The organism is Brevibacterium sp. FAM 27836 (genome assembly GCF_051351055.1).
Lineage (GTDB): Bacteria > Actinomycetota > Actinomycetes > Actinomycetales > Brevibacteriaceae > Brevibacterium.
In genome coordinates, this window is sequence record NZ_CP195711.1 from 2521658 (window position 1) to 2578756 (window position 57099).

Below are 57099 nucleotides of genomic sequence, written 5' to 3' on the forward strand. Positions count from 1 at the left end.
CGGCTCTACATCGAACGGGCGCGCATCCTCGGTGCCGGTCATCGGCATATTCTGTTCCGGCACCTGCTGCCGGCAGTGATGCCGCTCGTGCTCGCGAACACGACGCTGACCGTCGGCGGTGCGATCATCGCCGAATCGACGCTGTCGTTCCTCGGCCTCGGCGATACGAGCAAGGAATCATGGGGAACGATTCTGAAGAACTCGATGGATGTCTCGGCCGCGACCTCCGGATACTGGTGGTACGTGCTCACCCCGGGTGTGGCGATCCTCCTCGTCGTGCTTGCGTTCACGATGGTCGGGCGCGCGTTCGAAGCCATCATCAACCCGGCCCTGAGGAGTCGCTGATGACCGATCTCAGCTTCGAGAACGTCTCGATCACCTACCGCTCCTCCACCGACCGCGGCGATGTCATCGCCGTCAGCGACGTCAGCCTCGACCTGCCGGCAGGGGCCACGCTGGGCATCGCCGGCGAATCCGGTTCCGGGAAGTCGACGCTGATCATGTCGGCCCTGCGCCTGCTGCCGAAGTCGGCTCGGCTGGATGGGCGGGTCCTCCTCGGCGGGAAGGACATCAAGGAGCTGAGCTTCGGCGAGATCCGCGCGGTCCGCTGGGCGCAGGCCTCGATCGTTTTCCAAGGTGCCCTGCATTCGCTCAACCCGGTCCGTGAGGTGGGCAAGCAGATCATCGAAGCCCTCGAACACCATGCGAAGGGCACGTGGACGACTCCGGAGAAGCGCCGGGAGCGGATGTTCGGACTCCTCGATGAGGTCGACCTCGAGAGAGCGAAGGCCAGCGCCTACCCGCACGAACTCTCCGGCGGGCAGAAGCAGCGGATCATGATCGCCATGGCGCTCGCGTGCGAACCGGACATCATCATCGCCGACGAACCGACCACTGCCCTCGACGTCATCGTGCAGAAACAGATCCTGTCCGGACTGGCCGACCTCGTGGCCGACCGAGGCATATCGCTGCTGATGATCAGCCACGACCTCGCCGTGCTTTCGGCCGTCTGCGCGAATCTCGCGATCATGCGCCATGGTGAGCTCGTCGAATACGGGCCCAGCGACGAGGTGTGCCTGCAGCCGCAAGTGGAATACACGAAGCAGCTGGCCGGTGCGTTCCCGCAGATCGGGGACCCCGAATCACGGTTGCATCCGCGCACTCTCAAACCCGCCGAGGTGCACCGGGCCGAACCGTTCGCCATGAGCGAGGAGGTGGTGCTCGAGGCGAAGAACCTCAGCGTCTCCTTCGATACCCGCAGAGGACGGGAACGCGCCGTGCGTGGGGTCGACCTCAAGCTGCGCAGGGCCGAGATCCTCGCCGTCGTCGGCCAGTCGGGTTCGGGGAAGACGACCTTGGCACGGTCGCTGCTCGGACTGCAGGAGGTGGAGCCGGGCTCGCAGCTGGCCTTCGCCGGCTCGCCCCTGCCACGGAAGGCGAAGGCGCTGCGAACGTTCCGGAGGAAGGTGCAGATGATCCTTCAAGATCCTTCGGGGTCGCTCAACCCCAAGCGCAGCGTCTACGAGGCCGTGGTCGAAGGACTGCGGGTGCAGGGGATCAGGGACCGTCAGTACGAGAGGGTCATCGGGGCACTCGAAGCCGCCGAGCTCACTCCCGCCGCGGACTACCTCGAATCGATTCCGCAGGAGCTCTCCGGAGGGCAGCGGCAGCGTGTCGTCATCGCCGGCGCCTTGGCTCTGGAACCGCAGCTGCTCATCGCCGATGAGCCGGTGGCGTCGCTGGACGCCTCGGTGCGCGGAGAGATCCTGTCGCTGTTCCTCGCTTTGAAGAAGAACCTCGGGATGAGTGCCCTCATCATCACCCACGACCTCGGGCTGGCCTGGAACATCGCGGACACCGTGGCCGTGATGAAGAAAGGTGAGATTGTGGAATACGGTGAAGTCGACACGGTGCTGTCGAATCCACAGCACGAATACACGCAGGAACTGCTGGCCGCGGTTCCGCGACTGGGAAGTCAGAGTCTGGTGAGGAATGAGTAGAACGGAAATCTCGAGCTCGTATCTTGAGTCGGCGCCGCTGCAGGCCGGGGACACCGTCCGCCTGATCGCGCCCTCGGGCCCGACCGATGAGGAGTCGCTGCTTCGCGCGATCGCGCAGCTCGAATCCTGGGGTCTGCGCGTCGTGCCTGGTGAGAACATCCGTGCCCGTCACCCGCGGGTGACCTATCTGGCCGGCACCGATCGGCAGCGGCGCGACGACCTCGTCGACGCCTGGTGCGATCCGGGCACCGATGCCGTCATCGCACTGCGCGGCGGCTTCGGGGCGATGCGGCTGCTCGACGGCATCGACTTCGACCTCATGCGCAGGCACATGCGGCGGCGTGACGGTCGGCCCAAGCTGCTCACCGGGTCCTCGGACATCACCGCGCTGCACCAGGCGTGGGAGCATCACCTGGGGGTGGCGACGCTGTTCTGCCCGATGGTCGGCAACGATCCGTTCAAGAATTCGGCCGTCGTGCCCGACGAGGTGGCCTCCTGGCTGTTCGACCATTGGGGCGGCCGCGAACTCGGCTTCCCCGCGGAGGACGCAGACACGGAGAATAGGTCACCATCGGACATTTCTGGCGCCGAAAAGTCTCCGAAAGTGACCAATTTTCTGCCGGACACTGTCGCGGGGGATGCGAATCGTCCTCTCAGCCGGGCGCAGACTCTGGTTCCCGGGCGAGCGCGGGGCCGCCTCGGCGGGGGAAATCTCAGTCTCATCGCCGCAGGCATGGGCAGTCCCGAGCTCGCCGATGTCCGCGACCGTCGGCAGAAGTACGGCCCGAGCGTCCTCATGCTCGAAGATGTCGACGAGGAACTGTACCGGCTCGACAACCTGCTGGTGCAGCTGGTCCGCGGCGGATGGTTCGCCTCGGCCGATGCCGTGGTGCTCGGGTCGTGGGAGGACTGCGCGAAGGTGCACGAGGTCGAGGCGCTGGTCATCGACTACCTCGGCGATGCGGGCATTCCGATCGTGTCCGAGCTCGGTTTCGGGCACGACCCGGATGCGCCCAGCGTCCCGCTCGGTGTCGACGTCACCCTCGACGCTCCGGCCGGTGAGGTGCCGCGGCTGTGGGTGGACCGAGCGGACGGGCATGATGCGGCAGCGAACACAACAGCGGAAGGAGCGGCTCAACGATGAGCGAACTGAAATTCGATGGACTGCCCGGAGTGCGCTTCAGTGCTCTGGCCTTCGACGTCGACAGCGGGGAACGGGTGTTCGCTCACAGAGAGAACGACGAACTCGACACCGCCAGCATGGGCAAGGTCTTCCTGCTCCACACGGCACTGCAGATGTCTAAGGACGGCACGCTTGACCTGGAGGAACGCCTGCACCGCAGGCCGTCGGAACGAGTCGACGAATCCGGGATCTGGTACCTCATGGAGCAGGACGACCTGAGCATCTTCGACGTCGCTCTGCTCATCGGCGCGTTCAGCGACAACTTCGCCACGAACGTGCTCATCCGCCGGGTCGGTTTGGCCAATGTCGCGGAGCAGGTGGACAAGCTCGGGTACCGGAATTCGGGTCTGCACGACTTCCTGCGCTGGCCGCGACCTGCCAAGGCCCCGCGGACCCTGTCGACGGGCACGGCCGCGGAGATCAGTGACTTCATGGCCAGGCATGCCAAGGACGAGTTCTGGGACGAATCGACGAACGAGGTCTTCCGCCGCTGGTTGGGGGCCGGTGCGGACACCTCGATGGTCGCCTCGGCGTTCGACCTCGACCCGCTTGCGCACTACAACTACCAGCGCGACGTGTGGGTGTGGAACAAGACAGGCACGAACGGGACGATCAGGGCCGATGCCGGGATCGTCATGACGCGCACCCGCCGTGTCGCCTATGCGGTGTTCGCGAACTGGGAGCCGGGCACCGACCGCGTCGTCGACGTCATGCCGATCATGCGCGAAGCCGGCGACGCCATCCACCGGTTCCTATGACCGTGACTGCCGTCGATGCGACCTCGCCTTGCAACGCACGACCTTCGTCGTCAGCCGCACGACCCTCGACTGCGTCTGGTCGAAGTTCGACTCCCTCTGAACCACCCCCGGCGCGGAGAACCGTGGGGTAGTCTGGTGGGCGATGTCCGAAACGATCTACCTCACTGGCGAAGCGAAGGCTCCGTCGAACAACCCGATCACCAGCCAGTTCGGTCTGTTCTACGTGGCTTTCGAGATCGATCCGGGCACCCACCGCATCCTCGATGTGGACTGCACGGCGACGTTGGCTCTGACTCGAAACTTCATTCGGAGCCTGTTCGTCGATGCCGACATCACGGACCCCGGTCGACTGATAGAGCGCATCCAGCGCCGCTACCACGGCTCCTCGCAGAAGGCCCTGATCACAGCAGTGAACAACGCCGTGAAGAAGTACCGCGAGGTTGCCGCTCAGTAGCGCGTCCGACCACCGCGATTGCCCGGTCCCTCACCGGACCGGATCCGATCGACAACTGCACATTGCTTCATCCCCGGTGCCGCCGACGGTGTCGCTGTCGGGGTGGACGAATTCAATGAGGAAGTGTCGTTTGTGATCACGGACGGTTATCTATTCATCAGCCTGCTTCTGGCGATCTCCGCAGCGCTCGTCGTTGCGGACCGGAGCGGGCGTTTCAGACTCTTCAAGTATGTGCCCGGCTTCGTCATCCTCTATATCGTGGCCGCGCTGCTCAACACCATCGGCGTCTTCGACCACAACGGCGGGGATATCGACGACGTCGGCGATACTCTGCGCACGGCGCTGCTGCCCGCGATGATCCTGCTCATGCTGTTCAAATGCGATATTCGGCAGATCATCAAGCTCGGTCCGAAGCTGCTGCTGACCTTCGCCGTGACCGCGGCGAGCATCATCGCCGGGTTCATCATCAGCTATCTGATCCTGCACTCCAGTCTCGACCCCGAAGCGTGGAAGGCCCTCGGCGCACTCAACGCCTCGTGGACGGGCGGTTCGGCGAACATGGTTGCGGTGCAGGAGGTCCTCCATGCTCCCGAGGATGTGTTCGGTTACGTCCTCATCGTCGACACGGTGCTCTACTCGTTCTGGCTGCTGCTCATCTTCTCCTCCGTCACGGTCTCCGACGCGTTCAACCGGTGGACGGAGGCCGATATGTCGAAGCTCGATTTCACCGACAGGGTCGACGCGGAGGAGGAGAAGCCGATGACTCTGTCGTCGATGTTCGGGCTCATCGGATTTGCGCTCCTGGCCTCGGCACTGGCGATCCGCCTCGGCGAACTGCTTCCAGAGGTCGGTGTGGTCATCAACGCCACTGCGTGGACGATCCTCATCGTCAGCGTCCTCGGCCTCGTCATCGGATCGACTCGGTTCGGCAAGACCTCCGGGTCCAATGAGCTGGCGACGATCCTGCTCTACCTCATCATCGGCATCATCGCCTCCGGCTCGGACTTCACGTCTCTGGCGGAAGCACCGCTGTACCTGGTGGCCGGAATCATCGTCCTGGTCGTCCACATCGCCATCATGCTCGTCTACGCGAAACTCACTCGCACCGAACTCTTCAGCATCGCCGTGGCCAGCACCGCGAACATCGGCGGCATCGCCTCGGCGCCGGTCGTCGCGGGTGCCTTCAACCGGCAGCTCGTCCCGGTCGGTGTGCTGTTCGCGCTGATGGGCACGTTCCTCGGCACGTTCCTGGGTCTGTGGTCGGCACAGCTGCTCTCTGGACTCGGATAATGGCTTCGACGCAGACCTGCACTCAAGCTCCGCACCTCACTCACGCCTCATCGGAAGGATCAGCATCGTGACCGTAACAGATTCCACCAACGCCGCCGCCGGCAGTTCCGCAGGCGCCTCGAGCAGCGCAGTCATCGACGTCTTCGACGGGCACAACGACCTCGCGTGGTTCCTGCGCGAGGAACGCGACTACAGCGTGGAGGGACTCAACGATCCGTCAGTCTCGCCCTTCACGACGATGGACCAGCTGCGTGCCGGCGGCGTCGCTGCGCAGTACTGGTCCGTCTACGTCCATTCCTCGATCACCGGCGCGGACGCGGTCAAGGCCACGTGGGAGCAGATCGACGCCATCCAGCGCGTGGTCAGCGCCTACCCCGAACGTCTCGCTTTCGCCCGCACCGCCGCCGACGTCCGTGCCGCGCGCGCCGCTGGGAAGGTCGCCTCACTCATGGGCGTCGAAGGCGGGCAGCAGATCGACGAGTCGCTGGCAGTGCTGCGCTCCTACGCCCGTGCCGGGGCCCGATACATGACGCTGACATGGTCGACCACGCATTCGTGGGCCGACTCGGCGACCGACGAACCGCAGCACGGGGGCCTGAGCGAATTCGGCCGTGAGGTCGTGGCGGAGATGAACCGGATCGGCATGATCCTCGACCTCTCCCATGTCGCGCCGAGCGTCATGCACCAGTCGCTCGACCAGTCGACCCTGCCGGTGCTCTTCACCCACTCCTGCGCCTACGGGCTCAACCCGCACCCGCGCAACATCCCCGATGACGTCCTCGACCGTGTGCCAGGCAACGGGGGAGTGGCGATGATGACCTTCGTGCCCTCCTTCGTCTCCAACGCCCGACGCGAATGGATCGACGCCGGAGAACAGGGCGCCGCCCCCGAGGTGGGAGTGGCCGAGGTCGCCGACCACTGCGATTACGTCCGCGAGAGGATCGGCATCGATCACATCGGCCTCGGCGGCGACATCTGCGGAGTCGACGAACTGCCCACCGGACTCGGCGACGCAGGCCAGTACCCGAACCTGTTCGCCGAACTCACCTCCCGCGGGTGGTCGCAGACCGACCTGCGCAAGCTCGGCTTCGACAATGCGATGCGCGTCCTCGACGCGCACGAGGACGCGTACACGGCCTTCCTCGGCTCCGCGGACGAGGCACCGTCGGCGACGAACGGAACGGCCGCCTCGGCGAAGGAAGGCGGAAGCGTCGCCGACACCGCCTCTTCGGAGACGAACGGTCCGGCCGCCTCGGCGGGGGTCGAATCATGACTCGGCTGCTCATCATCGTCAATGACGTCGAATCCCAACCTGGGCTGCTGACACAATGGATGATCAGCGAAAACGTCGAATTCGATCTGCGCATCGGCGGGGTCTCGTCCCTGCCGCGGCCGGCCGACCTCGATGCCTACGACGGGCTCATCATGCTCGGCGGCGGGTACATGCCCGATGAGACGGACCGCGCGCCCTGGCTGACCGATGAGGCCGAGCTCGTCCGGCATGCACTGGACACGGATCTGCCGCAGCTGGGGATCTGCCTCGGCGGGCAGCTCATCGCCCACGTCATCGGCGCCGATGTGCGTGCCCGGACAGGAGCCCCGGAAAAGGGCTATACACGCATCAACACCACCACCGAGGCGGCCGCCGACCCCGTGTTCTCGGAGATCCGGGAGCAGACGTCGTTCGTCGAAAGCCATGTCGATCGGATCGTGGCGCTGCCGCAGGAGGTGACGCTTCTGGCCACGAGCGCGGCGTGTGAGTTCCAGGCCTTCCGGTTCGGCCGGGCGTGGGGGACGCAGTTCCATCCGGAGTCGACTCGGGCGAATATCGAACGCTGGGATGCGCAGAAGCTGGCAGATCTGGGCTTCGACAAGGACACACTGCTCGATGAGGCGCGGGAGCTGGGGCCGGAGAGCGAACGCGATGCCAAGGCTCTGTTTTCGGCATTTCTCACTGTGGTCCGTGATTAGGCATACTAGGCGAGGTCCTGGCCAGAGTCAGGGCAGCCAGATCTGCGGCACAGTGGCCGCAGCGGACACGGAGGAATCGTGAGCGATAAAGAACCCACGACCACAATCGACCCCGGTGACGGCCCCCAACCCGAGACTCTCAAACGGGTCATGGGGCCGAAGCTGCTGCTTCTGTTCATCGTCGGTGACATCCTCGGAACCGGTGTCTATGCGCTGACCGGCAAAGTAGCCGGGCAGGTCGGCGGTGCCGGTTGGGCGCCGGTGATCCTCGCCTTCCTCATCGCGCTGATCACCGCGTTCTCCTATATGGAGCTCGTGACGAAGTATCCGCATGCCGCGGGTGCCGCGCTGTACACGCACAAGGCGTTCGGGATCCATTTCGTGACGTTCCTCGTCGCCTTCGCCGTGCTCAGCTCCGGAATCACTTCGGCGTCGACGGCGTCGAATGTCTTCGCCGCGAACCTCGTGGCCGGTTTCGGCTGGGACATCTCGGGCACAGGGGTGATGTGGATTGCCCTGGCCTTCCTCACCCTCATCGCTCTGATCAACCTCCGCGGTGTCGGCGAGAGCGTGTGGTTCAACGTGTTCCTCACCCTCGTCGAGCTCTCCGGTCTGCTGCTGGTCATCGTCGTCGGATTCTTCGCTCTCGGTTCGGGGCATGCGGACTTCTCACGCGTGATGATCTTCGAGACCGCCGGTGACAAGAGCGTCTTCCTGGCGGTCACCGGCGCCACGGCGCTCGCCTTCTTCTCCATGGTCGGCTTCGAGGACTCGGTGAACATGGTCGAGGAGACGAAGGACCCACGGGTGTTCCCGAAGATCATGCTCTCGGGTCTGACGATCACCGGCATCATCTACGTGCTGGTCTCCATCGTCACCGTCGCGGCCGTGCCGATCGGTGTGCTCACCGAGAGCGAGACTCCGCTGCTCGAAGTCGTCCGCGAAGGCGCCCCGGGGCTGCCGATCGACACGATCTTCCCTTTCATGACGATGTTCGCCGTAGCGAACTCGGCGCTGATCAATATGCTCATGGCCAGCCGTCTGCTCTACGGAATGGCGAAGCAGAATGTGCTGCCGCCCGTATTCGCGAAGGTCATGGCCGGCCGTCGCTCGCCGTGGGTGTCGATCATCTTCACGACGCTCATCGCCTATGCGCTCATCTTCGCGGTCAGCACGATCCTTCCCGAGTCCGTCACCGCGTCGTTGGGCGGTACCACCTCGCTGCTGCTGTTGGCGGTGTTCGCGGTCGTCAACGTCGCCGTGCTCGTCCTGCGCCGGAATCCGGTCGATCACGACCACTTCACAGCGCCGACGATCCTGCCGTGGATCGGCATCATCACCTGCGCGTTCCTCGTCGGTCCGTGGGCCCGCCTCGACGACCTCATCCAATATCAGATCGCCGTGGCGCTCGTCGGCATCGGCGTCGTTCTGTGGGTCGTGACCTGGTTGTGGAACCGTTCGACGACGGGCACGAGCACCCGGTTCCGCAATCCCGAAGAATTGACGTGAATCCACCTCTTCGCCGAGGTGGCCCCACCGTCCCGCATCGTCGAGGCGGCCCCGCCGTCCCGAATCGCCGAGACCACGACGTCGGGTGGGGCCGTGACCTCGGCGGTCGGGAGCGGTGATCGTGCCCTCGACGGTCGCCGTGATCATCGAAGAGCGGGCGCGGTTGCGGACTGTGTCATGGTGACTCGATATCCTGGGATGGTGGGTTACCGACCTGCACGCTCGGATCTGTTCAGCTCAACCCAACGAAGGTGAAAAATGACTGTTCTCGTCGGCTACGTCAACAACCCCGCCGGACATGCCGCCCTCGACGCCGGCATCGCACAGGCGAAGAAGGACGGCAAGGAGCTGGTCGTCGTCAATGCGTCGCGGTCGGTGCAGCACAATGATTCCTACCGCCTCGGCGATGGTGAGCTCGCTTCGGTCAAGGACTACCTGAGCAAGTCGGGCGTGGAATTTCGGGTGCTGACCCTCGGCAGCGAATACGATCCGGCCGAGCAGATCCTCGACACCGCCACCGAGGTGGCCGCCGAGCTGATCGTGCTCGGAACCAGGAAGCGGACCCCGGTCGGGAAGTTCCTCCTCGGATCGACGATTCAGAAGGTCATCCTCGACGCTGCGGTGCCCGTGCTCTGTGTGAAAGCTGCACACTGAGGTCATAGGCAGGGGGCGTTGGGCTCCTGCGACCGATGTGTCGGCCGTGCGGGTGCTTGCGTGCGCCCGAGCGCGGGCCGCACGGCGCGAATGTCTGCTCGTTGCATGCGGCTCCGGCTTCCGCCGTGCACGTTTCCGCGCGTATTTGCATGCGGCTCCGGTTTTCGCCGCGCACGTTTCCGCGCGTCGTTGCTGTTTCCGCCGGGCCGGTGGGTCAGTCGAGCGATTCCATGATGAGGTCGGCGTTGACCTGAGCACCGGTGAGCACGCCGCTGGCGGCACTGGCGACGACCATCGCCGAAATGTCCGCGCCGTTGCCCACAGCCCACACGCCCGGAACATCGGTTTGGCCTCCCATCTGCGTGGGAATAAAGCTGCCCATTCCGCTGGGATGTTCGACGACCTCGCCGCCGAGCTGGGTGAACAGTTCGGCATTCGCCCGCGCATATGCGCCGACGGTGAGCGCGTCGAAGACGATTTCGTTCGCCGCGTCTGTCGCGCCTGCCGCGGCAGCGTCTGCTGTCTCCGCCGCATCGACGGTGCCGGTGGTGGCCGCACCGGCGACGTCGACGGTGCCGACGATGTCGTCGTTGTCTGCGGTGTCGGACCCGGCGAAGGCATCTGCCGGCTCCAGCGAAACGACGGATTCGGCACCGACACGGGCCACCTCGGTGACGGTTGCGTCGACGTACTCGATCCCGAGCGATTCGAGCATCGCTGTCTGCTGCGCATCGGGTGCGGGCGCATCGTGGCGGATGAAGGTCACGCGGTTGCTGAGCTGGGAGAACAGCATCGCCTGATGGTAGGACATGGCGGTCGATCCGATGACGCCGATGCGCTGCCCGCGCACCTCGTAGCCATGGCAGTAGGGGCAGTGGAGGACTGTTTCGCCCCAGCCCTCTGCGAGGCCCGGGACGTCCGGCAGTTCATCGCTCGACCCGGTCGCGATGATGACGCGGCGGGCCGAGATCTGTGCCCCCGCCGAGGTGGTCAGTTCGAAGCGATGGCCCGGGGCCGCCTCGTTGAGACGATCGGCTTCTCCGGTCGCGGTGTCGGTCGGTTCGAGCCTGCGAACGTCGGCAGCGGTCGCGTCGATGAAGGTGACCCCGTATTCCTCCGCTTCGGCGCGGCCCTTTGCGATGAGATCGCGCGGGTTGATGCCCTCATTCCCGAGGACATTGTGAGCATGAGCGCTCGACTCGTTGCGGAGCTGACCTGCGTCGATGACGACGACGGAGCGCAGAGATCGGGCCAACGCGATCGATGCGGCGAGCCCACCTGCGCCTCCGCCGATGACGGCGATGTCGAAGGACTGTGCTGCAGATGCGGACTGAGCGCTCGGGGAGGATGCGGCGGGGGAGTTCGGGACGGGCATGGCGGGGGATGCTGGGTCGGACATGGCGGCGGAAGTTGGGTCGGACATGGCGGGGGAAGTTGGGTCGGACGGGCGGGAATTCTCGGGTGAGGTCGGTGCAGACATGATGCTCCTGAACGGTGGTGGGTGGTCGAAACGCCGAGGCGGTTCGGCCGAGGTTTGATGCCAACTTGAGTGTGGTCCTTTTGTTCTCCGGTGCGCAAGACAATTTGCAGAAACAGCAAACTCTGCGATGCATGTGACCGTGAGCCAACGGGAAGATCGCGCGGCTCGCACCGGGAAGCGACTGGTGGAATCTCCTGCGGCGGGGCCGCGGCTGGATGGGTACGGGGCGGTTGCTGTGGTTGGCGAGATGCGGAGCGGTTGCTGTGGCTGGATGGCTACGAAGCGGTTGCTGTGCTTGGCGGCTGGGGTTCTCATGTCAGGAGCGACCCGTAGGCTGAAGCCACTCGCTCGACGGTTGACCATGGCAATGGGCGGTCATAAGCAGCAACGGGCGACGGGGAGCAGCGTTTGGGGTGAAATGACAGCAACATCCACGAATCTCAGGTCTCACGACTGCTTCGCACAAGAACATCGCTGACGCGTTTGAAATCGGACATACTCGAACATCAAGAAAATAATCTCAAATAAATCGTACGTAACTATGGACTCCGTTCGATTTCGGGATTAGAATATAAGTAGCCGAAGACATCAACGATGATGAACGGATACAGAGAACATGGCTCTCATCCCCGACCGTAGGCACGAAAATCAGAGCGACGATGCAGCTCAACCAGCTGCCTCTGACGCGCACAATTCCGATTCCCCAGCACCCACACCCCCTGGAGAGAAGAGCACCTCCGGCCAGACCTATCGGGAGCTTCTTGAGCAGGCCGGTCTCGACCTGACCGGACACCCGCTTGCCGACCGCTTCGATGCCATCGCCGAAGAGCCGGATGAGTCCGATCCCGACGACGCAGCCTCGGCCTCGAGCCAGTCGACGCTGCAGGGAAGCGACTTCCGCGAAGGAGAAGGTCTGTGGACACGCAGGCGCAGCCGACCCCAGACCGAAGCGGAGGTCAAAGCGTGCATCGAGGAGATCGAAGCGCGCCAGGCTGCGTGGATGAAGAAGAAACGCGAAGAAGGGGAGACCCCAGAGCAGCGTGCAGCGCGAGAAGAGCGCGAGGCGCGTGAGGAGCTCGAAGCGGAGCGGCTTCGGGAGGAACTCGAGCGCGAAAGCGCGGAATTGGACGCTCGTTTCGCGCGGTTCGACGAACAGAAGCTGCGAGAACAGGAAGCCGATCTCGCGGCGGAAGCGGAGCGCGCCGAGCGACACAGGGCCGTGGCAGAAAGCCTGGCGGTGGAGAACGCAGCGGTTGAGGCCACGGGAGCCGAGAACACAGGGACCGTGAACTCCGGCGGGGCAGCGCACCCGCACCCTCTGCTCGACGACTATCGCTGGTCGGACCTCAAACACATTGCTCCTGAAGTCACCGACAGCGCCGAAATGCTGCAGAGCCTGCTGGGCGAACTCCATGATTTCACCCGTCCCATGGGTCCTGACGACGCCGTGATCATGCTCGACGGTCTTGAGACGCTCAATCGCCTGACCGAATCGCTGTCGGTCGTCACACTGTCGATATTCGAGCGGGTCGGGACTCCCCGCGACTACGGAGCCAAGTCGACACGGGCGCTGGTCCAGCACCGCCTGAACGTGTCCTCCCAGGAGGCCTACCGCCGCACCCAGCTTGCCGAACACCTCGGTAAGCGCACTGCCATGAGCGGAGAATCGATCGAGCCTGAGTTCCCGACGCTATCGGCGGCTCTGCGCGATGGCATCCTGTCCTCCAACCAAGCGTCGACGATCATCAAATGCCTGAAGAGTCTGTCGCCGAGGATCTCCGAAGACGATCGGCTCAAGGCCGAACGCCTGCTCGTGGAGAAAGCGCCGTCCGTCCGTGTGCGCGACATCCACGCTCTCTTCGAGGAGATCCTCGGCTGGATCGACCCCGACGGGCAGGAACCCAAAGACACAATCGACCGGGAGGACTTCAACGTCAACCTGCGCCAGCTCAAGGACGGAACCTGGACTCTCAAGGGTCGCCTCGACGCAGAGACCGGTGGAGTCCTCAACGGGCTGCTCACTTCGCGGATCAAAACCGACGACAAGTCGGACATCGACAACGACGGGCAGGCCACCGGAGGCGACGACGCGACGTCCAACGACGACGCCACCGACACCGACAACGACGGCGTCACCGAGACCGACAACAGCGTCACCGAGACCGACAACGGCGGCGTCGCGACCGGAAGCGACGCCGACACACCCGACAGCGACCAGTCCATCGTGGACACCTTCACCGAGGTTCTGCGCGGAGACCGCTCCGATTGCCGAGACCCCTCGCTCGACTTCTCGCCGCCGCAGGTCAGCGAAACCGGAGAAGCCCCCAAAGGAGCAGGAGTGCGCGAAGACGGCTCACTAGTCGCAATGGCCGAACAGCAGCCGAGCGTGCGGCGCCGCATCTACGAACGCTTCTCCAGTCTCATCGGCGGAATCGAGATGAACCGCATCAAGGCCGGCGCTGCTTACGCCCTGGTCGTCACGGCCAAGGCCGAGGACCTTGCCAAGCAGACCGGCAAAGCGGTGACCGGAGCCGAAGCGCCATTCCCGATCACCTCTGCGGCACTCGAAGGGCTCAACGGCTCGGTCTTCTTTCACCTCATGGGAGAGAAGGCCAAGTCGATGGCGCTGGCAACCGAACGACGATTGGCAACTGAGAAACAGCTGGCTGTCCTCGCCAGTCGTGACCAAGGATGCACCTTCCCCGGATGCGACACTCCTCCCGGCTGGTGCGAAGCCCACCACATCGTCCCGTGGGCCGACAAAGGCAAGACCGACGTCAACAACCTCACCTTGGTCTGCTCGGCTCACCACCATCTGATCGACAAATCCGATTGGTTCTGCACAACGCTCTTGGATGGGCGACCGGCGTGGGTGCCGCCGGCTTCATTCGACCCCGAAAGAAAACCGATCCTCCACGCCCGCTTCATCGCGCGCGAGATCGGAGAGACCCTCTTCGGGTGAGCGCCGGCGGCGAGTCGGCCGGACGCCTGTCATCGCGTCGGCCGATATCCACCCCAGGGGCGTTGCCGGAAACGGCGACTGCTCGTCCGCTCGTCCGCTCGACCACTCGAGTGCTCGTCCGCGCAGCCGATGTGTGCTCCTGCCCACGAGCGGAATGAACCCGCAGCGGACACTGTTGCTTCGATATGAAGCTTTCCATCCTTGACCTCATCCCTGTTCGCACGGGGCAGACCACCGCAGACTCATTTGCCGCGTCGAAGCAGATCATCGAAACTGCCGACAGGCTCGGGTTCACCCGCTACTGGGTTGCCGAGCATCACAACATGCCATCCATCGCATCGACGATGCCCGGGCCCGAGCTCATGTATCTCGGTCAGGGAACCGAACGCATCCGCCTCGGATCCGGCGGAGTCATGCTTCCCAACCACGCGCCCCTGGCCGTGGCTGAACTCTTTGCTCTGCTTTCCGCGGTCTACGGCGATCGTATCGACCTGGGAATCGGCCGGGCGCCCGGCACCGACCCGGTCACTTCTGCGGCAATGCGCGGCCACCTCGGTGAAGGGCGAATGGTCGACCGTGAGGGCAACACCATCGATCCGGTGCAGCAGTTCCCTCAGCACGTCATCGATACCCTCAGCCTGATGCAGCCTGATGGGATGCGAGTTCCGCTGCACGGCGGACGCGAACATGTGCTCAAAGCAACCCCCGCCGCGGTGCCCGGCACCCAGCCGCTGCCGTGGCTGCTCGGCTCCTCCGGGTACTCGGCTCGACTGGCCGCCGAACTCGGCATGCCCTACGTCTTCGCCAACCACTTCGCCTCCGGAGCAACGACCGGCATGAAGATCTACCGCGACAACTTCACCCCCGGCAGCTACGGAGACCAGCCGCAGACCTTCGTCACCGCCAACGTCGTCGTCGCGCCCACCGAGGAAGAAGCCCAGTTGCGCTCGGAGCCTTTCCTGCTCCAGATGTCGCGCCTGCGCACCGGAGGGCCCATGGAGAAACTGCACTTGGCAGGCGACGACGTCCGGTCGGTCATGACCGACCGTGAGCGGATGGTCGGTGAAGAACTGTCGACCAACTGGATCATCGGTGACCCGAAATCTGCAGCCGCGCAGCTCGAGGAACTCGCCGCGCGCTTCGAAGTCGACGAAATCATGATCCAGCCGATCGCTGGAGCAATGGAAGGCGAAGACGTGCGCGAAGATCCCGGTCGAATCCAGACGATCGAGCTCCTTGCCGCAGAACTGCTCGGCACAGCAGCCGAAACCTGATTCCAGGACGAAACGGATGCAGCCTGAGGTTTTTCGCCGGTCGGCTCACGTCCCTCACGTCCGATGCTCTGTGCCGGTCGGCTCACCTCGCTCGCCCCCAATGCCTTGCGCCCGACGGCTGATGCCTGGCCCCTGAAACTGGTGGCCTTGTATTGACCGGAGCAGATCCTCCTCAGCAGCTCGATCCGGTGGTATCCGGTGATTCGATGCGGGGCAGAAGTCTCGGCTCCGCATCGATTCGAGCAAGTGGGCTTCAAACCGCAGGCCGATCGCGTTATCCTGTCACAGTGTCATGAATGCTGGCCGTCATCAGACTGTCAGTAGAATTGCCACCGTGCTGTGACTCGAAGCCAGTGCGATCACCCTCTTGAGGGAGACCGTGCCGGCAGCGAAAGCAGTACGCCGAGGGCGCTCGCGCAACTTCGGAGACTTCCCCCACGCGGGCCTGCAGCCCGCAGACCGAAAGAGAAATGATGCGTACCAAAATTGCTGTTTCGGCAGCACTTGGGGTCGGACTGGTTTTCGGCGCCGGTGCTCCCGCACTGTCGAGTAATCTGTCCTCGGCCGACGCCGCGAAATCATCAGGCATCTCGGCTGATGTCGTTCCCGGCCAGGAACTCGAACCGATCACCGACGGAAAGATCGAAAAAGGCGAAACGGCCTACGTCGATGTCACTGTGGCGACACTGTGGACCGACCCGAAGGCACCGCGCAAAGTGGACAAGCCTGCCCTCAGCCATCCGGTCGACCTCAAGAAGTGGAACAAGAACCTCAAATCCACCGAGGTGCGGCGTGGCCTGACAGGCAAGACCGAGACGCAGGCAACCTACGGTTCGGAAGTCACCGTTCTCGACATCAAGGGCAGCTGGGCCAAGGTCAGCGTCAAGGACCAGAAGACCCCGAAGAACAAGAAGGGATACCCCGGCTGGCTGCCGACGAAGCAACTGGTCGAGAACGACCGCTTCGGAAAGCTCCGCGATGCGCAGCCCCGCGCCGTTGTGACCACGCCCAAGAGCGAACTCGAAGGCATTGAGTTCACCAAGGACGCCGGAGCCGACGTCAGCTTCAACGTCGACCTGCCGCTCATCGCCCAAGACGTCGACGATGTTCGTGTCGCTCTCCCCGGGGGAGGGGCTGCCTGGATCGATATCGACGATGTTGACGTCTACGACGTCGGTGAGAAGCCTGAGAAGCCCAGCGGCAAAGACCTCGTGAAGACCGCGAAGCAGTTCGACGGCCTCCGCTACCTGTGGGCCGGAGTCTCCGCATACGGATTCGACTGCTCAGGATTCACCTACTCGATCTACAAAGCCCACGGCATCGACCTGCCTCGCGACTCGGGAGACCAGGCGAAGGCCGGCAAGGCCGTGTCGTCGTCGAACCTCAAGGCCGGAGACCTGCTCTTCTTCTCGACTCCTACGGGAACCGTCCACCACGTCGGCATGTACGTCGGCGACGGCAAGATGATCCACTCGCCGAACGCGTCGAAGGACGTCTACGTCACCGATTGGAAGAAGTGGGATACGGGCAACGAATTCTCCGGAGCCCGCAGGATCCTCTGACCCCGAAGCCAGCAGCCGGACGGTTCGGTGCTGCTGACAGACTCACAGATGGCCGGTGCCCCGCGATGGGGCACCGGCCATCTGCGTCCACGTCGAGTGCACCGGTCTGCTGCGCAGGAAGCGCGCGGAGCTGGTCTGCAGCGAACGCGCGCGGAACGGGAGCACTTCCAACGCACGGATGTCATCGACGGTGGAGAGCGAACGGCCGCCTCGGCGAGAAAGCTGCACGAGCGATATCGGTAATCCGCGGCCCGCAGCGGACCCGTGGATCAGTGACGGGAACTCTGCGTCGACTTGAGGAAGACCGCGCGGGCGAGGTCGTCGCGGCGTTCGATGACCAGGCGGCGCAGAGCCGCGGGGGCACCCGGGTTGGCCGCCAGCCAGGCATCGGTCTTCTCTACGACGGCTTCCTCGTCGACCGACCACTTCGGGTAGAGACCGAGCACCAGGCGCCGAGCGATCTCGATCGAATTGTTCGTCCAGAAGCCGAGCAGACCCGCGAAATACGCGTCGACATAGCCCTCGATGAGCGGCAGCGCGCTCGGTGCGACGAACCCGGAGATGATGGCCGAAAGCACGTCATTGCTCAGCGCACCCGCCTCGCGGATGGCCTCCCAAGCGCGGATCTTGACGATCGGCAGAGGCAGCGCAGCACTGGCCGTCTCGGCATGGAGCCGGCCCGAAGAGCTCGGATCCGACTGGTTCTCCCGCGCGATGTCCGTCTGATCCGCCCAACCGAGGCATACGAGCGCCGTGAGAGCATTCCACCGCAGCGCATGATCGTTGACGAGACCGCGGAACGGCAGCGTCGCCGTCGAATGCACGGCGCCGCCGGAACTGCCGGCACCACCGGAACCGCCAGCACCACCGGCACCACCGGCGAAACCAACGTCACCAGAATCACCAACGCCACGAACATCGCCATCAGCCTGGCCCGGAGCCTCCGGGTACATGCGGTCGATCTCCTCGCCGACGGGGACGGCGAGGATCTGACTGGCGAATCCGCGTCCCATGGCCACGGCCGAACTGTCGCTCGCGCAACGCGCCGTCCGCGAGGTCAACGCCAGCACGAGGTTCGCCAAATGCAGCTGAGCATCGGAACCGGCCTTCGCCGCGGCCAGAGCATCGAGCGCCGCTCCCAGCAGGCCGGTGATCGCGGCATCGAAATTCCGATCCGCCACCCACTGATCGATGCAGGTCAGAGCCGTCTGACTGAGCCCGGCCATGATCCCCGCATGGCTCTCCTTGCCGAGGCTGCGAGCATAGGCCTTGAGGTACTTCTGCACCGGCATGAGCCCATCGCGGACCGCATTGTCCAAAGCCGACCACACGAGAGCCCGCGACAGGGGATCGGTGATCCGTGACGCCGAGGTGACCGCCGCCTCCGTCGACTCTGGATCCAGGCGCACACGCGCATAGTCGAGATCGTTGTAGTTGAGCAGAGTGATCACACCGGCGCTGCGCCCGATGAGCGGCTCAACCTCGGCGGATTCCGTGGAGAACTCGAACCGGAACGTATCGAGCGGAACGATCTCCCGCCCCGACCGACCGAGCGTGGCGATCTCGAACGTATGCGGGCGCAGCAGCGCCGCACCCTCGGCCGAATCGGCCTGAGTGATGATCGCACCCGTGATCGTCTCCGACCCAGACCTTCGCCGAGGCGGCTCGACCGTGGACGCGGACGCCGAGTCAACGCCGGCACCGGCAGACCCGGAATCGTTCTCGACCGAACTCGCACCGGCTTGGCCGGCACCGGCATCGCCGGGGCCGCGCAGCCGGGCCCCCGTGCTCGAGGACACTCGCATTCGGGACCCCGTGCCATACGCATCAGCCCCCGCGCCGTTCGCGTCAGGCCGGGTTCCCACTCCTGCCGAGGAATCACCGGCCGACGACGCATCGGACGTGGTCAGCTGCAGGGACAGCTCGGACACCCCGGACGTGCCCAGCCACGCGCCCGCCCAGTTGGCGATGTCACGGTCGGGAGCCGCCTCGGCGAGGCATTCGAGGAAGTCCGCGAGCTCGGTGTTGCCGTACTCGAACCGCTTGAAGTACAAGCGGGATCCGGCGAAGAACGCCTCCCGGCCGACGAACGCAACGAGCTGCTTGAGCACGGACGCGCCCTTGGCATAGGTGATGCCGTCGAAGTTGAGCTTCGCGGCCTCGACATCGGGGATGTCGGCGACGATCGGGTGCGTTGTCGGGTAGAGGTCCTGCGTGTACGCCCACGCCTTGCGCCGCAGGGCGAAGGTCACCCAGCCGTCGGTGAAGCGCGTGGCCTCGGCGAGTGCCAGTCCGCCCATATAGTCGGCGAACGACTCCTTGAGCCAGAGGTCGTCCCACCATTTCATCGTCACGAGATCGCCGAACCACATGTGCGCCATCTCGTGGAGGATGACGTTCGCGCGCGATTCGTATTGGGCGTCGGTGACCTTGTCGCGGAAGATCAGGCTGTCGGTGAACGTCACCAGTCCCGGATTCTCCATCGCCCCGAGGTTGTACTCGGGGACGAAGATCTGATCGTACTTGCCCCACGGGTAGGGGTAGTCGAATTCGGAGGTGAAGAAGTTCAGGCCGGACTTCGTGATCGAGAAGATGTCGTCGGCATCGAGATGATCGACGAGGCTGGCCCGCGTCCACGCGCCCAGCTGCACCGTCTGCCCGGTGCGCGGATCCTTCCATTCGTCCCGCGCGCCCTCGTACGGGCCCGCGGTGATGCAGGTGATGTAGCTCGACTGCGGGAGAGTCGGCTCGAAATGGTGGGTGACGACTCCCGCCGAGGTGGAGTCACCGGTCTGTCCCGTGCGCGGTCCCGGCCCCGGTTCCGTGCTCGCCTCGCCGCGGTTCGACAGGACCTGGAAATGGGCGGGCGCGGTCACGGAGAAGATGAACTCGGCTTTGAGGTCGGGCTGATCGAAGTTCGCGAACACTCGCCGGGCATCGGTGGGCTCGTACTGCGTATAGAGGTAGACCTTGCCGTCGGCAGGATCGGTGAAGCGATGCAGTCCCTCGCCCGAAGTCGAATAGCGAGCCTGCGCCTCGATGGTCAGGCTGTTGCGGCCGGCGCGGACGGGGAACGTGACACGAGCACCGTCGAACACCTCGGCGGGAGGGAGCATCTCACCATTGATCTGCACAGAGGTGACGGAATCGGCGATGAGGTCGATGAATGTCGAATCGACGAAACGAGCGGTGAAATCGACGACGGTGCGGGAGAGGTAGGTCTGGTCATCGGTCTCGGCGTTGCTGACATCGATGTGAACGGTGTAGGTATCGACTTCGAGCAGCTGTGTCCGATTCTGCGCTTCGTTTCGGGTGAGATTCGTTGTCATTCAATAGCCTCCTCGGCGGACAGACTTTAGCATGCCATATTTCCGGTACTCTGAGTACAGCACCGGCGAATGGCAGAGGGGACTGATGGCAGAGATTCGGGTCGGCGGACTGCCTCGGCGAGGGTTCGACGTCGTCTCCCATCGCCTGCGTCTGGGTCTCAAGCGCGTGTGGGTGAACTCCGGTCAGCTGATCCAGATCCCCATCGCCGCGACCGCCGCCTACACCTTCTGCGTCTATGTGCTCGGCCACCCGTACCCGTTCCTCGCCGCGGTCGCCTCCGCTGTCGGAATCGGCCCCGTCGCTGACCGCCGCCTGCGACGCGCCTTGGAGATCGGCATCGGCGCCACCTTCGGTGTGCTCGTGGGAGAGATGCTCGTCAACCTCTACGGTTCCGGCATCTGGCAGCTCGCGCTGACCCTGGTCATCGGGCTGGTCATCGGCACGATCCTCAACTCCGGCGGCATCTTCATCACCCAGATCGCCGTCCAATCCGTCTACGTCGTCGTGGTTCCGGCCACCGCCACGTCCATGCCGTTCCCTCGCACCCTTGATGCTCTGACGGGGTCGGTGTGCGCGATCCTGCTCGCCTTCCTCATCCCGCGCGACGCGAGGAAGGTCCCCAGGCGTCTGGCCGCGGACATGCTCGAGGAGATCGACGACGTCCTCACGATGATGAAACGCGCACTCCAGGACGCCGACACCTCCATGGCCGGCCGCGCCCTCGAACGTGCCCGCGAAACCCAGAACATCATCGACTCCTGGGGGTCATCGCTGCGGATCTCCCGCGAAGCCGCGAAGATCAACGCCCGCGCGCGCCGGCACGCCGCCGAGGTGACCCGACTCGCCCGCGCCCATACCTTCTCCGACCGCGCGATGCGCACCATGCGCGTGATCGCCCGCCGCGTTGTCGGCATCACCGAGCTCGGCGTCGACAAACCCGTCATCGCCGTTTACGTCGGTTCCTTGGCCGAAGGGGCCAAGAAGCTCGAGATCGCGCTGCGGCGCGGCACCGATCGCTCCCTCGCCGAGGCGGCCCTGTCCGAAGCGGCGGGCGCCCTGGATCCGCGTGCGAACTCCGATTGGGACATCCACGACGAATCCCTCGTCCTGCTCCTGCGCACCGTCGCCGTCGACCTGCTCCAAGCGGCCGGGCTGACTCGAGACGAGGCCCAGTCGCGGCTGCCGCCGCTGGACGATACGGCCGCCGAGGCCGACGAAGGCCCGATCGTCGAGTAGAAGGCGCACGTGCCTCGGCGACGGGTCGTCAGGGGGCGCCGGAAATCCGAGCCGGGCTCGGCCTGCGGTCCGATCCCTCAGGTGCTTTCGACGACGAAGACGGCGTTCGTGCCGGGTGCGAGTGCCGTGAAGCGATGCGGCTGGTCTCCGGGATGGGTGAGATAGTCGCCGACGCCGAGTTCGAAAGACTGCCCGAGCACCTCGATGCGCGCTGCCCCGTTGCCGAGGATGACGTGCTCGATCGTTCCCTGCGGGTGCGGTTGAGACTCCCTCGGCTCGCCGGGTTCGGCCTGGATGAAGTAGATGTCGCGTCGGGAGTGCGCCGGAGACGGTGACAGCAGCGTGGCCACATAGTTCGCCGTCGTCGACGGCAGGCTGGGCATTTCGCCGACGTGCTGCAGGGCCACTTCGTGCGGGGGCGGGTCGAGCAGGCGGGCCAAGGGGATGTCGAGTGCGGCAGCCAGCGCCCACATGGTCTCCAAGCTCGGATTGCCGGTACCGGTTTCGAGCCCGGACATCGTCGACTTGCCGATCCCCGCCCGCCGTGCGACCTCCGAAAGCGACAGCCCGGCACGAACGCGTTCGCGCTTGAGCGCGGCCGCGATCTGCTCACTCGGCGACAGTCCGGGTGCGGGATCTGCCGACCGACCGGCCGGCAGACCGGCCGACGCATCCTGCACATCGGCCTGCCCGTCGGCAGGCAGATCGGCCTGCGCACCGGCCGACGCATCCGGCAGATCCGCCGGAGCATCGGCCGACGGACGGGTCGACACATCGGCCGAGAGATCATCGGGCGTGGAGTCGTGGCGTCGAGAACTCATACGTTCACTATAGCGGCAAGCTCGTTCGGGTTGACGAACAACAGCACGGAGTGCACTGTATAGAACATGGGTTCATTATTTCGTACGGCTGAGCGGGCGCTTCCGCGGACTCGGAATCGGTTCGGAGCGCGCCGCGTCGAGCGGACGCTTCCGGGTTCGATTTATCGGGCCGTCGCCATCGTCACCGTCACGATCATCGCGGTTGCGTTGTCGTACGGCGCGATCTCTGCGGTCTCCGGGTTCGCGTGGTGGCAGACTCTTCTGCTGGCGATGTTCGCCCTCGGCGGTGCCGCGGAATTCACCTTCGTCGGCGTCATCGCCGCTGGCGGTGCGCCGATCCTCGCGGTCCTCGCCGGGCTGCTCGTCAACACCCGCAACTTCGCCTTCGGCGTCGCCGTCGGACCCTATTTCCCGCAGGATTGGCGCGCCCTCATCGCCTCCCACTGGATCAATGACGAGTCGACCGCGATCTCGCGCACCGGGAGAAACGACCGTGCGAAATGGCATGCCTTCCTTCTCATGGGCGCCTCGATCGCTCTCATGTGGCCCAGCGGTGCCATGGTCGGGCAGTGGCTCGGCAACGTCATCGACGCCGATCTGCTCGGCCTCGACGCCGCATTCCCGATCATCCTCTTCTGCCTCATCCGCGGAGACCTGAAGAACCGCGCGACGCTGTCACTGACTCTCGTCGGCATCCTCGTCGCGGTCTGTCTGACCCCGGTGCTGCCGCTCGGCCTGGGCGCGGTGACCTCGCTGTCCGTGTTCGTGCTCGTCGCGGCCGGTTGGGCCGTGCGTTCGACGCTGCGTCGCCGTCGTGAGACACAACATGCGCGCGATGGTGACCGCAATGGGGCAGAGCGTTCCGCTGTTCGGCAGGATCCGTCCCAACCCACCACCAGCACCGCCGGCCCCGGAACCGATCGGCCCAGCACCGTCAGCCGCGGAACCGACCAGTCCAGCACTGCAGGGGAGGACCGCCGATGAACGCTGGAGACTTCCTCATCGCTCTGGCGGCGCTGAGCATCGGAACCTACCTCATGCGGTTTGCCGGGGTGAAACTCGGCGCGGCCATCGCCACGAAGGGTCGCCGCCGCACTCCGGTGACCGCCTCGGTGGGAGCGGAGAGGGATCCGACTGGTGCGGATGCACCTGCCGCCGGTGGTGGAGACTCCGCCACCGCTGCCGGAGGCGCGGGCCCTGCCGCTGTCGAGAACGCCGCCCCCCGCCGACTCGACCGAACGGGTGACCAAGTGGATGGATCGGGCCACGGTCGTGCTCATCGGCGCCGTCTTCGCGACCACCGCGATCTTCGACGGCAAGGACATCGCCGACCCGGCCCGGCTCATCGGTGTCGGGGTCGGTGTGTTCGCCGCAATCGTGCGCGTGCCGATGCTGCTCGCCGTCGCCATCGGCATGGCCGTGTGCGCGGTCATCCGCATGACCGGCGTCCTCTGAGGCTGTCTGCCCCGCTGTCCACCTGTGCCTCAGCCCCGTCGGTCAGCTCGAGGCGGCCCAGATGCGGCCCTGCTGCCCATCGACGCGCAGTCGCGCTGAGAGACCGGTGGGACGCGGGTGGGCACTCGCCGAGGATTCGCCTCCGGGGCCTGACCTCGACGAGTGCGATTGCTAGGCTGTGGGGATGGAATACATCGCGGGCTTTCAGCGTCTCGTCTTTCTCGCTCTGACGGTGGCCGCATTCGTCGTCCAACTGTGGGCGTTCATCGACTGCCTCCGCTTCAAGGATGAGAACTACCGCGCCGTGGACAAGCAGAGCAAGAAGTTCTGGGTCATCCTCCTCGGCGTCGGACTCGCGCTCGCCCTCATCGCACTCCCGCCGATGGGCATGAGCATGATCTTCCTCAACATCATCGCCCTCGTGGCCGGCATCGTGTACCTCACCGATGTGCGTCCGAAGGTCCGCGCCGTCGACCCGCGTTACCGCAACCGCTGAGCCCCCGCATCGCATGAGCCCAGACCTCAACCTTCCGGGTCCCGAATCCGGCTACATCGCCACGTTCGGATCCGGCGAACCGCGCACCCTGTTCGGCCACGGATTCGCCGGCGCGATCCGCGACACCCGTCCTTTCGGCACCGGTATCAGCGGCACCCGCCACTTCCTCCACCTGCCCGGACACGGCGGCCGTCCCTCACCCGGTCCCGGGTGGACCTACCCGCAGATCGGCAGGGTCCTCGCCGAAGCCGTGGAGACCACCTCGGCGAGCCGCGCCCTGGGCGTGTCGATGTCCGCCGGGGGTCTGCTCCACCTGCTGAGCACCGCCCACCCAACCGTGCGCGGCCTCGAGAAGGTCGCTCTCGTCCTCCCCGCCTCGTTCACCGGATTCCCCGCCGAGGTGGCCACCGCCAACCGCTCCTACCTGGAGCAATTGCGCGGCTTGGTCGCCGACGAGGACATCGACGGCATCGTCGATCTCATGCTCTCCCGCGAACCCGCCGAGGTGGCCCAGATGCTTCCCGCCCGGGCGTGGACGAAGGCGAAGGCCGAGAACCTCATCGGCACCGACATGTCCGACGGCCTCGGACTCGCCCTCGAAACGGCCGTCGACGACACAGCCGAGGCCGCCGAGAACCTGCGGGCCTTCCCCGGCGAGATCCTGATCCTCACCCACGAAGACGATTCCGCTCATCCGGTCGCCATCGCCGAGGCGATCCATCGTGCGATCCCGAACTCCCGCCTCGAGGTGCTGCCGGCCGGTTCGATCCTGTGGCGCGGGCGTCACGAGGTGCGGCGCATCCTCGGCGAATTCTTCGGATAGTCACCAGACCGAGGTCGTTGGCTAGACTGTCTCCGTGCGCATCTGTGTCCTCTCCCTCCACACCTCTCCCGCGGCCCAACCGGGCCAGGGTGACGCCGGTGGAATGAACGTCTACGTCGACCAGACGGTGCGCGCGCTCTCCGCCGCCGGTCACCGTGTCGACGTGTTCACCGCCGACCCGGGCGGACTCGACGGCACGGGCGCGGGTGATGCAGCCGGCACCGTGGGAGAGCGGATGGAACTCTCCGAATCCATCACCATCCACCATCTTTCCGTCGGCGCGACGACGAAGGACGAGCTCGCCGATGCCATTGACGAACTCGCGCAGCTGCTCATCGACCATCCGGATTTTCGCGCCGCGGAGTTCGTGTGGGCCCACTATTGGATCTCCGCCGAGGCGGCCCTGCGCACCCGTGAGATCGCCGGTGAGGTCGCAGACGAGATTGCAGGTGGGGCCACAGGTGGGACTGCAGGTGGAGCCCCCATCGCGGTGAGCATGCACACGATCGGCGCGGTGAAGAACCGCGACTCCGAAACCAGCCACGAACGGCCCCAGCGGCTGGAAGCCGAAGAGCGGATCGCCGCGGAGGCGGACCTGCTCGTCGCCGCGACACCCGTTGAACGCCGTGACCTCATCACCGAACTGCGCGCCGAGCCGGACACCGTGGTCGTCGCCCGTCCCGGCGTCGACCATGCCCTCTATGTACCCGGAGCGAAATCGGCGGCCCGCGAACGACTCGGCTTCTCCGACGACGAAGCCATCGTCCTCTACGTCGGGCGGATGCAGTTCATCAAGGGCACCGATGTCGCCGTCGACGCCCTGGCCGACCTGCGCGAACGGGACCCGCACCTGGCCGCGCGGACCCGCGGAATCCTCCTCGGCGCGGTCTCCGGGATCGACACCGGACGTACGGCGCAGATCTCGTCAGTGCACCCTGCGATGTCGCAGCCCGCGACGACGATCTCAACAGCGCAACCCGCGAAGCCGCAGCCCGCGATGCCGCAGCCCGCGGCGCCGCGGGCCGGCGGTGCGTCCTCGTCGTACCTGCGAGGGCTGAACTCGGCGATCGCCTCCGAGCCCAGCGTCGAAGTCCGCCCGCCCGTGCCCTCGCACATCCTCGTCGACTACTACCGGGCCGCCGATGTGCTCATCGTGCCCTCTCGCAGCGAGTCGTTCGGACTCGTTGCCGCGGAAGCGGCGGCGTCGGGACTGCCGGCGATCGCCTCGGCGGTGGGAGGACTGCCCGAAATCGTCGAACACGGCCATTCGGGGCTGCTCATCGCCGACCACAACCCGCACCACTGGGCGACGGCGATCGAAACCCTGCTGCGCGATGCGGATCTGCGCACCGAACTCGCCGGCCACGCCACGGCGCGCGCCGAACGCTTCGACTGGTCCCGCACCGTCGCGGCCGTCCTCGACGCACTGCCCGAATCGACCGGTCGCTCCAGCCGATCCGAGCTGCCCGAAGCGGCATCACGGCGGTCGGAAGCCCTCGGAGCGTGCTGAAGGACTAGAGTCGGCGGTGAGCATGAAGGCCGAGCGAAAGGCGTGAGAGCATGAGCACCGACACCGAGGCGATCCTGGAAGGTGTGCGCACCTGGGCCGAGGCCAACGATGTTCCCGTCGACTCGGTGGAGGACGCGGAGATCGTCGTGACCCTGCCGGGGGAGAAGAAGCTCAAGACGAACGTCGCGATCAGCGTCTTCGCCCGCACCGCTCACCTGCAGGCCTTCGTCATCCGCCACCCCGATGAGAACCCGGCCGCATTCAACCGGTGGCTGCTGCAGAAGAACCTCAGGCCCGGACCGGTGGCCTTCGCGATCGACAGCCTCGGCGATGTGTATCTGCGGGCGAGCGTGCCCAGGGACCATCTGCTCGACGAGCTCGACACGCTGCTCGCCGCGATGCTCTCGACGGCGGATTCCTCATTCAACGAACTCCTCCTCATCGGCTTCATCACCGGGATGAAGAAGGAATGGGCGTGGCGGGTCAGCCGCGGAGAATCGACGCGGAATCTCGCCGCGTTCGAGAAGGTGCTCAGCGGAGAGGACAATGAATTCCTCGGCACCTTCGACGATTCTCAGACGCAGCTGCCCGAGACGACGGCGATCGCCGGCAGCCCGCGGACCACGAGCGAAGACGGCGCGGATGAGCAGAGCGCGGAGTCGAGCGGGGAATCCGATAGGGCGCAGGACGAGCACGGACGCTGACGGCGAGAGCGGCCAGGCCCGATCCGAACCGCAGCTCACTCAATCGAGGGAGAGTTTGAGACCCTCGTGGCTGGCGACATAGCCGAGCCGAGCATAGAAGCGGTGCGCATCGGTGCGTGAGCGGTCAGTCGTCAGCTGTGCGATGCCTGCCCCGACGCGACGACCGCAGGCGTGCGCCCATTCGAAGACCGCCGTGCCGAGTCCGATTCCCTGCGCGGCCGCACCGACGCGCACCGCCTCGATCTGCAGCCGCAGCGTGCCTCGCCTGGACAGGCTGGGAATGAGGCTCAGCTGCAAGGTCCCGACCACAGTGGAATCCTCCTCCACGGCCACGAGCAGCTGATTCGGGTCGGCTGCGATGAGCGCGAACGCGCGATGGTAGGCGGCCGCGTCTGTGCTGGCAGGAGCTTCTCGAGAGGCGCCGAGGACGTCATCGCGCAGCAGCGCGATGAGGGCGGGCACATCGGATTCGGCGGCCCGACGGACCGTGAACGTCCGTCCCGACACCTCGAGGACCTCGGGACGGAAGGAGTCGAAGCCTCGGCCCGGAGCCGCCTCGGTGCTCAACCCCGGGTCTCCTCGGTGGGGCCGGTGCCGACCGACGCCGTTTCGCGATGAGCGGCCCCGACCGGGGGCTTGCCGTAGGGGCGGCGGGCGAAGACCGAGGCGAGCAGGGCACCGGAGACGTTGTGCCACACACTGAAGACCGCGCCGGGCAGAGCCGCCAGCGGCGAGAAGTAGGTCGTGGCCAGGGTCGAGGCGAGCCCGGAGTTCTGGAGCCCGACCTCGAACGACAGAGCCCGGCGGGTCGGAGTGTCGAGGCGGCAGGCGGCGGCCACGCCGTAGCCGACGCCGAGTCCGAGCAGATTGTGTGTGACCACGGCCAGCAGCACGAGCACCCCGGCGGTCGCGATCGAAGCGGCCGAACCGGCGACGACGATGGCGACGATGTAGGCGATCGACACCGACGCCAGCCACGGCAGCACGGGCGCGATCAGGTCGACGAACTTCGAGGCGAATATGCGGATGATCACGCCGACGATGACCGGCACGAGCACGGTCTGACAGATCGAGACGAACATCGACCAGAACGGCACATCCATGTAGGAACCGGCCAGCCACAGGGTCAGCAGCGGGGTGAGGATCGGTGCACACAGCGTCGACAGAGTCGTGATCGACACCGACAGAGCCGTATCGCCCTTGGCCAGATAGGTGACGACATTCGACGCCGTGCCGCCGGGCGCGCAGCCGACGAGGATGACGCCGACGGCGATCTCGGCGGGAAGCGAATAGACGGTGACGACGAGGAGGCCGAGCAGCGGCATCGCCACGAACTGCGTGACGACGCCGAGGACCGCGATCCACGGGCGCTTGGCGATGCGGGTGAAGTCCGGCAGGGTCAGCGTCAGTCCCATGAAGAACATGACGACGCCGAGAGCCCAAGTGATCGACGGCGCAAGAGGCGTGAACGCCTCGGGGAGGAGGAATCCGAGGACGCCTGCGATGATGACGAGGACCGGCAGTGCCGTGACCGCGATGATCGAGCTGCGGTCGGCGGCGGGAGCGTCAGAGCTCGCGGGGGACTGGTGTATCGGTGCGTCAGACATGCGCTCAGACTACTCTCGGCGTTTTGTGATGCGAGACACTGAGCCGAATGATGAGACACCGGTCAGGTCCGCGCAGCGCTCGTGCCACGGGCCCGGGGATTGCTCGTGCGACGAGCCCGGGAGACGCCCGCGCACTCTCGTGCCAAAATGGTGCCATGACGTATAACCTCATCCTGCTGCGCCACGGCGAGAGCGAATGGAACCAGAAGAATCTGTTCACCGGGTGGGTCGATGTGACCCTCACCGACAAAGGCCGTGCAGAAGGCCAGCGCGCCGGTGAGCTGCTGCGCGAAAAGGGCCTCATCCCGGACGTCGTCCACACCTCCCGTCTCAAGCGGGCGATCCTCACCGCGAACCTCGCGCTCGAGGCCGCTGACCTGTCCTGGCTCGACGTTCACCGCAGCTGGCGCCTCAACGAACGCCACTACGGTGCGCTGCAGGGCAAGAACAAGAAGGAGATCCGGGAGGAGTTCGGCGAAGAGCAGTTCATGACCTGGCGCCGCTCCTTCGACACTCCGCCGCCGGCGCTGGCCGACAGCTCGGAATTCTCGCAGGCCGGTGAGGCTCGCTACGCCAACCTCGGTGATTCGATGCCCCGCACCGAGTGCCTCGCCGATGTCATCGACCGCCTCCTGCCCTACTGGTACGACGTCCTCGTCCCCGAACTCACCGTCGGCAAGACCGTGCTCGTCGCCGCCCACGGCAACTCGCTGCGCGCGCTGGTCAAGCACCTCGACGGTATCTCCGATGCCGATATCACGGGACTCAACATCCCCACCGGCATCCCGCTGCACTACGAACTGACCGAGGATTTCACCCCGGTCACGCCCGGCGGCACCTACCTCGATCCCGAGGCCGCTGCTGCCGCCATCGGCCAAGTGGCCAACCAGGGCCGCTGAGACCTGAGGTCTCGGCCGCCTGGCCGGCCCGAACGCAAACGATGATCGCCGAGGTGGAAGCCCCACCTCGGCGATCATCGTTCTTCGTTCGCGGCGCCGTCACTTCTTCGACAGATGCGGCTCCCAATTGCCGGTGAGCAGGTATTCGACCTTCTGCGACACCGACACCGCGTGATCGCCGAAGCGCTCGTAGTAGCGCGAGAGCAGCGTGACATCGGCGATGTGGCGCGGGGCCAGCGATCCTGCAGGCACCTCGGCGAGCTTGGCGAACACGCTCAGGTGCAGTTCGTCGAGCTCCTCGTCGATGGCGTTGATAGTGGGCACATCGGTCAGTCCGGGATTCGACAGCAGACGCTGCGTCGCCTCGGCGATCTTCTCACCGGACTCGCCCATGCGCGCGAACGTCGACTCGAAGACCTCCGGGATCGCCGATTCCGGGTAGCGGATGCGCACCTGCTGAGCGATGTGACGGGCGAGGTCGCCCATCCGCTCGAGCGATGCCGACATCCGCAGCGATCCGATGACGGCACGCAGATCGGCGGCCACCGGAGCCTGCAGCGCGAGCATCTCAGCGGCCTGCTGGTCGAGGGTGAACTGCATGTTGTCGATGACGGCGTCGGCCTCGATGACCTGCTCAGCCAGCTCCAGGTCATTCGCATGCAGCGCCTGGTTGGCCAGACGGATCGCATCGAGGGTCTTGGTGGACATGCCGACCAGCTGGGTGGCCAGATCGTCCAGTTCGTTTCTGAAGACTTCGCGCATTGGCGGCGGATCCTTACTCTCGGTCGTGCGAGGAGTTCCTCATCGGAACGTCGGTGGGTGTGCGTGCCCGATCTGTGCGTTCGGGTCTGCGCCTCCGGGTCTGCGCCTCCGGGGCTGTGCCTTCGGGTGCTGTGCTTTCGGGTCTGTGCCCGGAAGCGGGCAGATTCGGGTGGGGGAGCGCAGGCACACAGACGTCAGCTTCGCAGAGACGGATGAACGTCGCTTGTCGGGAAGGTGAATTCCTCGGCAAATAGGTCACGCGTCGGTGAATTCGGTGCACCGAGACGATGGACAGCGCCTAAGCTTGAGACTGTGGATCTCTTAGTAGTGGCGGTCCTGACCGGCGTCGTCGGCCTGGGCCTGGGCATAGCGGGCATTCTCGCGTTCCGTTTCAGCGAACGCTCCCGCGATGCTGCCGATCTGCATTCCGAAGACGACCTGCCCGAAGGCATCGCCGAAGTCCTCGCCGTCCTGCCTTCGGCCGCGATCGTCGTCGACGCCGGCGACGACGTCGTCAAAGCCTCACCCGCCGCGTACACATTCGGCCTGGTCAGAGGCCATTCGCTGGCCTCAACGGAGATGCTGGGCGTCGTCGGCCGCGTCCGCGCCCGGGGCCTCATCGAAGAGATCGACCTCGAGCAGAAGCGCGAGAACTCCGACTCCGTGCTTCGCTTCCTGCACGCCCGCGTCGCGCCCTTGGGCACGTCCTTCGTCCTCGTCCTCTGTGATGACCAGACCGAATCCAAACGCGTCGACGCCGTCCGCCGCGACTTCGTCGCCAACGTCTCCCATGAACTCAAGACCCCGATCGGAGCGATGGCGCTCCTCGCCGAGGCGGTCACCGACTTCGCCGACGACCCCGCCGCCGTCGAACGCTTCGGCGGGCGGATGCAGCGAGAGTCGAAGCGGTTGACCCAGCTCGTCCAGGAGATCATCGACCTCTCCCGCGTCCAGGACCACGCGGCGCCCGCGACGACTGAGAAGATCTCCGCCGCCGAGGTGGTCGACGACGCCGCCGACCGTGCCCGCACGCGTGCGGAAGGCAAGAACATCCACATCGAGATCTCCCCGCCCCGGGACCTGCTCATCGAGGGCAACTACGAACTGCTCGTCAACGCCGTGCGCAACCTCATCGACAACGCCATCAACTACTCACCCGACGGCACCCGCGTCGGGGTCGGGGTCGACCTCGTCGACGAACGCGTCGAGATCGCCGTGACCGACCAAGGCATCGGCATGTCTGCGCAGGACACCGAACGCGTCTTCGAACGCTTCTACCGCGTCGATCCGGCCCGGTCGCGGATCACCGGCGGCACGGGGCTGGGACTGAGCATCGTCAAGCACATCATCGCCACCCACGGCGGCGAAGTCCGGGTGTGGAGCCGGCTCGGAAAGGGATCGACCTTCACGATCGTGCTCCCTCTGGCCGGAACCGCGCCCGAGCACTCGGCGAGCGATTCGGCCCCCGAAGGCGTGCTCATCGAACATTCCTCGAATCCGGCGGGCACCGCCTCGGTGCGGGGCAGGACAGGCTCGGCGGTTGATGCCGACGACGACACCGCCTCGGCGAATGCCGGCGACGATGCGCACAATGACGCCGTGGACGACACGACGCCCGGTGCTGGTGATAATGGAAACGGCGGCGACGCCACCCGAGCCGAGAAGACCGGCTCACCCGAAGAACTGACCGATGAAAGCGAACAAAGGAAGCTCACAACGTGACTCGTATTCTGCTTGTCGAGGACGAGGAATCGTTCTCGGACCCGCTGTCGTATCTGCTCGGTAAGGAAGGGTACGAGGTGACGGTCGCCGATGACGGGCTCAGGGCTCTGGCGGAATTCGACCGCAGCGGCGCCGACCTGGTCCTGCTCGACCTCATGCTCCCCGGGGCGTCCGGCACCGAGGTCTGCCGCGAGCTGCGCGCGAAGTCGAACGTGCCGATCATCATGCTCACGGCCAAGGATTCGGAGATCGACAAGGTCGTGGGGCTCGAGCTCGGCGCCGATGACTATGTGACGAAGCCGTACTCCTCGCGTGAGCTGCTGGCCCGAGTGCGTGCGGTGCTGCGTCGCAATGTCGAAACCGATGACTTCGAGGACGAGTCCGTGCTTGAAGCCGGGGGAGTGCGCATCGACGTCGAACGCCACGTCGTGTCGGTCCGTGGTGAGGAGCTGTCGATGCCGCTGAAGGAATTCGAGCTGCTCGAGATCCTCGTGCGCAACTCCGGACGGGTGATGACCCGCGGTCAGCTCATCGACCGGATCTGGGGCGAAGACTATGTCGGCGATACGAAGACCCTCGACGTCCACGTCAAACGCCTGCGCGCGAAGGTCGAGGAGAATCCCTCCGAACCGCGCCTGCTCACGACCGTGCGCGGACTCGGGTACAAGTTCGAGGCCTGAACCGGCCGGCGGGCCGGGACCGGCTGGACTTGGCCGGCGGGCTGGGTTCGGTTGGGCTTGGTCGGCGGGCCGGGCCCGCACTCGGTCGACGATCGGCAGTGAATGCGAAAGGAGCCGCTCACTTCGTGTGAGCGGCTCCTTCGTGTTCGCGGAGGGAGGAGGTCAGCCGTTGACGCTGCCGGTTCCTTCGGCGGCGTCAGCGCTTTCGCTGGGCACACTCGACGGCGACTCGGACGGCACGTACTCCTTGTAGTACGGGAGCACATCGCTGAGCAGCTGAGTCTGGATCGTCTTCTCGTCGCTGCCGCTCTTCACAGTGACGTCGACGAGGTCACCGGGCTCGGCATCGAGACCGTCGACCGTGATGACTTCCTTCGCCGAGGTCTCGGGGCTGTTCGGATCCTGGACGAAGGTGTCGCCCGCCTTGACCGATTCGCTCACCGACGTGCCGGCGACATCGATGGACACCTTGGCATTGTCCTCGCCCTTGTTGATCAGAGTGAAGAACAGCTGTGCCGGACCGCTGCCGGACTTGTCCGTGATGAGCATGAGCCCACGGAGTTCGACGTCACCAACTGTGCCCGAGGCTCCATCGCCGCCGTTGTAATGGTATTCGGCGGTCTGATGGGGAGACAGCAGGCTTGCACATCCGCTGACGGGGATAACGAGAGCGAGTGCGGCAACGGCGAGGGCCGCGCGGTTGTGCCGTTTCATTATGCTCCTTGAAGTGGCAATACAAGATCAGTCTGTATACTACCCGGTTTTTGACCCGCTGTAGAACCGCATCCCAGGTGCGGACGAAAGCCTGCTGAGGAAACGGAGCCCCATGGCGTCGTCGCGCGGGTCGAGTTCATGGGAAGTTCATTTCCCGACGGGATCGGCTCACCTGCTCGATCCGTGATGACGGCAATGCGCCCGATGCCGATATTCGCGCTGGCGAGGCCGCCGATCGGCGATTCCCACGAGCCACGGGAGGCGGAGCCTAGCATGAAGATTCGTTACCCTGAACGATTTCTGTGGCGCGCCTCATGGTAAACTGGGATTCCGCGAAAGGGGTTTGAAGAGAATATGAGTTTCCAGGTCGGCGACACTGTTGTCTATCCACATCACGGTGCAGCGACAATCCAAGAAATCAAGAAGCGATCCATCAAAGGTGAGGAGAAACTGTATCTCAAGCTCCAGGTCGCCCATGGTGATCTAGTGATCGAGGTTCCCGCTGAGAACTGCGATCTCGTCGGTGTGCGAGACGTCGTCGGCGAGGAAGGCGTGGAGAAGGTCTTCAATGTCCTCCGCGCAGAGTTCGTCGAAGAGCCCGCGAACTGGTCGCGCCGTTACAAAGCGAATCTGGAGAAGCTGCAGTCCGGTGACGTCATCAAGGTCGCCGAGGTTGTGCGTGATCTCTGGCGCCGCGAGCAGGACCGCGGCCTGTCGACCGGGGAGAAGCGCATGCTCTCGAAGGCTCGTCAGATTCTCGTCTCCGAACTCGCCCTGGCTGAGAAGAAGGAAGAGTCCGAGGCGGAAGCGCTGCTGGACGAAGTGCTCGCATCCTGAGCACCTGTGTCATCATCCCGGCCGCAGGGTCGGGATCGCGTCTGGGTTGCAATGAGCCGAAGGCCTTCGTCCGTCTTCACGGGCGGAGCCTTCTGGCCCGCAGCCTCGAGACGACCCTCTCCTCGGGAGTCGCCTCCACAATTGTGGTGGCAGCTCCCGAGGAGTTTCTTTTCCGCGCACGCGATGAAATCGCCGCGGCAATGGCTGATGCGGAATGCGAAACTTCAATTACAGCCGTAGCAGGCGGTTTAGACCGAATCGAGTCAGTGCAAATCGCCTTGAAATATGCCGCAGACTCCGAAATCGTCCTCGTCCACGACGCGGCCCGCTGTCTCACTCCGCCCGAGGTGTTCTCCCGCGTGCACACGGCAGTGCGATCCGGCGCCGAGGCAGTCGTTCCGGTGCTGCCGATGATCGACACCGTTCGGCGTGCTCTGCCGAGCGAATCGGCAGGAGCGGAGCCGACGGAAGTCCTGCGCGGTGACCTCGACCGGTCACGCCTGCGCCGGGTGCAGACGCCCCAGGGCTTCAGGACCGCGACCCTGCTGCGCGCCCATGCCCACCACCGCGCCGAGGCCGCCCCGGCGACCGATGACGCGGGATTGGTCGAACGCCTCGGCGTCGACGTCGTGGCCGTGCCCGGGCACGAGGAGGCGCTGAAGATCACCTACCCACTCGACCGCATCCTCGGCGAACAGCTGGCCCGGATGCGCGATGCGAACGCAGGAGGACCGCAATGACTGCGATCATTCCCCGCACCGGCATCGGCGTCGACGTCCATGCCTTCTCCACCGACCCGGACCGCGAACTCTGGATCGCCGGTCTGCTGTGGCCGGGACAGCCTGGGCTGTCCGGACATTCGGATGCCGACGTCGCCGCCCACGCATGCTGCGATGCGCTGTTCTCTGCCGCCGGACTCGGCGACCTCGGCGAGCACTTCGGCGTCGACCGCCCGGAGTTCGCGGGCGCCGCGGGTGCCGAACTGCTCGCCGAGGCGGCCAGAATCGTCCGGTCCGCCGGTGTCGAGATCGGCAGCATCGCCGTCCAAGTCATCGGCAACCGGCCGAAGGTCGGCAGTCGCCGCCACGAAGCCCAGCAGACACTGTCTGCGGCCGTGGGGGCCTCGGTCTCCGTCTCCGGCACGACCTCGGACGGGCTCGGGCTGACCGGCCGCGGCGAGGGGATCGCGGCCATGGCCACCGCCCTCGTGTACCCGTCATGAGAGTCCTCTTCCAAGGGGCCGGCGCCATCGGCATCGCCGGGGCCGCCCTCTTCACCGATTCCCACGACGTCGCTGTCGTCTCCCGCACCGGGGGTGACCAGCCGCGGAACGCGTACCCGCGGCGAGTGAGTGATCTCGATCCGACCGATTCCGACTCCGGCTCCGCCGGCTGGACAGTGAATCGGGTCGCGGCGACTCGAAGGGTGACGGTCACCGGGTGGGAGCGGGCGCGCGAAGCGACTCCCTGGGATCTCATCGTCTTGTCCACCCGGCCGGGCGACCTCGACCCGGCGGTCGCCTCGGCGATTCGGGAGATCTCTCCGAGCTTCGTTGCGATCACCAGCCAGGTCGACGGTGACCTCGAGCGGGCGAAGAGGGAATTCCCCGATGCCGAGGCGGTCATCGTCGGTCCGGCGTTCCTGTCCGAACGCGTCGAAGCCGGCACAGTCGCCGCCGGGCGCGAGGTCCGCTACTGGGCACCGGCGGGGCTGCCGCGATTCCTCATCGGCGGGAGCAGGAATGGGGTGCGCTCACTGGCTCGCGGACTCGGTGGGCTCGTCCAGCCCGTGCCGCTCGTCGCCGTGTTGGCACCGCCAGCCGTGTTCATCCCCTTCGTCGCCGAACTGAGCATCCGAGACGGCGACTGGGCGGCACTGAAATCACACCTGAAACGCCCCGCGCTTGCCGCCGCCGAGGCGGTCCGAACACGTTTGGGAATGCGAGTTCCCTTCTCCGGGCACCTCGCTCGGTTCGTGCTGAAGACGATGGAGACCATCGTCCCGATCGACGTCACCGCATATGCGGGCCGACATTTCGCCCGTCACAGAGGTCAGACACGGGACATGCTCACCGGGTGGGCGTCATCCGGGCATCCGACACCGACGCTGAAAGAGCAGTTGGCGGCGCTGGACGAACAGACGGCGGTGCGCGCATAGAGGCAGCGGCGCGCGCATAGGCGGTGGGGCAGGTCGGGCCCGTCGGGCTCACACCTTCGCGGTCGGGGTTCCTCCCCGCCGAGCTCACACCTTCGCGGTCGGGTTCCTCTTCGTGACGACGAGACCGACGAGGTAGAGGGCGACGACGAAGACGAGCGTGCCCACGATCTGGAAGCGCACGGAATCGACCGTGAAGCCGAGCCCGATGATCACGGCGATGCCGGCCAGGGTGACATACGACAGCCAGGGGTAGCCCCACATCCGCAGAGGCAGGGGGCGCCCAGCCGCCTCGGCGCGACGGCGCAGCACGATCTGCGAAACCAAGGTCACCACCCAGGTGACGATGAGCGTCGAGCCGACGATGTTGAGCAGCACACCGAGCACCTCGGCGGCCCAGAAGTAGTTGAGCGCCACGGCCACGAAACCGAACGCCGAGGTGGCCAGCACCGCGGGCACGGGCACGCCGCGATGGTTCGTCCGGCCCAGCCCACGCGGAAGCATCGATCGCTGCGACATCGAGAACGCCATCCGGGAGGCGCCGTAGATGTTCGCGTTCATCGACGACAGCAGCGCGATGACGATCACCGCAGCGAGCAGGGAGGCGACGAACGGCAGACCGGCGGTCTTGAGCACCGCGACGAACGGTGACTCGGCCAGGCTCTCATCCGTCCAGGGCAGGACGAGGACGATGATGGCCACGGAGCCGATGTAGAGGAAGAGGATGCGCCACACGATCGTCTTGATCGCCTGGCTCACGCTCCGTTCGGGATTCGCGGTCTCGGCCGCGGCCACCGCGACGATCTCGATGCCGCCGAAGGCGAACGCGACGACGAGGAGACCCGCAGCGATGCCGGGGACGCCGGTGGGCGTGAAACCGTCGGCGAAGATCTGGCTCGGCGGTTCGGCCGGAGTCCACCCGAAGAGGTAGGCGGCGCCGAGGACGAGGAAGAGGACGACGAACGCGACCTTGATGAGCGAGAACCAGAACTCGAACTCACCGAAGCTGCCCGAGGTGGTGAGGTTGATGGCGGTGAAGATGAGCATGATCGCCAAAGCGACGACCCACTGCGGGATGGCGGGAATAGAGGAGGCCGCGATCTGTGCGGCCGCGGTGGCCTCGGCGGCGACGACGAGGCACAGCTGCACCCACCACAGGGCACCGACGGCGAAGGCCGCTGCCGGACCCATGGCCTTGCCCGCATAGTGGGAGAAGGCACCCGGGTTCGGGTCGGCGGCGACGAGTTCACCCAGGGCCCGCATGACGAAGATGACGATGAGGCCGGCGACGACATAGGAGATGAGCACGGCCGGACCGGCCGCCTGCACTCCGGCACCGGAGCCGACGAAGAGACCGGCACCGATCGCCGAACCGAGACTCATCATCACCAGATGACGGGGCTTCATCCCCGCCTTGAGACCGGTGGACGCGGCGGCGGAGGCCGGGGCTGACGCTGCACCGGCGGACTGTGAAGACTGTGATTCGGGCACCCGACGAGTCTAGCCGTCGGAGCCGGAACACGCAGACGCGGGTCGCACCCCGTCAGGGGGGCGCGACCCGCGTCCATCCTTCAGTGCTGCGGTAAGAGCATCAAGGACTCTCAGTGACCAGGACTCTCACTGGGACCAAGCCCCTCAGTGAGACCAAGCCCCTCAGTGAGACCGAGCCCCTCAGTGACCGCGTTTGATCCAATCATCGAGTGCCGGACGTTCGGCACCGATCGACGTCGACTCACCGTGGCCGGTGAGCACGACGGTCGCCTCGGGCAGCGGGAAGAGCACATCGCGGATCGATTCGATGATCGTCTCGAAGCTCGAGTGCGACCGCCCGGTGGCGCCGGGGCCTCCGTTGAACAGGGTGTCTCCGGCGAACAGCACCGGACCGACGGCCCGTCCTGCCCCGGCCGATGCGGGAGCGGGCAGACCGGTCTCGACGAAGAAGCACGTCGAGCCGGGGGAGTGGCCCGGAGTGTGCAGCGCCTTGAGGCGGACGCCGCCGACGGTCCAGGTGTCGCCGTGGGCGATCTGGCCGTCGGGGCGGTAGTTGTCATAGGTCATGTCCCACAGCACGTAGTCCTCGGGGTTGAGGTACACGGTGGGATTGCCGACCCGCTGCGCGAAATCGCGGACGACTCCGACGTGATCGTCGTGACCGTGCGTGAGCAGGACGGCCTTGACGTCTCTGGATCCGACCGCCTCGGCGATCGCATCGACGTCATGGGCGGGATCGATGACGATGACCTCGGAGTCATCGCCGATGATCCACACGTTGTTGTCGACGTCGAAGGTTTCGCCGTCGAGGGAGAAGGTTCCCGAAGTGACGAGATGTTCAATAGCAGTCATCAGAGTTCCACCACCGATCGTAGGACTTGGCCCTGGGCCATCTTGTCGAATGCCGCCTCGACGTCGCCGATGCTGATCCGTTCGGACACGAACTTCTCCAGCGGCAGGCGACCCTGCTGGTAGAGGTCGACGAGCATCGGGAAGTCGCGGTCGGGCAGGCAATCACCGTACCAGGAGGACTTGAGCTTGCCGCCGCGACCGAACACGTCGAGCAGCGGAACCGTCAGCTCCATCTCCGGGGTCGGCACACCGACGAGGACGACGGTGCCGGCGAGGTCACGACCGTAGAACGCCTGACGCCAGGTGGCGGGGAGTCCGACGGCGTCGATGACGACATCGGCGCCGAAGCCTCCGGTGCGCTCCTGGATCGCGGTGACGACCTCGTCCTCGCTCATGCCCTTCGTGTCCACGGTATCGGTGGCACCGAGATCCTTCGCCCAGGACAGCTTCTTCTCATCGATGTCGAGGGCGATGATCGTGTTCGCTCCGGCCAGGGCCGAACCGGCGATCGCAGCGCAGCCGACTCCACCGGCGCCGATCACAGCCACGGTCTTGCCGCGAGTGACCTCACCGGTGTTGATCGCCGCGCCGATGCCGGCCATCATGCCGCAGCCGAGCAGACCGACGACGGCGGGATCCGCCTCGGGGACCTTCGTGCACTGGCCTGCGGCGACGAGCGTCTTCTCGGCGAAGGAGCCGATGCCCAGAGCCGCCTCGAGCTCGGTGCCGTCGGGCAGGGTCATCTTCTGCGAAGCATTGTGGGTGGCGAAGCAGTACCAGGGCTCGCCCCGCTTGCAGGCGCGGCAGTCGCCGCAGATGGCGCGCCAGTTGAGGATGACGAAATCGCCGACGGCGACGTTCGTCACGCCTTCGCCGATCTCGGAGACGACCCCGGCGGACTCGTGGCCGAGCAGGAACGGGTAGTCATCGCTGATGCCGCCCTCCCGGTAGTGGAAATCCGTGTGGCAGACGCCGCAGGACTTCACGTCGACGATGACCTCGCCCGGGCCCGGATCGGGGATGACGATGTCGGTGAGCTCGACGGGCGCTCCCTTGCTGCGGGAGATGACGCCCTTGACGGTCTGTGGCATTGCGTCTCCTTCTGTCGTGGTTTGAGTCTTCAATCGCGGGGCATGCTGCCGCGTTCAGCCGCAGTCGGCCCCGGCGCTGAGTGCGTACACGTCCACCCTAACCAGGCAGGCTGTGTCCGACCAGTGTGTCCGGACCCTGAGCGGGCAGATCCCTGCAGACGGCAGCGCTTCGGTCCTGCGTGCCTTGGAGTCGGGAAGATCGGCGGATGCTGGGGCGGGGAGGGCTGGGGCCGGGAGGGCTCGGCCGAGGCGGGCGCAGACGACGAAGGCGGTCCGATGCGCAGAGCATCGAACCGCCTTGGCCGTCGGATCACCGCTGGGCGGTCATCCGAGTCGGATCATCCTTCGTCCGGGTGCTTGCGCAGATGCAGGATCGCAGCGCCGAGGCCGCCCCAGACGGTGACGATGGCGATGATCATCATGACGATTGCTGACGTGCCCATTACAGTGCTCCCTTGTTGTCTTCGGTCTTCTCATTGGCCACGGAGTCGGCGATCGCGACGTCCATGTCCTCCAGTGTCTTCTTCGGCCATTTCACGACCGAGAGGATGATCGCTGCCACGACGAGGAGGGCGATCATGCCCCAGCCGTACGTGCCGGTGATCAGCGCCGGATAGTCCTCGTAGCCGTTCGTCGCGTAGTTGATGATCTGCGAGATGAGCATGTAGAGGAGGACGAGCCCGGTGATCGAGATGAGGATCATCCAGGTGATGCCGAGCTTGAAGCTCGAGACCGCATTGAGGTGACCGCTGAGCTTCGGCATCATGCGCAGCATCCAGCAGACGACGACGATGGCGAGGATGGCCGAGCCGACGATGCCGATGTTGTTGGCGAACGCATCCATGGTGTCGAGGGCGTAGAGGCCGGTGATCGTGGGCATAAGCAGCAGCGAGATGACCGCCATTCCTCCGCCGACCCAGATCGTCGAAGCCTTGTTGCCGACGCCGAACTTCTCTCGCAGGGCCTGGATCGGCACCTGGACGATCGAGATGAGCGAGGTCAGTCCCGCGAACACGAGGCAGGCGAAGAACACGAACCCGAAGATCGCTCCGCCGGGCATCTCGGAGATCAGCGTCGGGAAGCCGACGAAAGCCAGTCCGATGCCGTCGGTCGCCACATCGCCGACCGCTACGCCCTGCGCTGTGGCCATGAAGCCGAGTGCGGCGAAGATGCCGATGCCGGCGAGGATCTCGAACGCGGAGTTCGAGAAGCCCACGACGAGGCCGGCGCCGGTGAGGTTCGTCTTCTTCTTCAGGTAGGAGGCATAAGTGATCATGATGCCGAAGCCGATCGACAGGGAGAAGAAGATCTGACCATAGGCCGCGATCCACACTCCTGGGTCGCCCAATGCTGCGAAGTCCGGGGTGAACAGAGCGTTGAGGCCGTCGACAGCACCGGGCAGGAACAGCGAGCGGATGACCAGGGCGAGGAACAGGACGATGAGCAGCGGGATGAAGATCTTCGAGAAGGCCGCGATGCCGTTCTGCACACCCAGGAGGAGGATGCCCAGGACGACGACCCACACGATGATGAGCGGAATGAGCACTCCGGGAACGAAATCGAACGAGATGCCCGGGTCGCCCATCTGGAGGTAGTCGGTGAAGAAGAACCCCTCCGCGTCGTCTCCCCAGGACTCGCCGAGGGAGAAGAACATGAAGGAACCGGCCCAGCCGATGATCGCCGCATAGTAGATGCCGATGATGATGGCCACACCGGTGGCGAACCAGCCGATGGGCTCGGCCGCTCTGTGCGTCATGCGGAAGGCCAGCGGAGCCGATCCCCGGGCACGGTGGCCCATGGCGTAGTAGAAGAAGAGGAGAGGGATGCCCGCAGTCAGCAGTGCGACCAGGTAGGGGATGATGAAGGCGCCGCCGCCGTTGTCATAGGTGACGTACGGGAAGCGCCAGATGTTGCCGAGGCCGATCGCCGATCCGATCGCCGCGAAGATGAACGCGGAGCGGGAGACGAAGACCTCCCTCTGGGGTGATGACTTAGTCGACATGATGTCCTTTCTTGACCGATCGCGGATCTTCGAGACCGGGGATCGCCTTCGCAGTCTCATCTGTGAGACCGGCAGGCACGTCTGAAGTCCGCTATACGAGAAAGGTTCCCGCAACGGACTTCATTGCATGATTCCACTTTACTGGGAATTCACTGTGCGATGTGCTGTACATCACGTGATGTGCATAACAGTCTGGTATCGAATGCGGGAAAACGGGGAAAGCGACCAAGCCCGGTAGACTTGTGGGCGTGACTATCTCGCTCTACAACACTGCCAGCCGCACGACTGAAGAACTGCGCCCCGTCCGCGACGGTCAGGTGGGGATCTACGTCTGCGGCGCCACGGTGCAGGGCGAACCGCACATCGGGCACCTGAGGTCTGCAGCGGTGTTCGACACCCTGCGTCGCTGGCTGCTCTACAGCGGCTACCGGGTGACGATGGTCCGCAACGTCACCGACATCGACGACAAGATCCTCTCGAAGTCGACCGAAGAGGGTCGTGAGTGGTTCGCTCACGCTTTCAAGTACGAGCGGGCCTTCACCGCCGCCTACGACGCACTCGACGTGCTCCCGCCGAGCAGCGAACCGCGTGCGACCGGGCACATCACCGAGATGATCGAACTCATCTCCCGACTCATCGAGGCCGGTCATGCCTACCCCGCACTCGACGGCAGTGCCGATGTCTACTTCGACGCCGCCTCGTGGAGCGAATACGGTGCCCTGACCAACCAGAAGCTCGAGGACATGGAGCTGTCCGAGGGCGCCGAGCTGCGGGGGAAGAAGGACGCCCGGGACTTCGCACTGTGGAAGGCGCACAAGGAATCCGAGCCGATCACCGCCTCCTGGCCCTCACCCTGGGGCCGGGGGCGTCCGGGCTGGCACATCGAATGCTCGGCCATGTCGACGAAGTACCTGGGGTCGAACTTCGACATCCACGGCGGCGGACTCGACCTGCGCTTCCCGCACCATGAGAACGAACTCGCTCAGTCGCGGGCGGCCGGTGACGGCTTCGCGAACATCTGGATGCATTCGGGCCTGCTCAACGTCGGCGGGGACAAGATGTCGAAGTCCCTGGGCAACTCGGTCTTCGCCTCCGATCTGTTCGAACGCTTCAGCCCGTTGGCCGTGCGCTACTTCCTCACGGGAGCTGGTTACCGGTCGATCCTCGACTTCTCGACCACGGCGATGGAACGCTCGGCGGCTTCGCTCGAGCGTCTGCAGAACTTCCTCCAGCGTGCCCGCCAGACGCTCGGCGCGCAGGCCCCCGCGCTGCCGGACGTCACCGACGGCTACGCCGGACGCAGCGTCGACGTTCCCGTCGAGTTCGCCGCGGCCCTCGATGACGACCTCGGTGTGCCCAGAGCCCTGTCTGTGGTCTTCGCGACCGTCACCGAGGGGGCGAAGCTTCTCGATGCCGGAGGTGATTGTGAGGGTCTGGCGACGGTCGTCGCTGAGGTCGAACTCATGCTCGACATCCTCGGCGTCAATCCCAGCGCCGAGGCATGGACCGCATCTGCGGCCGATGCGAAGGCCGAATCCGCGCTTGACTCCCTCGTCGCCGCCATGGCGCAGAAGAGGGCCGAGGCGAAGGCGGCAAAGGACTATGCCACCGCGGACGGCATCCGCGACGAACTCGCCGCGGCCGGCGTCATCATCGAGGACACGGCCGACGGTTACCGCTACCACCTCGGCGAGGGCTGAGGACCACGAACTTCGGTCATGGGCGCAGGCCCGTGACTCCCAACGCATCCGATAGGAATCACATGGCTTCCACACCCCGCTCCGGCGGTTCGAAGAAGGGTCCGACCAAGGGGTCGGGCGGTAAGAACAAGCGCAGCCTGCGCGGCAGAGGGCCGACGCCCAAGGCCGAGGATCGCGTCTACCACAAGGCACACAAGGCCGCGCAGCACCGGAAGTCCGCGAACGCCTCGGCGCAGGCGAAGCGGAAGAAGAAGGAGCTCGGGCCGAACATGGTCGCGGGGCGCAACTCGGTGCTCGAAGCGCTGCGTGAAGGCGTTCCGGCCACCGCGATGTACGTGTCCGGGCGCATCGACTCCGATGACCGGGTCCGTGAGGCCATCACCCTGGCCACACAGCGGGGGATCTCGATGCTCGAGGCGAGCAAGCCCGATCTCGACCGGCTCACCGATGACGCGATCCACCAGGGCATCGCCCTGCAGGTGCCGCCGTATGACTACGCCGATCCCTCCGATCTGCTCGACTACGCGGCCGATCGCGCCGAGACTCCGCTGCTGGTGGCTCTGGACGGCGTGACCGATCCGCGCAACCTCGGTGCGATCGTGCGTTCGACCGCGGCCTTCGGCGGGCACGGAGTGATCATCCCCGAACGTCGCGCCGCCTCGATGACGGCCGCGGCATGGAAGACCTCGGCCGGAGCCGCCGCGCGGATCCGCGTCGCCCAGGTCGTCAATCTCGCCCGGGCCATCGATGAGCTGAAGAAGCGAGGCGTTTTCGTCGTCGGCCTCGACATGGACGGCGACGTCGAGCTGCCGGAGCTGACTTTCACCAGGGACCCGCTGTGCATCATCGTCGGCTCCGAAGGCAAGGGGCTCTCGCGTCTGATCTCGGAGAAGTGCGACCAGATCGTGTCGATCCCGATCGCCGCGACCACCGAGTCGCTCAACGCCGGCATCGCCGCGGCCGTCTCCCTCTACGAGGTGGCCCGCTCCCGCCGCCCCTGACCCTCCCCATTGCTACCCGACGGCGGCGCAGCAACCTCGCGCGAGGTTGCTGCGCCGCCGTCACGTAGCAATTAGGAGTTTACGGTGGTGCGATAGCTGGTCTCGGACAGCTGCCCGACGACGGAATGGCGGCGACTGTAGGTGAAGTAGACCAGCGCACCGACGGCCATCCAGACGCCGAAGACGATCCAGGTCCGACCGCCGAGGTTGACCATGAGGAACGCACACGCCAGCGCACCCAGCGCCGGCACGACCGGGCCGAAGGGGACCTTGAACGACCGGTCGAGATCGGGGCGCTTGAAGCGCAGGTAGATGACGGCGAGATTGACGAGGCAGAACGCGAAGAGCGTGCCGATGCTCGTGGCGTCGGCGAGTTCGCCGAGGGGGATGAACGCCGCGGTGAGCGCCACGAGTCCGCCGATGATGAGCGTGCCGACCAGGGGAGTGCCGGTGCGCTGGGAGACGCGGCTGAAGATCTTCGGCACCATTCCGTCGCGGGACATCGTCAGCAGGATCCGCGACTGCCCGTAGAGGACCGTGATGACCACGGAGAAGATCGCGAGCACCGCGGCCACGGCGAAGACGAGCACGGCGATGTTCGACCCGGTGATCTCTTCGACGATCTGGACCAGCGGGGCGTGTGCGGACTCGAACCACTGCCAGTGACGGGCGCCGATCGCGGTGACGGCGACGAGGACGTACATCGAGGTGACGATGAGCATCGAGAAGATGATCGCCCGCGGCAGGTCACGCCGAGGGTTCTTCGCCTCCTCACCGGCTGTCGAGGCGGCGTCGAAGCCGATATAGGAGAAGAACACGCTCGAGGCGGCCGCGGTGACACCGGCGGCGCCCATCGGCAGCATCGGAGCGAAGTTGCCGGCCTTGAAAGCGGTGAAGGCGACGATGGCGAAGAACACGAGGATGCCGAGCTTGACGAAGACGAGGATCGTGTTGACGATGCCGGACTCTCGGGCACCGCGCATGAGCAGCACGGTCGCCAGAGCCACGACGACGAGCGCGGAGACGTTGATGACCCCGCCGGGATTGTCCGCCAGACCGGGTCCTGTGGTCAGCGCAGCCGGCAGCTCGAGACCGAAGACGCGCAGGGTCTCATTGACGTAGTCGGCGGCTCCGACGGCGACCGCGGCCACGGAGACCGCGTATTCGAGCACGAGACACCAGCCGCAGACCCAGGCCACACCCTCGCCGAGGGTGGCGTAGGAGTACGAGTAGCTCGATCCCGACACCGGAACCATGCCCGCCATCTCGGCATAGCTGACTGCCGAGAGCAGCGCCGTGAGTCCTGCGAGGACGAAGGCCAGCCAGACGGCGGGACCCGCAACGGGAACGGCCTCGCCGAGGATGACGAGGATTCCCGTGCCCAAGGTGGCGCCGACGCTGATCATCGTCAGCTGGAAGACGCCGAAGGTCCGACGCAGACCACCGGACTCACCGGACTCCGCTGCGGCCTGCGCTTCTGCGGTCATGGCGCTGATCGATTTGCGTCGTCCCAGCTGCCGCAGCACCCCGGTGGGGGTGGGCGTCGGCGGGGTGGATGGATCAGGCGAAACGGTCATATACATAGTTTTGCATAAAAATACATGACTCTTCGGGTGGGAGCCCCGCGATCACGGGCATCGGCGGCATGAATCGTCGCGGATCTCACACCGCGAGCCCGACGATCGGGAACCACGCTTGCCGAACCCGACCGGCGAGATCTCAGACGTCGAGCCCGACGATCGGGAACCACGCTTGCCGAACCCGACCGGCGAGATCTCAGACGTCGAGCCCGACGGGCGAGATCTCAGACGTCGGGGGTGAACCGTCCGTCCTGTGCCATCCACCCGCCGTCGACGAGCTGCGAATGGCCGGTGACGTAGCTCGAGGCGTCCGAGGCGAGGAACACGACGGGCCCGGCGATTTCGTGCAGGCGTCCCCACCGGCCCAGTGCGGTCTTGTCCGCGTAGGCGCCCCACCACCTCTCGTCGGCCTTGATCTGCTGGGTGAGCGGGGTGTCGAAGGGTCCGGGCAGCACCGCGTTCACGCGCACACCCTGCCCGCCGAGCTCGCTTGCGAGAGTCTTCGTCAGCTGCACGACACCGGCCTTCGCCGCGGCGTAGAGCCCCTGTCCGGGTTCGATGGCCAGTGCCCGGAACGAGGCGTAGGTGACGATCGAGCCGCGACCGCGGGTCGCCATCTCCCGACCGAACCCGCGCAGCAGCCGGTACGTGCCCTTGAGGTTGATGTCGATGACCCGATCGAACTCGTCATCGCTGGTCGCTGTGAGGCGTTTGCGCACGTTCGCCCCCGGGGTGACGACGAGGGCCTGGGCATCGGCGTGGTCGGCGACGAGAGATTCGACGGAGTCCGTGTCCGTGATGTCCACGGCGCGGGCCTCAGCGGATCCGACACCGCGGGCGGAGATGAGCGCGGCGGTGTCCTCGGCGCCGCCGAGGTTGAGGTCGGCGGCGATGACGTGGGCACCGGCATCGGCGAGGCCGATGGCGCTGGCTTGGCCCAGCCCGGATCCGGCCCCGACGACGACGGCCGTGCGTCCGCTGAGGTCGAACAGGGAGGTGATCGACGGGTTGGTCTCGTTCGTGGGCATCAGCTCGTTCGTGGTCATCGGGGTCCTTCCAGGGCGGAATCGGTGCGAGAGGGACGTCATCGTCGCCTCCGTCGAGTTCCAAGGTATGCCCGCCGAGGCGGCCCCGCCCTCGTCGTTTCACCTTGTGGAACGGCGCGGGTTCAGAACTTCTTGCTGTCGACGTAGCGGATCTCGTCGGGCAGGTTCGCCAGGTAGTCGACGATGAAGTACGCGATGGCCTCCATCGTCGGGATGTCGCGTTGGCGGGCGCGGGCCATGGTGCGGCGGTGTTCGGCGAATTCGTAGAAGATCTGACCTGGCTCGAGCTTGCGGGTGAGGTTCTGCGGGATCGCCTGGATGAGCGGTTTGTAGACCTCGTCGAGCCACCGGCGGGCGGCTTGGGATTCATCGAGTTCGTCGACCTCGGCGATCTCCGGGGCGGAGCGGAAGGAATCGAGGTCGTTGAGCATCGCGCGGGCCTGGTTCTCGTTGGCGCCGATGCCGGTCAGGCGCAGCAGACGCCGGGAGTGGTGGTTGGGTTCGACGATCTTCGGTTCGACGAGCAGGCTGATGCCGTCGATATCGGTCGTCACGGTCAGCTCGCCGAGGTCGAAGCCGAGGGCATTGAGTCGGCGGATGCGTTCGTCGATGCGCCAGCGTTCGTTGACGCTGAACTCCTCGACCCGGGTCAGCTCCGCCCACAGGGCGTTGTAGGACTCGCACAGGCGTTCGCTGGCCGCCAGCGGGTCGGTCTCCGGGGCGACGAGGCCCGCGGCCTGAAGGTCGAGGAAGTCTCCGGCGATATTCATCCGTGCGATCCGCAGATCCATGTTCCGCTGCCCGTCGGAGAGCTGATCGTGCAGCTCCCCGGTCTCGGCGTCGACGACATAGGCGGCATAGGCGTCGGCGTCGCGGCGGAAGAGTGTGTTCGACAGGGACACATCGCCCCAGAAGAAGCCGACCAGGTGGAGGCGGGCCAGCAGCACGGCCAGGGCGTCGACGAGGCGATCGCCGGTGTCCCGGGCGAGGTCCCGGGAGAAGAGGGCACGGTAGGGCAGTGAGAACTCGAGGTACGCGGTGATGAGTGCGCCGTTGAGCTTCTGGCCGGATGCGGTGGTGCGGCCGGTGACGATGGCGCGGGGTTCGACGAGAGGGACATCGAGGTTGCCGAGTGCACCGAGGATGTCGAATTCGCGCACCGCCTGCTTGTCCTCGGTCTCCTTGATCGCGAGTACCTCGTCGCCGATCTCGACATAGCGCACGACATGACGGGAGATGCCGCGGGGCAGACCGCCGAGCAGGGTCTCCGGCCAGTCGGCCAAGGGCAGATGCCAGGGCAGTTCGGCCAGCTGGGCATGGTTGGAATCCCGGATCGTGTGGATCTGCGGCGCAGGGGGACGGGCGATCGCGGCGGCGGTCCCGGCCGCGGAGTCACCGGGAGTCGGGGTGCCCGCCACGGTTCAGGAGTCCGTGTCGGAGATCGACGCCACGATCGCCTCGGCGAGTTCCGGTGTCTCCACCCCGATGAGCCGACCGTGGTCGAGGAAGGCGATCCGGTCGCCGAGGATCTTCGCGTCCTCGAGGTCGGAGGTGGCGTAGATGGTGGTCAGACCGAATTCCTGCTGCAGTTTCTTGATGAGCGCCAGCGTCTCGGACTGCTGTTCGGGGACGAGGTTGACCACGGGCTCGTCCATGATGAGCACCTTCGGGCGGCGCACGACGGCCCGGGCCAGGGCCACGGTCTGCCGCTGCAGCTGGGTGAGGTCGCCGGGGACGGAATCGAGGATCTCGGTGAGGCCGATCTTGTCCATCACGGTTTCGACGCGGTCTGTGATCTCCTCGGCCGGCAGTCCGTCGACCCGGAGGGCGAAGCCGAGGTTGTCGCGCACGCTCATGTGCGGGTAGAGGGCGTAGCTCTCCAGGGCCAGGGTCACGTCGCGGTCGTTGACGGCGGCATGGGTGATGTCGACGCCGTCGATGAGGATGGTGCCCGTCTTCGGGGTCTCGAGCCCGTGGAGCATCCTCAGGATCGTCGATTTGCCCGACCCGGAAGGGCCGTAGAGGACGAGGAATTCGCCGGTGTCGACGAAGAGGTTGAAGGGGTGTACGGATTCGGACGTCGTGTTCTCGTAGATATGACTGAGGCCATTCAACGACACCGTTGACATACGTCCTCCTTTGGGTAAATCGGTGAGCAGCTGGTCGTCGGTGACCTGGCGGGGATGCTCAGTCACCCTTATCCTACGGGGTGGATCGGTCGGGTGCTCAGTCTATTCGACAAAGCGTAGAGTGATTCTCAGCACGACCACAGTGCACAGATGCAGACATCGGCCGAAAGTAGACTGCAAGGTATGAAGGTCACGCTGGAGGAGGTCGCCGCCCGGGCGGGAGTGTCCCTGGCCACGGTCTCTCGCGTCCTCGGCAGGCGCGATGCCGTTGCCGCGGCGACGCGGACGAAGGTCCTCGAGGCGATGAACGAGCTCGGATACTCGCGTTCGACCCTGCTCCATGACGCGCCGAGGCGGCTTGTGGCGGTGAGCGCTCCGGGCAATCCCGAACATTGGCAGGTCCAGGTCTGCACCCGGGTGGCCAAAGCCCTGCAGGATCATGATCTGCTCGTCACCCGCCCGTTGGTCGAGACCGATCCGGAGCCGCTGCGAGTGGCGATCGATGCCGGTGCCGTGGCTCTCGTGACCCCGACCCTGACGAGTCTGCATACCGAGATCCCCTGCATCCGGGTCGACGAACAGTCCGCAGCCGGTGGCGACGACCCCGGCGGTGAGCCCAGCAGTGAGTCCGGGCGCGGCAGTGCCGATATCATCGCCGCCCGCCTCGACCTCGGCGGTGGGATGACGACGGCGTTCGAACATCTGCGAGCGATCGGGCACCGGAGGATCGGGCTGATCTGCAACGACAGCGGCGAACTCGCCGTGCAGCTCATCCGCCGCTTCCGTGCCGAGCACCCGGCGAGGAACCTCGGGCTCGACCTCGAGGACTGGATCGCCCGCGTGCCGAAGTCGTTCTCCGGCGGATCCCGGGCCGTCCTCGAACTCAAGGATGCGACCTGCACCGCCGTCATCGTCCAATCCGCTCTGCAGCTGCACGGGGCACTGCACGGACTGCGCAACCGGCATCTGCAGGTGCCGCGGGACATGTCTGTCGTCGGCTTCGGCGACTCCCCGACGATGAAATTCACCGGCCCTCCTGCCACGGTTCTCGGTCTCGACGTCGAAGGTCTGTCGAATGCGCTGATCGCCGCGACTCTCAACACCCTGCGCATCACACCGACCGGACTGCCGACGGTGCCTCCGGTCTTCCGCCCGCGACTCATCGCCCGCACCTCGACGACGGCGGCCAGACAATGACCGGCCACCACCCGGGCCAGCCGCAGCCCGAACACCGGCACGTCCGCCTCTCCGAGATCGCCGGCGCCGCGGGAGTCTCGAAGGCCACCGCTTCCCGAGCCCTGCGTGACCCCGACTCGGTCTCAGCCGCCTCGCTGGCGAAGGTGCAGCAGGCGCTGGCCATCCTCGGAGCCGCCGGTCACAGTCCCGAGACCCAGCACATCGGACGTCCTCAGCCGGCGGGAGCCGGGACCGGGGAGCCGCTCATCGCGCTCATCAAACCTGCCGTCTCCGCCGGCAACGTCGATCCCTATTCACGGCTGGCAGAGATCCTGACGAACCGGATGTTCGCCCTGCGCATCGCCGTCGTCCACGTCGAGGCGATCGCCGAACGCAATGCGGCTCTGGCCGATACGATCCTCGGCGATGACCAAGGCGGTCCGAGGGTCTCCGGCGCCATCGTCGTCGGCGGAGGTGCGGCCGGAGCGCTCGCCGGGATGCTCGGCGAACGCGGACTGCCGCTCATTCGCATCTCGAACGCCCGCCACGACGACGGGATCTCTCGCATCTACCTCGACGCCACCGGCGGCATCGACACCGCCGTGGCTCACCTCGTCCACCTCGGACACCGCCGCATCGGACTGGCGGTGCTGCGCGACTCCGCGGCACCGGCCCGCATCGCCGGATTCCGCAAGGCGATGGCCGGCATCCTCCACATCCCCGCGACCCGCGATCAGGCCCCCGTCGTCGAGGCCGCCGGCGGTGCCATGGCCGGAGTCGCCGCCGCCGATGAGCTCCTCGACCTGCGCTGCACGGCCGTCATCGCCTGCGCTCCCTCGCTGTCGTTCGGTCTGCTCGAGGCCGCGCAGCGACTCAAGCTCGACGTCCCCCGGGACCTGTCGCTGCTCACGGTCGGCGACGTTCCCGACGCCGACGTCGTTCAGCCCCCGCTGTCGCAGGTCGTCTATGACTGGACGACCGTGGCGCAGTCGGCGATCGATGAGATCCGGACGATGATCGCCGCCGGTGAGAAGCGCGTGCACGTCGACTACACGGTCGACCCCGACCTTGTGCTCCGCGCCAGCGCGGTTCCCCCGCAGCGCCGCTGACGCCCAGGCGGACGGAATCGGACCCGCCCCTCGCCGAGGCGGCCGTGCCCGACCGCGGTTCGAACCCTGGGTCGGTGAGTCCAGTTCAGTGGCGACCGGCACCGAGGTGCTCGGCACGTTCCCGAGCGAGGCGGCCGAGGAGTTCGGCGACGGCCGCGGGATCGGCGATCCGCCAGGTGGCCGCGGTCGCGGCGGTCCCGACCTTGAGGGTCAGGCCGGCGTCGAGGGCGGGCTGTGCCGAGTCCGCTTGAGCGTCGCCCGCGCCTGCAGGCGATGAGACAGGCGACGAGGCGGGAGCCGTGAGCTCGGCGAGGGCGGCGAAGGCGTCTTCGTCGGTGACATCATCGCCGAGGTAGCCCATCGCACTCGGTGCCCCGGCGCGGGCGAGCAGCCGGATGCCGTCGCCCTTCGTCGCCTGCTTCACCGCGAGTTCGGTGATGTCGTGGCCTTCGATGACGCGGATGGCCGGGAACTCCTCAGCGACCTCGGTGGCGTGCTCGTGCAGGGCCGCCGCGACCTCGGGGGCGACACCGCGCGTGTGCACCGTGCGCGAATAGGGTTTGCGCTCGACGAGGACATCGGAAAAGCCTCCCGCCTCGGGCAGGGCGTGTTCGAAGGCCGCGATGTGCGCGTCGATGGCCGCGAGCATCTCCTGCTCGTGCGGTGTGAGCTCGGGGGACCGGGTGAGCGCTGAACCCGCGCCGACATCAGCCTCGACGTCGAGATGAGCATCCGTGCCGAGTTCGGAACCCGCACCGGGATCGGCTTCGGCGCCGAGGTCGGCTTCGGCGCCGTGGGAACCGATCATCCACACCGCTTCGGGCACCTGCGTCAGCCGCTGCAGGGTCGCGATGTCACGGCCGGAGACCAAGGCCACCCGAGTGTGCGGCAGCCGGGCCAGCTCGGCGATGGCCGCGGCCGAAGCCGGCACCATCCGGGACGTCTCCGGATCATCCTGCAGAGGAGCGAGCACCCCGTCGAAATCCAGGGCGAGGAGCAGCGAATCGGCGGTGACGAGCTCACGCAGATCCACCTCGGCGGGGGTCATCAGGGCAGGGGAGGGCACTGTCGTTTCCATTCTCACCAGGTGTCTTCTAGCGGGCGGTGGAGATCTCGGAGACCCAGTCGGCGTCCTCGGACCGCTGCGCACGATCCGACGGCGCTGCCGGGGTATCCGGTGGGGGAGCGGTCCGGCTCTTCTGCACCACGGGACGGTCGGGGACGATGGCCTCGGGATTGTGTTTGATGTGGTCGAGCTCGGCGAGGAAGTTCTTCGACCACAGACTCACGGTGTCCGTATCGACCTTCCGCCGCATCTGCCGCATCCGCCGCGTGCGCGTCTTCTCATCCATCTCCACGGCTTCGAGGATTCCGGCCTTGAGGTTGCCGATGTCGTGCGGGTTGACCATCACCGCCCCCTTGAGCTGCTCGGCCGCGCCCGTGAACTCGGAGAGCACGAGCGCCCCGTCATCGTTCTTCCGGCACGCCACGTACTCCTTGGCGACGAGGTTCATCCCATCGCGCAGAGCGGTCACGAGCATGACATCGGCGGCGAGGAAGAACGCGGTCATCTCATCGCGCGGATAGGAATGGTGGAGGTAGCGGACGGGAATCGATCCGACATCGGCCTGTTCTCCGTTGATCCGCCCGACGGCGAGCTCGACGTCATGCCGGATGATCTTGTACTGCTCGAGCCGCTCCCGCGACGGGGTCGCGATCTGGATGAGCACGACATCCTCGACGTTGAGCCGGCCTTCGGCAATGAGCTCCCCATAGGCCTTGAGCCGGTGCCGGATGCCCTTCGTATAGTCCATCCGGTCGACCCCGAGCATGACGACCTTCGGATTCCCGACATCCTCGCGGATCTGCCGGGCCCGTTCGACGATGTCGGGATCCTCGGCGAGCTGCTCGAGATACGGGGTGTCGATCGAGATCGGGAAGGCTTCGGCGCGGACGACATGCGCGGCCAGGGATTCGCCCTCGGGCACGAGGACCGTCGAGGCCTTCGTCGTGAAGTTCAGCCGACCACGGACCGCACGGCGGAAGTTCGCCGCATCCGCCGGACGCTGGAACCCGACGAGATCGGCGCCGAGGAGGCCCCTCAGGATCTCGTCCCGCCACGGCAGCTGAGCGAAGAGCTCATAGGGCGGGAACGGAATGTGGTTGAAGAAGCCGATGGCCACATCGGGGCGCATACGACGAACCATGAGCGGAACGAGCTGGAGCTGATAGTCATGGATCCACACGGTCGCGGACTCCGCAGCCACCTCGGCGACCTTCTGCGCGAAGCGCTCGTTGACCCGCACATACGCATCCCACCATGTGCGGTGGAACTCGGGCGGGACGATGACATCGTGGTAGAGCGGCCACAGAGTCGCGTTGGAAAACCCTTCGTAATACCTGCGGACATCCTCACTTGTCAGGGTCACCGGGGTCAGGTGCATGCCATCGATGGTGAAGGGGTCGAAATCCTGATCCGGCACCCCGGTCCACCCGATCCACGCACCCTCCTGGGCCTTCATCACGGGAGCCACCGCTGTGACCAAACCCCCAGGTGAGGTGCGCCATCCTCGGCTTTCGTCCTCGGGGTCGCGATCAACCGGAAGGCGGTTGGCCACCACGACGAAATCGCTGTCTCCGTACTGGGTTTCGGTGTGTGAATCGGCAGAGTTGACGGTGCTCATCTGCGCCTCCTCCTGTGTCGGTCCTTGGAATGAACTGTACTCGCTCGACTAGGCTTGGCCAGGTGATGGAACAGGAACTGGGGGGCTACCGCCTCATCGAGGAGCTCGGCTCGGGCGGCATGGGTGTCGTCTACCTCGGTGTCGACGGCGGAAACAACCCGGTCGCGGTCAAGGTCCTGCACCCTCACATCGCCAACGACGAGACCGCGCGCAAGCGCCTTGCCCGCGAGACTCGGACCCTGCGGCGCATCCGCCACCCGCGCATCGCCGAGGTCCTCGACGCCGAGCTCGACTCCGCGCAGCCGTTCATCATCACCGAATTCGTCGACGGGCAGACCCTGTCCGATGACGTCCGCGACAACGGCCCCTTCGCCGAGGATGAGCTCGTCCACTTCGGCCACGCCCTCCTCGACGCCCTCAACGCCGTCCACGAGGCCGGCGTCATCCACCGCGACCTCAAGCCCGCGAACGTGATGATCATGGACGGCGAACCGATGGTCATCGACTTCGGCATCGCGCAGGTCGCCGATGAAGTGCGAGTGACCGCGACCGGTCTCGTCATGGGCACACCCGGCTATCTCTCCCCGGAGATCGCCGACGGCAAGAGCTCGAGTGAGAAGACCGACTGGTGGGGGTGGGCCGCGACCATGGCCTTCGCCGCGACCGGCCGCAACCCCTATGGTTCCGGCCCCCTCGAAGCGGTGCTCGGTCGGGTCGCCATGGGCAAATTCGATCTTGACGGGGCACCGAGGAACTTCGTTCCGCTCATCGCCGCCTGCCTCGACCCGAAACCCGAACGCCGGCCGTCGGGGCAGATGATCCTCGACGCTCTCGTCGACATCGAATCCGGGCGGATGCCGCAGCTCGGATCGGGACCCAGCGGAGGAGCCGGCGGGGGAGTGCAGCGTTCGCCGAGCGGAACCGCGGTCATGCCCGCAGTCGATGACGGGCCGGGCGCCGGATTCGGCGCGGCCGGGGCGGCCGCCGGTGGCGCGGTCCTGGGCGGTGCCGCGGGGTATGGTGCCGCAGGTGTTGCGGGACAGGGCGGTCCGCACCCAGGACAGTACGCCGGTACTCCCGGTGGGCAGCCGCACTATCCCGGCGCCAGCAGACCATCGAACTATTCGGGCTCCGGCTACGGGGCGGACCAGTTCGGCAGGGGCGGGCAGATGCCCGGCCAACCCCAGCAGGGCACCGCTGCGCCGCTCGGCCCCGAAGGAAATATCCAGGCCGGCCCGGAATCCCCGCTGGCCGGAGCCGACCTCGGTCGGTCCGGATTCGCCCAGCACGGGCAGGGCGGCCACCCCGGACAGGGACTGGCACCCGGACAGGCACAGGGCTTCGTCGGGTCGAACGGTCAGGGGATGCAGCCGCAGGGTCAGGGTCCGTGGACCGGACCCGGCGGACCCGATGGTCAGGGCATTGCGCCCGGCGGCCAGGGGATGCAGCCCGGCGGCCGACCGTGGATGCCGATGACCTATCGGCGGGTGCGCAGCGGCGGTTGGGTCGTCTTCGGCCTCATCGTGCTCGGTGTGGCCGTCATGCCGTTGAGCCCTCTGGTCGTCTGCCTCATCGCACTCATCTGGTCGGTTGCCGCACGCACCGGTACGCGTCTGGATCGGAAGGTCCAGCGGTATCGGTTCGACCGCGGATTGGAGACGGGCGGATTCGGGCGGGCGCTCGCCTCGGCGCCTGGCGCTGTCCTGGCCTCGGCCCTGACCTCCGTGGCCTCAGTCATCCTGCCGGCGATCGCGGCCACCGCCGCACTCGTGCTCACTCGCCTCGACATCGGCGGGGTCGTGCCCAGCGGAGCCTCCGAACAGTGGTCGGTGTGGACGGCCGGAGCCGCGGGCGCCCTCGTGCTGTGGGTGGGTCCTGGAGCGTCGAGTCTGCGTTACGGTTCGCGGCTGCTGGTCTCGGGCGCCACCCGCAATCAGCTCGGGCGTCTCATCGCTCTGGCCGTGATCGTGCTGCTCGTGATCCTCGCCCTGATGGTCATTCAATCGGGTGCGGCCATGTCCTGGTGGCCGCTGACGATCAGCCCCTTCGATCACCTGCCCGGCCCGGTGTGAGCTGAGCCGATGCGTGCTGCCGATGCAGCCTGGGCGAGCCGAAGCCGTGTGCGCCGCGACGAGGCGCCCTCACCGGGCGGCAGGTAGTTGAACGTTGTAGTTGAACCTTGAATATTTCTGGGAATCGGTCCCCGACGGGTTTCGGTACAGTGGTGCCGTCGGGGAGCGGAAGGCATCCCGAACCGTTCGGGCCCCAGGCCGCACCGATGTCAGACGATCCAACGTGAGGAACAATGGCGAAGAACAGCTCCGGAGACGATAAGCGGAACAAGGCGCGCGCGAACGCCCGTCAGATCGCGGCGAATCAGGCGAAGAAGGA

Annotated in this window: 52 protein-coding genes (2 of these 52 only partly in view); 33 read left to right on the forward strand and 19 right to left on the reverse strand. The window is 66.0% G+C overall.

All coding sequences use genetic code 11. From position 1 onward, the window contains the following. From ACSE4D_RS11240 to ACSE4D_RS11285, 10 genes are all read left to right on the forward strand, one after another. On the forward strand, positions 1-345 hold the final stretch of the coding sequence (locus ACSE4D_RS11240; protein WP_425119876.1) for an ABC transporter permease. Its footprint begins 639 nt before the window's first position; only the last 345 of its 984 coding nucleotides appear in the window; its start codon lies beyond the left edge, outside the window; it ends in the stop codon at positions 343-345. Beyond that, a complete protein-coding gene (locus tag ACSE4D_RS11245; protein WP_135540060.1) occupies positions 345-2000 on the forward strand; it encodes an ATP-binding cassette domain-containing protein in 1656 nt (551 codons plus the stop codon). Before ACSE4D_RS11240 ends, ACSE4D_RS11245 begins: the two co-directional genes overlap by 1 nt. Continuing rightward, entirely contained in the window at positions 1993-3144 is a 1152-nt protein-coding gene (locus ACSE4D_RS11250) for a S66 peptidase family protein (protein ID WP_135540062.1), read from the forward strand. Before ACSE4D_RS11245 ends, ACSE4D_RS11250 begins: the two co-directional genes overlap by 8 nt. Further along, positions 3141-3941, forward strand: coding sequence for a serine hydrolase (locus tag ACSE4D_RS11255; RefSeq protein ID WP_135540064.1), 801 nt, complete (start codon positions 3141-3143; stop codon positions 3939-3941). Before ACSE4D_RS11250 ends, ACSE4D_RS11255 begins: the two co-directional genes overlap by 4 nt. A gap of 142 nt (positions 3942-4083) precedes the next feature. Next, the gene (locus ACSE4D_RS11260; RefSeq protein ID WP_135540066.1) at positions 4084-4395 is read left to right on the forward strand and encodes a DUF3870 domain-containing protein; all 312 of its coding nucleotides are present in this window, start codon (positions 4084-4086) and stop codon (positions 4393-4395) included. Between the two features lie 132 nt (positions 4396-4527). Next, positions 4528-5685: a DUF819 family protein gene (locus ACSE4D_RS11265; RefSeq protein ID WP_135540102.1), complete on the forward strand. Its 1158-nt coding sequence runs from the start codon at positions 4528-4530 to the stop codon at positions 5683-5685. Between the two features lie 67 nt (positions 5686-5752). Continuing rightward, positions 5753-6958, forward strand: a complete 1206-nt coding sequence (locus ACSE4D_RS11270; protein WP_135540068.1) for a dipeptidase — start codon at positions 5753-5755, stop codon at positions 6956-6958. Continuing rightward, complete coding sequence (locus ACSE4D_RS11275; protein WP_436325962.1) at positions 6955-7656, forward strand: type 1 glutamine amidotransferase; 702 nt, start codon at positions 6955-6957, stop codon at positions 7654-7656. Before ACSE4D_RS11270 ends, ACSE4D_RS11275 begins: the two co-directional genes overlap by 4 nt. Positions 7657-7734: 78 nt before the next feature. Then, positions 7735-9165, forward strand: a complete 1431-nt coding sequence (locus tag ACSE4D_RS11280) for an APC family permease (RefSeq protein WP_240689821.1) — start codon at positions 7735-7737, stop codon at positions 9163-9165. Positions 9166-9423: 258 nt separating this feature from the next. Then, on the forward strand, positions 9424-9819 hold the full coding sequence (locus tag ACSE4D_RS11285; RefSeq protein ID WP_135540072.1) for a universal stress protein: 396 nt from the start codon (positions 9424-9426) through the stop codon (positions 9817-9819). Positions 9820-10033: 214 nt separating this feature from the next. On the opposite strand, the gene ACSE4D_RS11290 is transcribed toward ACSE4D_RS11285, so the two are convergent. Beyond that, the gene (locus tag ACSE4D_RS11290; RefSeq protein ID WP_436325963.1) at positions 10034-11194 is read right to left on the reverse strand and encodes an NAD(P)/FAD-dependent oxidoreductase; all 1161 of its coding nucleotides are present in this window, start codon (positions 11192-11194) and stop codon (positions 10034-10036) included. Positions 11195-11915: 721 nt separating this feature from the next. Between ACSE4D_RS11290 and ACSE4D_RS11295 the strand changes: the two genes are divergently transcribed. The 3 genes from ACSE4D_RS11295 to ACSE4D_RS11305 all read left to right on the forward strand — a co-directional run bounded on the left by ACSE4D_RS11295 (position 11916) and on the right by ACSE4D_RS11305 (position 17097). After that, a complete protein-coding gene (locus tag ACSE4D_RS11295) occupies positions 11916-14261 on the forward strand; it encodes a DUF222 domain-containing protein (RefSeq protein WP_425119880.1) in 2346 nt (781 codons plus the stop codon). A 185-nt stretch (positions 14262-14446) separates the two neighbouring features. Next, complete coding sequence (locus ACSE4D_RS11300) at positions 14447-15535, forward strand: MsnO8 family LLM class oxidoreductase (protein ID WP_436325964.1); 1089 nt, start codon at positions 14447-14449, stop codon at positions 15533-15535. A 470-nt stretch (positions 15536-16005) separates the two neighbouring features. After that, positions 16006-17097, forward strand: a complete 1092-nt coding sequence (locus ACSE4D_RS11305; RefSeq protein WP_436325965.1) for an NlpC/P60 family protein — start codon at positions 16006-16008, stop codon at positions 17095-17097. A 42-nt stretch (positions 17098-17139) separates the two neighbouring features. Here the strand turns inward: ACSE4D_RS11305 and ACSE4D_RS11310 are convergent, their stop codons facing one another. Together ACSE4D_RS11310 and pepN are read right to left on the reverse strand one after the other, a co-directional pair. Then, positions 17140-17325, reverse strand: coding sequence for a hypothetical protein (locus tag ACSE4D_RS11310; protein WP_436325966.1), 186 nt, complete (start codon positions 17323-17325; stop codon positions 17140-17142). 41 nt (positions 17326-17366) lie between these two features. Then, positions 17367-20426, reverse strand: coding sequence for an aminopeptidase N (gene pepN / locus ACSE4D_RS11315; RefSeq protein ID WP_436325967.1), 3060 nt, complete (start codon positions 20424-20426; stop codon positions 17367-17369). A gap of 85 nt (positions 20427-20511) precedes the next feature. On the opposite strand from pepN, the gene ACSE4D_RS11320 reads away from it, so the two are divergent. Beyond that, positions 20512-21663 (forward strand): FUSC family protein, encoded by a 1152-nt coding sequence (locus ACSE4D_RS11320; RefSeq protein ID WP_135539233.1) that lies wholly within the window; start codon positions 20512-20514, stop codon positions 21661-21663. 77 nt (positions 21664-21740) lie between these two features. Here ACSE4D_RS11320 and ACSE4D_RS11325 read toward each other — a convergent pair whose 3' ends face one another. Further along, the gene (locus ACSE4D_RS11325; protein WP_240689714.1) at positions 21741-22484 is read right to left on the reverse strand and encodes a helix-turn-helix domain-containing protein; all 744 of its coding nucleotides are present in this window, start codon (positions 22482-22484) and stop codon (positions 21741-21743) included. Positions 22485-22550: 66 nt separating this feature from the next. Between ACSE4D_RS11325 and ACSE4D_RS11330 the strand changes: the two genes are divergently transcribed. The 6 genes from ACSE4D_RS11330 to ACSE4D_RS11355 all read left to right on the forward strand — a co-directional run bounded on the left by ACSE4D_RS11330 (position 22551) and on the right by ACSE4D_RS11355 (position 27472). After that, positions 22551-23468, forward strand: a complete 918-nt coding sequence (locus ACSE4D_RS11330; RefSeq protein WP_135539231.1) for an AzlC family ABC transporter permease — start codon at positions 22551-22553, stop codon at positions 23466-23468. Between the two features lie 159 nt (positions 23469-23627). Further along, entirely contained in the window at positions 23628-23939 is a 312-nt protein-coding gene (locus ACSE4D_RS11335) for an AzlD domain-containing protein (protein ID WP_436325968.1), read from the forward strand. Positions 23940-24123: 184 nt separating this feature from the next. Further along, positions 24124-24435 (forward strand): DUF2516 family protein, encoded by a 312-nt coding sequence (locus ACSE4D_RS11340; protein ID WP_092010787.1) that lies wholly within the window; start codon positions 24124-24126, stop codon positions 24433-24435. Positions 24436-24448: 13 nt separating this feature from the next. Next, a complete protein-coding gene (locus ACSE4D_RS11345; RefSeq protein WP_135539227.1) occupies positions 24449-25258 on the forward strand; it encodes an alpha/beta fold hydrolase in 810 nt (269 codons plus the stop codon). A 34-nt stretch (positions 25259-25292) separates the two neighbouring features. Beyond that, the gene (locus tag ACSE4D_RS11350; RefSeq protein ID WP_436325969.1) at positions 25293-26768 is read left to right on the forward strand and encodes a glycosyltransferase; all 1476 of its coding nucleotides are present in this window, start codon (positions 25293-25295) and stop codon (positions 26766-26768) included. A 50-nt stretch (positions 26769-26818) separates the two neighbouring features. Next, positions 26819-27472, forward strand: a complete 654-nt coding sequence (locus ACSE4D_RS11355) for a YbjN domain-containing protein (RefSeq protein WP_135539225.1) — start codon at positions 26819-26821, stop codon at positions 27470-27472. Positions 27473-27511: 39 nt separating this feature from the next. Here the strand turns inward: ACSE4D_RS11355 and ACSE4D_RS11360 are convergent, their stop codons facing one another. Together ACSE4D_RS11360 and ACSE4D_RS11365 are read right to left on the reverse strand one after the other, a co-directional pair. After that, entirely contained in the window at positions 27512-28039 is a 528-nt protein-coding gene (locus ACSE4D_RS11360) for a GNAT family N-acetyltransferase (protein WP_240689711.1), read from the reverse strand. Continuing rightward, a complete protein-coding gene (locus ACSE4D_RS11365) occupies positions 28036-29079 on the reverse strand; it encodes a bile acid:sodium symporter family protein (RefSeq protein ID WP_135539223.1) in 1044 nt (347 codons plus the stop codon). The genes ACSE4D_RS11360 and ACSE4D_RS11365 overlap by 4 nt, the downstream gene beginning before the upstream one ends. A gap of 155 nt (positions 29080-29234) precedes the next feature. On the opposite strand from ACSE4D_RS11365, the gene ACSE4D_RS11370 reads away from it, so the two are divergent. Continuing rightward, complete coding sequence (locus ACSE4D_RS11370) at positions 29235-29978, forward strand: phosphoglyceromutase (RefSeq protein ID WP_135539222.1); 744 nt, start codon at positions 29235-29237, stop codon at positions 29976-29978. A 99-nt stretch (positions 29979-30077) separates the two neighbouring features. On the opposite strand, the gene phoU is transcribed toward ACSE4D_RS11370, so the two are convergent. Next, positions 30078-30740, reverse strand: a complete 663-nt coding sequence (phoU, locus tag ACSE4D_RS11375) for a phosphate signaling complex protein PhoU (RefSeq protein WP_425119891.1) — start codon at positions 30738-30740, stop codon at positions 30078-30080. Positions 30741-31052: 312 nt separating this feature from the next. On the opposite strand from phoU, the gene ACSE4D_RS11380 reads away from it, so the two are divergent. Together ACSE4D_RS11380 and ACSE4D_RS11385 are read left to right on the forward strand one after the other, a co-directional pair. Further along, positions 31053-32462, forward strand: coding sequence for a sensor histidine kinase (locus tag ACSE4D_RS11380; protein WP_436325970.1), 1410 nt, complete (start codon positions 31053-31055; stop codon positions 32460-32462). After that, positions 32459-33142, forward strand: a complete 684-nt coding sequence (locus ACSE4D_RS11385) for a response regulator transcription factor (protein ID WP_135539217.1) — start codon at positions 32459-32461, stop codon at positions 33140-33142. Before ACSE4D_RS11380 ends, ACSE4D_RS11385 begins: the two co-directional genes overlap by 4 nt. A gap of 162 nt (positions 33143-33304) precedes the next feature. Here the strand turns inward: ACSE4D_RS11385 and ACSE4D_RS11390 are convergent, their stop codons facing one another. After that, a complete protein-coding gene (locus ACSE4D_RS11390) occupies positions 33305-33856 on the reverse strand; it encodes a hypothetical protein (protein ID WP_205683335.1) in 552 nt (183 codons plus the stop codon). Between the two features lie 354 nt (positions 33857-34210). Here ACSE4D_RS11390 and ACSE4D_RS11395 point away from each other — a divergent pair, with 354 nt between their 5' ends. Genes ACSE4D_RS11395 through ACSE4D_RS11410 form a run of 4 tightly spaced genes read left to right on the forward strand, consistent with a single transcriptional unit; the run spans position 34211 to position 36850 of the window. Further along, positions 34211-34693 (forward strand): CarD family transcriptional regulator, encoded by a 483-nt coding sequence (locus ACSE4D_RS11395; protein WP_135539215.1) that lies wholly within the window; start codon positions 34211-34213, stop codon positions 34691-34693. Positions 34694-34734: 41 nt separating this feature from the next. Beyond that, a complete protein-coding gene (locus ACSE4D_RS11400; protein WP_240689724.1) occupies positions 34735-35433 on the forward strand; it encodes an IspD/TarI family cytidylyltransferase in 699 nt (232 codons plus the stop codon). Then, positions 35430-35915: a 2-C-methyl-D-erythritol 2,4-cyclodiphosphate synthase gene (ispF, locus tag ACSE4D_RS11405; protein ID WP_135539211.1), complete on the forward strand. Its 486-nt coding sequence runs from the start codon at positions 35430-35432 to the stop codon at positions 35913-35915. The genes ACSE4D_RS11400 and ispF overlap by 4 nt, the downstream gene beginning before the upstream one ends. Further along, on the forward strand, positions 35912-36850 hold the full coding sequence (locus ACSE4D_RS11410; protein ID WP_135539210.1) for a hypothetical protein: 939 nt from the start codon (positions 35912-35914) through the stop codon (positions 36848-36850). The genes ispF and ACSE4D_RS11410 overlap by 4 nt, the downstream gene beginning before the upstream one ends. A gap of 84 nt (positions 36851-36934) precedes the next feature. Here the strand turns inward: ACSE4D_RS11410 and ACSE4D_RS11415 are convergent, their stop codons facing one another. The 5 genes from ACSE4D_RS11415 to ACSE4D_RS11435 all read right to left on the reverse strand — a co-directional run bounded on the left by ACSE4D_RS11415 (position 36935) and on the right by ACSE4D_RS11435 (position 42283). Further along, on the reverse strand, positions 36935-38254 hold the full coding sequence (locus ACSE4D_RS11415) for an amino acid permease (protein ID WP_135539267.1): 1320 nt from the start codon (positions 38252-38254) through the stop codon (positions 36935-36937). Between the two features lie 264 nt (positions 38255-38518). Further along, a complete protein-coding gene (locus ACSE4D_RS11420) occupies positions 38519-39190 on the reverse strand; it encodes an MBL fold metallo-hydrolase (RefSeq protein WP_135539208.1) in 672 nt (223 codons plus the stop codon). After that, positions 39190-40281, reverse strand: a complete 1092-nt coding sequence (locus ACSE4D_RS11425) for an S-(hydroxymethyl)mycothiol dehydrogenase (protein WP_135539206.1) — start codon at positions 40279-40281, stop codon at positions 39190-39192. Before ACSE4D_RS11425 ends, ACSE4D_RS11420 begins: the two co-directional genes overlap by 1 nt. A 338-nt stretch (positions 40282-40619) precedes the next feature. Next, positions 40620-40724 carry a methionine/alanine import family NSS transporter small subunit gene (locus tag ACSE4D_RS11430; protein WP_135539204.1) on the reverse strand — a complete coding sequence of 35 codons (105 nt, stop codon included), beginning with the start codon at positions 40722-40724 and terminating at the stop codon, positions 40620-40622. Then, a complete protein-coding gene (locus ACSE4D_RS11435) occupies positions 40724-42283 on the reverse strand; it encodes a sodium-dependent transporter (protein ID WP_135539202.1) in 1560 nt (519 codons plus the stop codon). Before ACSE4D_RS11435 ends, ACSE4D_RS11430 begins: the two co-directional genes overlap by 1 nt. Before the next feature lie 248 nt (positions 42284-42531). On the opposite strand from ACSE4D_RS11435, the gene cysS reads away from it, so the two are divergent. Next, on the forward strand, positions 42532-43983 hold the full coding sequence (gene cysS / locus ACSE4D_RS11440; RefSeq protein WP_135539200.1) for a cysteine--tRNA ligase: 1452 nt from the start codon (positions 42532-42534) through the stop codon (positions 43981-43983). 62 nt (positions 43984-44045) lie between these two features. Then, entirely contained in the window at positions 44046-44984 is a 939-nt protein-coding gene (gene rlmB, locus ACSE4D_RS11445) for a 23S rRNA (guanosine(2251)-2'-O)-methyltransferase RlmB (RefSeq protein WP_135539198.1), read from the forward strand. Between the two features lie 71 nt (positions 44985-45055). Here rlmB and ACSE4D_RS11450 read toward each other — a convergent pair whose 3' ends face one another. From ACSE4D_RS11450 to ACSE4D_RS11465, 4 genes are all read right to left on the reverse strand, one after another. Further along, a complete protein-coding gene (locus ACSE4D_RS11450) occupies positions 45056-46561 on the reverse strand; it encodes an amino acid permease (RefSeq protein WP_135539196.1) in 1506 nt (501 codons plus the stop codon). A 227-nt stretch (positions 46562-46788) separates the two neighbouring features. Next, positions 46789-47610 (reverse strand): SDR family NAD(P)-dependent oxidoreductase, encoded by an 822-nt coding sequence (locus ACSE4D_RS11455; protein ID WP_425119896.1) that lies wholly within the window; start codon positions 47608-47610, stop codon positions 46789-46791. 122 nt (positions 47611-47732) lie between these two features. After that, positions 47733-49028: a DUF4032 domain-containing protein gene (locus tag ACSE4D_RS11460; RefSeq protein ID WP_436325971.1), complete on the reverse strand. Its 1296-nt coding sequence runs from the start codon at positions 49026-49028 to the stop codon at positions 47733-47735. Between the two features lie 3 nt (positions 49029-49031). Then, positions 49032-49805 (reverse strand): ABC transporter ATP-binding protein, encoded by a 774-nt coding sequence (locus ACSE4D_RS11465; protein ID WP_436325972.1) that lies wholly within the window; start codon positions 49803-49805, stop codon positions 49032-49034. A 117-nt stretch (positions 49806-49922) separates the two neighbouring features. On the opposite strand from ACSE4D_RS11465, the gene ACSE4D_RS11470 reads away from it, so the two are divergent. Then, the gene (locus tag ACSE4D_RS11470) at positions 49923-50936 is read left to right on the forward strand and encodes a LacI family DNA-binding transcriptional regulator (RefSeq protein ID WP_425119898.1); all 1014 of its coding nucleotides are present in this window, start codon (positions 49923-49925) and stop codon (positions 50934-50936) included. Further along, the gene (locus ACSE4D_RS11475) at positions 50933-52024 is read left to right on the forward strand and encodes a LacI family DNA-binding transcriptional regulator (protein ID WP_135539190.1); all 1092 of its coding nucleotides are present in this window, start codon (positions 50933-50935) and stop codon (positions 52022-52024) included. The genes ACSE4D_RS11470 and ACSE4D_RS11475 overlap by 4 nt, the downstream gene beginning before the upstream one ends. Before the next feature lie 85 nt (positions 52025-52109). On the opposite strand, the gene ACSE4D_RS11480 is transcribed toward ACSE4D_RS11475, so the two are convergent. Further along, positions 52110-53102, reverse strand: a complete 993-nt coding sequence (locus ACSE4D_RS11480; RefSeq protein WP_436325973.1) for a trehalose-phosphatase — start codon at positions 53100-53102, stop codon at positions 52110-52112. Between the two features lie 16 nt (positions 53103-53118). Beyond that, positions 53119-54708, reverse strand: coding sequence for an alpha,alpha-trehalose-phosphate synthase (UDP-forming) (locus ACSE4D_RS11485; protein WP_426937093.1), 1590 nt, complete (start codon positions 54706-54708; stop codon positions 53119-53121). Between the two features lie 65 nt (positions 54709-54773). Here ACSE4D_RS11485 and ACSE4D_RS11490 point away from each other — a divergent pair, with 65 nt between their 5' ends. Both ACSE4D_RS11490 and ACSE4D_RS11495 read left to right on the forward strand, forming a co-directional pair. Next, entirely contained in the window at positions 54774-56780 is a 2007-nt protein-coding gene (locus ACSE4D_RS11490) for a serine/threonine-protein kinase (RefSeq protein WP_426937094.1), read from the forward strand. Between the two features lie 233 nt (positions 56781-57013). Continuing rightward, positions 57014-57099, forward strand: the 5' end (the start) of a protein-coding gene (locus ACSE4D_RS11495; protein ID WP_426937095.1) for a DsbA family protein. Its footprint extends 775 nt past the window's final position; the window shows 86 of its 861 coding nt (coding positions 1-86); it begins with the start codon at positions 57014-57016; the stop codon falls past the right edge of the window.

Bases quoted from the DNA above. Each gene is read 5' to 3' on its own strand.
- ACSE4D_RS11245 (WP_135540060.1), top strand. From the start codon at position 345: ATGACCGATCTCAGCTTCGAGAACGTCTCGATCACCTACCGCTCCTCC.
- ACSE4D_RS11250 (WP_135540062.1), top strand. From the start codon at position 1,993: ATGAGTAGAACGGAAATCTCGAGCTCGTATCTTGAGTCGGCGCCGCTG.
- ACSE4D_RS11255 (WP_135540064.1), top strand. From the start codon at position 3,141: ATGAGCGAACTGAAATTCGATGGACTGCCCGGAGTGCGCTTCAGTGCT.
- ACSE4D_RS11260 (WP_135540066.1), top strand. From the start codon at position 4,084: ATGTCCGAAACGATCTACCTCACTGGCGAAGCGAAGGCTCCGTCGAAC.
- ACSE4D_RS11275 (WP_436325962.1), top strand. From the start codon at position 6,955: ATGACTCGGCTGCTCATCATCGTCAATGACGTCGAATCCCAACCTGGG.
- ACSE4D_RS11285 (WP_135540072.1), top strand. From the start codon at position 9,424: ATGACTGTTCTCGTCGGCTACGTCAACAACCCCGCCGGACATGCCGCC.
- ACSE4D_RS11290 (WP_436325963.1), bottom strand. From the start codon at position 11,194: ATGCCCGTCCCGAACTCCCCCGCCGCATCCTCCCCGAGCGCTCAGTCC.
- ACSE4D_RS11295 (WP_425119880.1), top strand. From the start codon at position 11,916: ATGGCTCTCATCCCCGACCGTAGGCACGAAAATCAGAGCGACGATGCA.
- ACSE4D_RS11300 (WP_436325964.1), top strand. From the start codon at position 14,447: ATGAAGCTTTCCATCCTTGACCTCATCCCTGTTCGCACGGGGCAGACC.
- ACSE4D_RS11305 (WP_436325965.1), top strand. From the start codon at position 16,006: ATGATGCGTACCAAAATTGCTGTTTCGGCAGCACTTGGGGTCGGACTG.
- pepN (WP_436325967.1), bottom strand. From the start codon at position 20,426: ATGACAACGAATCTCACCCGAAACGAAGCGCAGAATCGGACACAGCTG.
- ACSE4D_RS11320 (WP_135539233.1), top strand. From the start codon at position 20,512: ATGGCAGAGATTCGGGTCGGCGGACTGCCTCGGCGAGGGTTCGACGTC.
- ACSE4D_RS11325 (WP_240689714.1), bottom strand. From the start codon at position 22,484: ATGAGTTCTCGACGCCACGACTCCACGCCCGATGATCTCTCGGCCGAT.
- ACSE4D_RS11330 (WP_135539231.1), top strand. From the start codon at position 22,551: ATGGGTTCATTATTTCGTACGGCTGAGCGGGCGCTTCCGCGGACTCGG.
- ACSE4D_RS11335 (WP_436325968.1), top strand. From the start codon at position 23,628: ATGCACCTGCCGCCGGTGGTGGAGACTCCGCCACCGCTGCCGGAGGCG.
- ACSE4D_RS11340 (WP_092010787.1), top strand. From the start codon at position 24,124: ATGGAATACATCGCGGGCTTTCAGCGTCTCGTCTTTCTCGCTCTGACG.
- ACSE4D_RS11345 (WP_135539227.1), top strand. From the start codon at position 24,449: ATGAGCCCAGACCTCAACCTTCCGGGTCCCGAATCCGGCTACATCGCC.
- ACSE4D_RS11355 (WP_135539225.1), top strand. From the start codon at position 26,819: ATGAGCACCGACACCGAGGCGATCCTGGAAGGTGTGCGCACCTGGGCC.
- ACSE4D_RS11365 (WP_135539223.1), bottom strand. From the start codon at position 29,079: ATGTCTGACGCACCGATACACCAGTCCCCCGCGAGCTCTGACGCTCCC.
- ACSE4D_RS11370 (WP_135539222.1), top strand. From the start codon at position 29,235: ATGACGTATAACCTCATCCTGCTGCGCCACGGCGAGAGCGAATGGAAC.
- phoU (WP_425119891.1), bottom strand. From the start codon at position 30,740: ATGCGCGAAGTCTTCAGAAACGAACTGGACGATCTGGCCACCCAGCTG.
- ACSE4D_RS11390 (WP_205683335.1), bottom strand. From the start codon at position 33,856: ATGAAACGGCACAACCGCGCGGCCCTCGCCGTTGCCGCACTCGCTCTC.
- ACSE4D_RS11395 (WP_135539215.1), top strand. From the start codon at position 34,211: ATGAGTTTCCAGGTCGGCGACACTGTTGTCTATCCACATCACGGTGCA.
- ispF (WP_135539211.1), top strand. From the start codon at position 35,430: ATGACTGCGATCATTCCCCGCACCGGCATCGGCGTCGACGTCCATGCC.
- ACSE4D_RS11410 (WP_135539210.1), top strand. From the start codon at position 35,912: ATGAGAGTCCTCTTCCAAGGGGCCGGCGCCATCGGCATCGCCGGGGCC.
- ACSE4D_RS11415 (WP_135539267.1), bottom strand. From the start codon at position 38,254: ATGAAGCCCCGTCATCTGGTGATGATGAGTCTCGGTTCGGCGATCGGT.
- ACSE4D_RS11420 (WP_135539208.1), bottom strand. From the start codon at position 39,190: ATGACTGCTATTGAACATCTCGTCACTTCGGGAACCTTCTCCCTCGAC.
- ACSE4D_RS11425 (WP_135539206.1), bottom strand. From the start codon at position 40,281: ATGCCACAGACCGTCAAGGGCGTCATCTCCCGCAGCAAGGGAGCGCCC.
- ACSE4D_RS11430 (WP_135539204.1), bottom strand. From the start codon at position 40,724: ATGGGCACGTCAGCAATCGTCATGATGATCATCGCCATCGTCACCGTC.
- ACSE4D_RS11435 (WP_135539202.1), bottom strand. From the start codon at position 42,283: ATGTCGACTAAGTCATCACCCCAGAGGGAGGTCTTCGTCTCCCGCTCC.
- rlmB (WP_135539198.1), top strand. From the start codon at position 44,046: ATGGCTTCCACACCCCGCTCCGGCGGTTCGAAGAAGGGTCCGACCAAG.
- ACSE4D_RS11450 (WP_135539196.1), bottom strand. From the start codon at position 46,561: ATGACCGTTTCGCCTGATCCATCCACCCCGCCGACGCCCACCCCCACC.
- ACSE4D_RS11455 (WP_425119896.1), bottom strand. From the start codon at position 47,610: ATGACCACGAACGAGCTGATGCCCACGAACGAGACCAACCCGTCGATC.
- ACSE4D_RS11470 (WP_425119898.1), top strand. From the start codon at position 49,923: ATGAAGGTCACGCTGGAGGAGGTCGCCGCCCGGGCGGGAGTGTCCCTG.
- ACSE4D_RS11475 (WP_135539190.1), top strand. From the start codon at position 50,933: ATGACCGGCCACCACCCGGGCCAGCCGCAGCCCGAACACCGGCACGTC.
- ACSE4D_RS11480 (WP_436325973.1), bottom strand. From the start codon at position 53,102: ATGGAAACGACAGTGCCCTCCCCTGCCCTGATGACCCCCGCCGAGGTG.
- ACSE4D_RS11485 (WP_426937093.1), bottom strand. From the start codon at position 54,708: ATGAGCACCGTCAACTCTGCCGATTCACACACCGAAACCCAGTACGGA.
- ACSE4D_RS11490 (WP_426937094.1), top strand. From the start codon at position 54,774: ATGGAACAGGAACTGGGGGGCTACCGCCTCATCGAGGAGCTCGGCTCG.